42 protein-coding genes and 5 tRNA genes (1 of these 47 running past the window's edge) are annotated in these 57,671 nt (G+C 68.3%); 31 read left to right on the top strand and 16 right to left on the bottom strand.

Going from position 1 to position 57,671, the window contains the following annotated elements; all coding sequences use genetic code 11:
• A protein-coding gene (gene rsmI / locus F8M74_RS02075; RefSeq protein ID WP_011553581.1) for a 16S rRNA (cytidine(1402)-2'-O)-methyltransferase crosses the window boundary here: on the top strand, positions 1-434 show its 3' portion. Its footprint begins 397 nt before the window's first position; only the last 434 of its 831 coding nucleotides appear in the window; the start codon falls outside the window, past its left edge; it ends in the stop codon at positions 432-434.
• 41 nt (positions 435-475) lie between these two features.
• On the opposite strand, the gene F8M74_RS02070 is transcribed toward rsmI, so the two are convergent.
• The 5 genes from F8M74_RS02070 to encB form a co-directional block, all read right to left on the bottom strand.
• Entirely contained in the window at positions 476-1,771 is a 1,296-nt protein-coding gene (locus F8M74_RS02070) for a hypothetical protein (RefSeq protein WP_141254358.1), read from the bottom strand.
• A 96-nt stretch (positions 1,772-1,867) separates the two neighbouring features.
• Positions 1,868-3,034 (bottom strand): peptidoglycan DD-metalloendopeptidase family protein, encoded by a 1,167-nt coding sequence (locus tag F8M74_RS02065; RefSeq protein ID WP_141254359.1) that lies wholly within the window; start codon positions 3,032-3,034, stop codon positions 1,868-1,870.
• Positions 2,982-4,406 carry a sigma-54 dependent transcriptional regulator gene (locus F8M74_RS02060; RefSeq protein WP_141254360.1) on the bottom strand — a complete coding sequence of 475 codons (1,425 nt, stop codon included), beginning with the start codon at positions 4,404-4,406 and terminating at the stop codon, positions 2,982-2,984. The genes F8M74_RS02065 and F8M74_RS02060 overlap by 53 nt, the downstream gene beginning before the upstream one ends.
• Before the next feature lie 30 nt (positions 4,407-4,436).
• Positions 4,437-5,300, bottom strand: a complete 864-nt coding sequence (gene encA, locus F8M74_RS02055; protein WP_141254361.1) for an encapsulin nanocompartment shell protein EncA — start codon at positions 5,298-5,300, stop codon at positions 4,437-4,439.
• A 46-nt stretch (positions 5,301-5,346) separates the two neighbouring features.
• Positions 5,347-5,823, bottom strand: coding sequence for an encapsulin nanocompartment cargo protein EncB (gene encB, locus F8M74_RS02050; protein ID WP_163884311.1), 477 nt, complete (start codon positions 5,821-5,823; stop codon positions 5,347-5,349).
• 105 nt (positions 5,824-5,928) lie between these two features.
• On the opposite strand from encB, the gene murJ reads away from it, so the two are divergent.
• From murJ to mepA, 7 genes are all read left to right on the top strand, one after another.
• Positions 5,929-7,626 (top strand): murein biosynthesis integral membrane protein MurJ, encoded by a 1,698-nt coding sequence (gene murJ, locus F8M74_RS02045; RefSeq protein ID WP_141254363.1) that lies wholly within the window; start codon positions 5,929-5,931, stop codon positions 7,624-7,626.
• A gap of 272 nt (positions 7,627-7,898) precedes the next feature.
• Positions 7,899-9,839 carry a S1 RNA-binding domain-containing protein gene (locus F8M74_RS02040; RefSeq protein WP_141254364.1) on the top strand — a complete coding sequence of 647 codons (1,941 nt, stop codon included), beginning with the start codon at positions 7,899-7,901 and terminating at the stop codon, positions 9,837-9,839.
• A 101-nt stretch (positions 9,840-9,940) separates the two neighbouring features.
• A tRNA-Met gene (locus F8M74_RS02035) sits at positions 9,941-10,014 on the top strand.
• Positions 10,015-10,081: 67 nt separating this feature from the next.
• A tRNA-Met gene (locus F8M74_RS02030) sits at positions 10,082-10,155 on the top strand.
• Between the two features lie 65 nt (positions 10,156-10,220).
• Positions 10,221-10,294: transfer RNA gene (locus tag F8M74_RS02025), tRNA-Met, on the top strand.
• A gap of 219 nt (positions 10,295-10,513) precedes the next feature.
• A complete protein-coding gene (locus F8M74_RS02020) occupies positions 10,514-11,458 on the top strand; it encodes an aromatic alcohol reductase (RefSeq protein ID WP_141254365.1) in 945 nt (314 codons plus the stop codon).
• 601 nt (positions 11,459-12,059) lie between these two features.
• Positions 12,060-17,402, top strand: coding sequence for a myxosortase-dependent M36 family metallopeptidase MepA (mepA, locus tag F8M74_RS02015; protein WP_141254366.1), 5,343 nt, complete (start codon positions 12,060-12,062; stop codon positions 17,400-17,402).
• A gap of 171 nt (positions 17,403-17,573) precedes the next feature.
• Here the strand turns inward: mepA and F8M74_RS02010 are convergent, their stop codons facing one another.
• Positions 17,574-18,632 carry a patatin-like phospholipase family protein gene (locus F8M74_RS02010; protein WP_141254367.1) on the bottom strand — a complete coding sequence of 353 codons (1,059 nt, stop codon included), beginning with the start codon at positions 18,630-18,632 and terminating at the stop codon, positions 17,574-17,576.
• Positions 18,633-18,710: 78 nt separating this feature from the next.
• Between F8M74_RS02010 and F8M74_RS02005 the strand changes: the two genes are divergently transcribed.
• Complete coding sequence (locus F8M74_RS02005; protein ID WP_171410360.1) at positions 18,711-20,390, top strand: amidase; 1,680 nt, start codon at positions 18,711-18,713, stop codon at positions 20,388-20,390.
• A 1-nt stretch (position 20,391) separates the two neighbouring features.
• Here the strand turns inward: F8M74_RS02005 and F8M74_RS02000 are convergent, their stop codons facing one another.
• Together F8M74_RS02000 and F8M74_RS01995 are read right to left on the bottom strand one after the other, a co-directional pair.
• On the bottom strand, positions 20,392-20,769 hold the full coding sequence (locus F8M74_RS02000; RefSeq protein WP_141254368.1) for a DUF1330 domain-containing protein: 378 nt from the start codon (positions 20,767-20,769) through the stop codon (positions 20,392-20,394).
• 26 nt (positions 20,770-20,795) lie between these two features.
• A complete protein-coding gene (locus tag F8M74_RS01995) occupies positions 20,796-21,521 on the bottom strand; it encodes a 2OG-Fe(II) oxygenase (protein ID WP_141254369.1) in 726 nt (241 codons plus the stop codon).
• A 106-nt stretch (positions 21,522-21,627) separates the two neighbouring features.
• Here F8M74_RS01995 and F8M74_RS01990 point away from each other — a divergent pair, with 106 nt between their 5' ends.
• The 4 genes from F8M74_RS01990 (at position 21,628) to F8M74_RS01975 (ending at position 32,246) form a co-directional block, all read left to right on the top strand.
• Entirely contained in the window at positions 21,628-22,668 is a 1,041-nt protein-coding gene (locus F8M74_RS01990) for a methyltransferase (RefSeq protein ID WP_368669191.1), read from the top strand.
• 715 nt (positions 22,669-23,383) lie between these two features.
• Positions 23,384-24,259 (top strand): hypothetical protein, encoded by an 876-nt coding sequence (locus F8M74_RS01985; RefSeq protein WP_141254370.1) that lies wholly within the window; start codon positions 23,384-23,386, stop codon positions 24,257-24,259.
• Between the two features lie 114 nt (positions 24,260-24,373).
• Positions 24,374-26,536 (top strand): hypothetical protein, encoded by a 2,163-nt coding sequence (locus F8M74_RS01980; protein ID WP_171410361.1) that lies wholly within the window; start codon positions 24,374-24,376, stop codon positions 26,534-26,536.
• A gap of 142 nt (positions 26,537-26,678) precedes the next feature.
• Positions 26,679-32,246, top strand: a complete 5,568-nt coding sequence (locus F8M74_RS01975; protein ID WP_141254372.1) for a DNA repair ATPase — start codon at positions 26,679-26,681, stop codon at positions 32,244-32,246.
• Between the two features lie 16 nt (positions 32,247-32,262).
• Here the strand turns inward: F8M74_RS01975 and F8M74_RS01970 are convergent, their stop codons facing one another.
• Both F8M74_RS01970 and F8M74_RS01965 read right to left on the bottom strand, forming a co-directional pair.
• Positions 32,263-32,958 carry an expansin EXLX1 family cellulose-binding protein gene (locus F8M74_RS01970; RefSeq protein WP_141254373.1) on the bottom strand — a complete coding sequence of 232 codons (696 nt, stop codon included), beginning with the start codon at positions 32,956-32,958 and terminating at the stop codon, positions 32,263-32,265.
• A gap of 92 nt (positions 32,959-33,050) precedes the next feature.
• On the bottom strand, positions 33,051-34,835 hold the full coding sequence (locus F8M74_RS01965) for a von Willebrand factor type A domain-containing protein (protein WP_141254374.1): 1,785 nt from the start codon (positions 34,833-34,835) through the stop codon (positions 33,051-33,053).
• 143 nt (positions 34,836-34,978) lie between these two features.
• Here F8M74_RS01965 and F8M74_RS01960 point away from each other — a divergent pair, with 143 nt between their 5' ends.
• Positions 34,979-35,467: a VOC family protein gene (locus F8M74_RS01960; RefSeq protein ID WP_171410362.1), complete on the top strand. Its 489-nt coding sequence runs from the start codon at positions 34,979-34,981 to the stop codon at positions 35,465-35,467.
• Between the two features lies 1 nt (position 35,468).
• Here the strand turns inward: F8M74_RS01960 and F8M74_RS01955 are convergent, their stop codons facing one another.
• The 5 genes from F8M74_RS01955 to F8M74_RS01935 all read right to left on the bottom strand — a co-directional run bounded on the left by F8M74_RS01955 (position 35,469) and on the right by F8M74_RS01935 (position 40,475).
• Positions 35,469-36,590, bottom strand: a complete 1,122-nt coding sequence (locus F8M74_RS01955) for a heparan-alpha-glucosaminide N-acetyltransferase domain-containing protein (RefSeq protein ID WP_141254376.1) — start codon at positions 36,588-36,590, stop codon at positions 35,469-35,471.
• A 20-nt stretch (positions 36,591-36,610) separates the two neighbouring features.
• Positions 36,611-37,555 carry a metallophosphoesterase gene (locus F8M74_RS01950; RefSeq protein WP_228560520.1) on the bottom strand — a complete coding sequence of 315 codons (945 nt, stop codon included), beginning with the start codon at positions 37,553-37,555 and terminating at the stop codon, positions 36,611-36,613.
• A gap of 12 nt (positions 37,556-37,567) precedes the next feature.
• Complete coding sequence (locus F8M74_RS01945; RefSeq protein WP_171410363.1) at positions 37,568-38,482, bottom strand: SDR family oxidoreductase; 915 nt, start codon at positions 38,480-38,482, stop codon at positions 37,568-37,570.
• Between the two features lie 389 nt (positions 38,483-38,871).
• Complete coding sequence (locus tag F8M74_RS01940) at positions 38,872-39,429, bottom strand: DUF3105 domain-containing protein (RefSeq protein WP_141279591.1); 558 nt, start codon at positions 39,427-39,429, stop codon at positions 38,872-38,874.
• Positions 39,429-40,475 (bottom strand): hypothetical protein, encoded by a 1,047-nt coding sequence (locus F8M74_RS01935; RefSeq protein WP_228560783.1) that lies wholly within the window; start codon positions 40,473-40,475, stop codon positions 39,429-39,431. The genes F8M74_RS01940 and F8M74_RS01935 overlap by 1 nt, the downstream gene beginning before the upstream one ends.
• A 167-nt stretch (positions 40,476-40,642) precedes the next feature.
• Here F8M74_RS01935 and F8M74_RS01930 point away from each other — a divergent pair, with 167 nt between their 5' ends.
• From F8M74_RS01930 to F8M74_RS01920, 3 genes are all read left to right on the top strand, one after another.
• On the top strand, positions 40,643-42,517 hold the full coding sequence (locus tag F8M74_RS01930) for a M2 family metallopeptidase (RefSeq protein ID WP_141258205.1): 1,875 nt from the start codon (positions 40,643-40,645) through the stop codon (positions 42,515-42,517).
• Between the two features lie 115 nt (positions 42,518-42,632).
• Positions 42,633-42,836, top strand: coding sequence for a cold-shock protein (locus F8M74_RS01925; protein ID WP_011553608.1), 204 nt, complete (start codon positions 42,633-42,635; stop codon positions 42,834-42,836).
• Between the two features lie 33 nt (positions 42,837-42,869).
• The gene (locus F8M74_RS01920; protein WP_141258206.1) at positions 42,870-45,080 is read left to right on the top strand and encodes a hypothetical protein; all 2,211 of its coding nucleotides are present in this window, start codon (positions 42,870-42,872) and stop codon (positions 45,078-45,080) included.
• Position 45,081: 1 nt separating this feature from the next.
• On the opposite strand, the gene F8M74_RS01915 is transcribed toward F8M74_RS01920, so the two are convergent.
• On the bottom strand, positions 45,082-45,825 hold the full coding sequence (locus tag F8M74_RS01915; protein WP_228560785.1) for an FKBP-type peptidyl-prolyl cis-trans isomerase: 744 nt from the start codon (positions 45,823-45,825) through the stop codon (positions 45,082-45,084).
• A gap of 220 nt (positions 45,826-46,045) precedes the next feature.
• Between F8M74_RS01915 and F8M74_RS01910 the strand changes: the two genes are divergently transcribed.
• The 14 genes from F8M74_RS01910 to F8M74_RS01845 form a co-directional block, all read left to right on the top strand.
• Positions 46,046-46,381 carry a PilZ domain-containing protein gene (locus F8M74_RS01910; protein WP_171410519.1) on the top strand — a complete coding sequence of 112 codons (336 nt, stop codon included), beginning with the start codon at positions 46,046-46,048 and terminating at the stop codon, positions 46,379-46,381.
• Between the two features lie 120 nt (positions 46,382-46,501).
• On the top strand, positions 46,502-47,317 hold the full coding sequence (locus tag F8M74_RS01905; protein WP_228560787.1) for a hypothetical protein: 816 nt from the start codon (positions 46,502-46,504) through the stop codon (positions 47,315-47,317).
• 22 nt (positions 47,318-47,339) lie between these two features.
• Entirely contained in the window at positions 47,340-47,702 is a 363-nt protein-coding gene (locus F8M74_RS01900; RefSeq protein WP_011553613.1) for a PEGA domain-containing protein, read from the top strand.
• A 149-nt stretch (positions 47,703-47,851) separates the two neighbouring features.
• Complete coding sequence (locus F8M74_RS01895; RefSeq protein WP_228560789.1) at positions 47,852-49,087, top strand: AI-2E family transporter; 1,236 nt, start codon at positions 47,852-47,854, stop codon at positions 49,085-49,087.
• A complete protein-coding gene (locus tag F8M74_RS01890) occupies positions 49,084-49,791 on the top strand; it encodes a uracil-DNA glycosylase (RefSeq protein ID WP_141258209.1) in 708 nt (235 codons plus the stop codon). Before F8M74_RS01895 ends, F8M74_RS01890 begins: the two co-directional genes overlap by 4 nt.
• Before the next feature lie 73 nt (positions 49,792-49,864).
• A tRNA-Val gene (locus F8M74_RS01885) sits at positions 49,865-49,936 on the top strand.
• Positions 49,937-50,009: 73 nt separating this feature from the next.
• Positions 50,010-51,938 carry a threonine--tRNA ligase gene (thrS, locus tag F8M74_RS01880; protein WP_141258210.1) on the top strand — a complete coding sequence of 643 codons (1,929 nt, stop codon included), beginning with the start codon at positions 50,010-50,012 and terminating at the stop codon, positions 51,936-51,938.
• A gap of 167 nt (positions 51,939-52,105) precedes the next feature.
• Entirely contained in the window at positions 52,106-52,312 is a 207-nt protein-coding gene (rpmI, locus tag F8M74_RS01875; protein ID WP_140791628.1) for a 50S ribosomal protein L35, read from the top strand.
• A gap of 99 nt (positions 52,313-52,411) precedes the next feature.
• On the top strand, positions 52,412-52,759 hold the full coding sequence (gene rplT / locus F8M74_RS01870; RefSeq protein ID WP_011553618.1) for a 50S ribosomal protein L20: 348 nt from the start codon (positions 52,412-52,414) through the stop codon (positions 52,757-52,759).
• A 160-nt stretch (positions 52,760-52,919) separates the two neighbouring features.
• Positions 52,920-53,969, top strand: coding sequence for a phenylalanine--tRNA ligase subunit alpha (gene pheS / locus F8M74_RS01865; RefSeq protein WP_141258211.1), 1,050 nt, complete (start codon positions 52,920-52,922; stop codon positions 53,967-53,969).
• Positions 53,970-54,030: 61 nt separating this feature from the next.
• Positions 54,031-56,445 (top strand): phenylalanine--tRNA ligase subunit beta, encoded by a 2,415-nt coding sequence (gene pheT, locus F8M74_RS01860; protein ID WP_171410518.1) that lies wholly within the window; start codon positions 54,031-54,033, stop codon positions 56,443-56,445.
• A gap of 90 nt (positions 56,446-56,535) precedes the next feature.
• Positions 56,536-56,925, top strand: a complete 390-nt coding sequence (locus tag F8M74_RS01855) for an integration host factor subunit alpha (protein ID WP_002639669.1) — start codon at positions 56,536-56,538, stop codon at positions 56,923-56,925.
• An 88-nt stretch (positions 56,926-57,013) separates the two neighbouring features.
• Positions 57,014-57,090 (top strand) — tRNA-Pro (locus tag F8M74_RS01850).
• A gap of 351 nt (positions 57,091-57,441) precedes the next feature.
• On the top strand, positions 57,442-57,671 hold a 230-nt coding region (locus tag F8M74_RS01845), incomplete at its 3' end, for a helix-turn-helix domain-containing protein (protein ID WP_141257593.1).

Genomic DNA, 57,671 nt, shown 5'->3' with positions numbered 1-57,671 from the left:
TCCTGGGCTTCCTCCCGCGCAAGGGCGCCGAGCGCCGGGCGATGCTGGAGGAGGTGGCGCAGTTGTCCGCCACCCTGGTGCTGTATGAGTCCCCACGCCGCCTGTCGGAGACGTTGCCGGACCTGCTCGACGCCTGGGGCGACCGGCGCGCGTGTGTGGCGCGGGAGCTGACGAAGCTGCACGAGGAGTTCGCCCGGGGCACCTTGTCCGAACTGGCCGCGCGCTACGCGGCGGAAGAGCCCCGCGGCGAGGTGGTGGTGCTGGTGGAGGGTCGCACCGGCGAGACGCGCTGGTCCGAGGAGGAATTGCGCCGGGCCCTGGAGGAGGGGCTGTCGCGCGGCGAGAAGCTCAAGGCGCTGAGCACCGAGCTGGCCCGCCGCGCGGGCTGGGCCGGTCAGGACGTCTACCGGCTGGGGCTCTCGCTGAAGCGCTGAGTCCCCAGGTGGGCGCCGTCATCGGCGCCCACCGGGCCACGCTAGAAGCTGAACGTGGCGCTCAGGTCGAAGCGGAACGTGGTGCTCTCCACCGCGCGGAAGCGGCGAGACACCAGGTCATAGCGCCAGTCGAAGTTGGGGTTGAGCTCGGGCGAGCCGGGCTGCAGGTCCACGCCGCCGTCGTTGTTCACGTCACGCCCCGGCTCCTCGGCGGTGAGGGCGTGGTTGGTGTTGTAGAGGAACGTGCCGGAGGCGCGAATCTGGAAGGCCTTCGACGGGTTCGCGGTGACGCCCAGCATGCCACCCACCTGGAAGTAGTCCTCGGAGGTGAGCAGCTTGCGCAGGGCGGCGCTCAGCTCGTTGTAGTAGCGGCCGCTGCCCACGTAGTTGCCGATGCCTCGGACGTCCAGGGCGAAGCGCTGCGACTTTGCCGGCCGGTTGAAGGGCACCAGTTCCACGCCGAAGAGCATGCCCGCGGTGTGCGGGGCGTTGATGCCCGTCTCCTTGCGGTTCCACGGCCCCTGGAAGCAGTTGTCTGGGGCGCCCAGGTTGTCCGGGTTGGAGTCCTTCTGGGCGCAATTGGAGTAGGCGCCCGGACCGCGCACGGGGATGGTGTAGTGCGCCTTGAAGTACGGTTCGGCCGCGCCGATGCGGCGCGAGAAGGCCGTGTAGAGCTGGTACTTGTGGACGCGGTCGCCGATGTTGCCGCGGCTGTCCGAGTTGGTGGTGTCCGCGGCCGCGTCACGCAGCTTCGCGGTGGGGGCCTCGTACTCCAGGCCGACAATCCAGGTGGGCTTCGTCTCGTCCTTCTCCTGGTTGAAGAAGGCGTAGGCCAGGCCGAAGCGCATGTTGCCCAGGCCGCCGCGGAAGCTCTCCTGCGGTACGCCGAACAGGGCGCTGCCAGGTGCCGAGCCCTCCAGACAGCCCGGGATGACGGAGCCGTTGGCGTTCAGGCAGTTGTTGGTGATGGTGGACGTCTCGGACGACGAGTTGGACGTGAAGTCCCAACGCTCGTTCTGCGAGAAGACGACGGGCAGGGCGAAGGAGAACTCCAGGTCCCTGTAGAGCCCGACGGACAGCTCCAGGTTGAGCCGGGCGTCCACGCCCTTGTACCAGAGCTCCGACGCATCCACGCGGCCCCCCGGTTGCCCGGCGGGGGCCAGCTGCTCGCGGACGATCTTCGCGCGGTTCTGTGTGCGCTCGAAGCCGACGTCGATGAAGAGATCGAACGGGTCGTCCTCCTCGAGCGACGACGCAATCCGGGTGATGTCCGCCGCGGTGGCGGCGAACGGCGCGCCCAGCGTCAGCGCGGCAAGTACGACGCGAAGCCTGTGCATCCGACCTCCGACGGCAAATCTCCCCGGCCTTCCGGCAAGCCCGGGGGGCTTCCAGCTAGCCGTGCCGTCGAAGGAGTGTCAAGAAACGGGTGGCTTTTACTTGCCGGCCACCACGGACGCGCTCAGCAACCCGTCCATGCGGCGCATCTCCGCCTCGAAACCCGACCGGTGTTGCGCGGCCAGTGAGCGGCGGTAGGTCTTGTGCTGGTCGTAGGGGTCCAGCACCCGGTCATCCTGCGTCATGAGCTGGTAGTGGAGGTGGGGGGCGAAGCTGCGGCCCGTGTTGCCGCTCTTGGCGATGACTTGCCCCACGGAGAACCGGGTGCCCGGCTTGACGCTTTTGTCCACCTCGTCCAGGTGGAGGAAGAGCGCGCGGCGCCCCTTGCCGCCCGACTCCACCAGCTCGATGCAGTTGCCGTTGCTGCTGAAGTTCCAGTTCTTCCGCTTCACCACGCCGTTGAAGGGGGCCTTGATAGGCGTGCCGACCGGGGTGCGGAAGTCCACGCCCTTGTGCTTGCGGCCGTCGCGAAGCAGGGACGTCACCTGCTCGTAGTCGTCGATGGGGGAGCGCTCCAGTCTCAGCTCCAGCTCGTCGCCGCCAGACAGGTAGTACCGGGCATTGGGCTCGCCGTTGGCCTGGTAGCGGTACGCGCTCATCGTCTTGCCCAGCTTGGCGCTGGTGAAGCGCACCGCGTGCACCAGGGGCTCCTCGTTGGTGCGGCGCTGGTAGAGCACCTCCAGCGTGTCACCGCGGAGAATCTCCCCGGGCACGGAGACCCACCACACCAGGGTGCGCGTCACCACTTGCGCCAGCGCCGGACCCACGTCCGAGCCAGCGGCGTTGACGAGCGCGGTCTCCAGGGGGCCGTTGATGCTCACCGATACGCGCTCCAGGCCTGCGGCCTTCACCGGGTCCGTGGCCACGGGCGCCGGCGTGGGCGCCGCGGCGACGGCGCCCGCGTCGGGGACTGCGTTGGGCATCTGCGCCGCGGACTCTTCCGTCGCCTGAACCATCCGCTGCTTCCACCACCACACGCCGCCGGCGGCACCGCCGAGGATGAGTGACACGGCGACCACCGTGCCGAAGGGACTGCGCTTCGGAGGGGCACCGAGTGTGGGAAGGTTCGGCCGCATACAAGCTCCCTGAGTTGGAATGGGTGGGCGGGCCCGGAACCGACGCGCGCGAAGCGGAATTCCGCCTCTTCGCGGTCTATTCGTCCGGGCCGTCTTCCTGCCCGTCTGGTGTGGTGTCGCGCAAGCCAAACTCCTTCATCTTCGTCTGGAGTGACTTGCGGCTGATTTGAAGCAACCGAGCGGCCCGGGTGACGTTGCCACCCGTCTCCTCGAGCTTCTTCACGATGAGGTCCCGCTCGAGCTCGGCGGCCTTCATCCGGACGATGTCCTTCAGGCCGACTTCCCCCGTGGGAACGTCGATGGAGGCCACCGCGCTGGCAAGGTTGGCGCCCGCATGGACGCTCGTTCCCTGGCGGACCGGCTCCGGCAGGTCGCGGGCGGTGATGAGAGGCCCGTCCGCGAACAGGAGCACACGCTCGATGAGGTTCTCCAGCTCGCGGATGTTGCCCGGCCACGCGTAGCCCTGGAGCAGGGCCATGGCGTCGTCGGCGATGCCTTCAATCTTCTTGTTGAGGCGCCGGTTGTACTTCTCCACGAAGTGCCGGGCGAGCATGGGGATGTCGCTGCGGCGCTCGCGCAGGGCGGGCAGGGAGATGGGGACCACCGCCAGGCGGTAGTAGAGGTCCTTGCGGAAGCGGCCGGCTTCAATCTCCGCCTGGAGGTCGCGGTTGGTGGCGGCCACGAGCCGCACGTCCACGCGCGTCGTCTTGATGCCGCCCACGCGCTCGAACTCGCCCTCCTGGATCGCGCGCAGCAGCTTCACCTGCATCTCCACCGGAATCTCGCCGATCTCGTCCAGGAAGAGGGTGCCTTCGTCGGCCAGCTCGAAGCGGCCGGGCTTGGACGTGACGGCGCCGGTGAAGGCCCCTCGCTCGTAGCCGAAGAGCTCGCTCTCCAGCAGCGTGTGGGGAATGGCGGCGCAGTTGATCTTGATGAACGGCTTGTCGCGGCGGCTGGAGGCCCCGTGCAACGCAGTGGCGATGAGCTCTTTGCCGGTGCCGCTCTCCCCGGTGATGAGCACCGTGGACGGCGTGTCCGCCACCTTGTCGATGATCTTGTAGACCTCTTGGATCGTCGACGAGTCGCCGATGATGGCCGCGCGTGCCTTCACGTCCGGGCGCACGGAGCGGCGGGCGCTCTCGTTCGTCTTCGCGGCCTTGGCGACGACGGAGGACAGCTCCGCTTGATCAAAGGGCTTGGTGATGTAGTCGAACGCGCCCGCCTTGATGGCGTCCACGGCGGAGTCCACCGTGCCATGCGCGGTGATGATGATGACAGGGACGTCCGGGTTGGCGGCGCGGATGGTGCCGAGCACCTCCATGCCGCCCACCTTGGGCATCACCAGGTCCGTCACCACGATGTCCGCGCCGTTCTTGTGGAACTCGGCGAGCCCTTGCTCGCCGTTCTCCGCAACGGTGACGTCGAAGCCGTCCCGGCGCAGCATCGCGGCGAGCACCTTGCGGAGGTTCGCCTCGTCGTCGATGACCAGGACCTTGGCCATGGTGGAAGTCGTGACCGCGGGCGACCGGAACTAGCGACGTTCCGTGGCGCCGGCGCCCTCCAGGGTGCAGATGGCGTCCGGGTGCTTGATGCGCAGCAGCAGCGCCTCCAGAACGCGGAACGGGTGGTTCATCCGCGACGCGCCCAGGTACGCCGCCACCATGTCCATGGACACCGCGAGGTCCATGTTCTCCCGGCCGGTGGACACCACCACGCCGGAGTCCCCGCGCAGGCGGTTGGACTGGTAGACGCCGTCCGACGCGAGTTGGCGGATGGTCTCAATCTCCAGTACGCCCGTCTTCTCGTAGATGCGGTGCAGCTGCGAGTACAGCCGCGGCGACAGGACGACGGCGTAGGGGCCGAAGTGGCCCTGCTCGTTGAGCTTGCGCGAGGCCTCGACGATGGCCTGGAAACCGCCACCCGGCGACGTCCAGTCACCCAGCGGCACCGTGAGCCGGCCGTTGGCCGTCATCAGGCCTTCGTAGCCCAGGCGCGCGTCACCGTAGAAGATGAGTTCGTCTTCCTGCTGCGCGCACAGCGCGGCGGCGCCGGCGGCGGCCGACACGTCCAGCGGCATGTTGTGCGTGCGCGCGGCCTCGATGTCGCGCCAGTGCAGCAGGAAGTCCTTGTAGATGATGGGGATGGTCTTGAACTTGCGAGCATCGGTGAAGACCATCGCGGTCTCCTGCTCGCCGACGATGTCCACGGCGCCGGGTGAAACGCCCTGGAACTCGTCGTAGGGAACCGTCTGCACCCCGGCGCCCAGCGGCCCGTAGATGTCCAGGATGCGCCGGCCCACCAGCGAACGCCGGGCGACCTGGATGACAGTCTCGTTCAGACGCGCCCACTCCTCTTCGCGGAGCGGGTTCTCGGCATGTCCAAGGAAGTCAGGCATGAAATGTGGCTCCAGAGGCATCGACTAGAGAAGGGGGAAGAGAGCTTCAGCGACCGCTGCCGGAACCACCGCCACCCCGGCGCAACGAACCCACGGTGAGCGGGTGTGACTCCACGGCGGGCGGCGGCGCGGGCAGGCCGTACAGCAGCCGCTGGGGCGGCAGGGACGTTGGCGGCTCGGAGGGGAGCCGGCCGTTGCGGCCGTTGACGGAGAAAGCCGGGCCGTCCGGTGCGGGCACATGGACGGTGGCGGGGGCGGGGGCCTCAGCGGCCTGGAAATGACCGGGGACGAAGGGCTTGGCGAAGTGGTCGTTCTGACCACTGTCCAACATGCGAAGCATGTGGACGGCCTCGGAGACGTGCTCCTTCTCCTCGGCGGCCAGGTGCTGGAAGAACGCGCGGACCTCGGGGTTCGAGGAGGCACGAGCGTAGGCTTCGTACTCGTTGATCGTCTCCAGCTCACGTGCCAGCACGAGGCGGATGCGCGCCACGTCGTCCAAGTCACTGTCGGGAGGGCCGGCCATTGGAGTGGACCCTTGCAATCCAGGGGGTTCGGCGTCAAGCGAAACAGGGGGACGGGGTTTCGGGCTTCATGACACCGAACGGCCCGCGTAGAGTCCGCCGCTCTCGTGACCACGTCCTCGCCCGAGTCTCCGCCCCCGCCGATTGCGCCGGTTGCGCCTCCTCGTCCCGAGCGCTCAGGAGGTGGCGCCGCGCTGGTAGCGGCTGGCATCCTTGCTTCCCGGCTGATGGGCCTGGTGCGCGAGCGGGTCTTCGCCCACTACCTGGGTAATTCGGAGGTCGCGGCCGTCTTCAAGGCGGCGCTGCGCATTCCCAACTTCCTGCAGAACCTGTTCGGCGAGGGCGTCCTCTCCGGCTCGTTCATTCCCGTCTACGCGCAGCTCTTGGGGCGCAAGGACACGGAGACGGCGGACCGGGTCGCGGGCGCCGTCTTCGGCATCCTGTCCCTGGTCACTGCGGTGGTGGTGGCGCTGGGCATGGTGTTCACCCCGCTGCTGGTGGATGCCATCGCGCCCGGCTTCCAGGGACAGGAGCGGGAGCTGGCCGTCCACCTGGTGCGCATCCTCTTCCCCGGCACAGGCATGCTGGTGCTGAGCGCCTGGTGCCTGGGCATCCTCAACAGCCACCGGCGCTTCCTCCTTTCGTACCTGGCGCCCGTCGTCTGGAATGTGGTCATCATCGCCGCGTTGGTGGCCGCGGGAGGCCGCTACGAGGAAGAGGCGTTGGTTTCGGTGTTGGCCTACGCCGTGGTGCTGGGCAGCTTCCTCCAGTTCGCGGTGCAGGTGCCCTCCGTCCTCAAGTTGATGGGCCGCTTCCGCCCGACGCTGTCGCTGGCGGCCGAGCCCGTGCGGCAGGTGCTGAAGAACTTCGGGCCGGTCGTGCTGGGGCGCGGTGTGGTCCAGTTCAGCGCCTGGGTGGACACGGCCTTCGCGTCACTCATCTCCAATCGCGCGCTGTCCTCGCTGCTCTACGCGCAGACCATCTACCTCATCCCGGTGAGCCTCTTTGGGATGGCGGTGTCCGCGGCGGAGCTGCCGGAGATGTCGCGCGCCACGGGGGAGGGTGCGGACGTGGCCGCCAGGTTGCGCCAACGCATCGACGGAGGCGCACGCCGCATCTGCTTCTGGGTCGTCCCGTCGGCGGCGGCCTTCCTCTTCCTGGGGGACATGGTGGCGGCGGCGTTGCTGCAGACGGGGCGCTTCGATGCGGCGGACTCGCGCTACCTCTGGTACCTGCTCATGGGGGCGGCGCTGGGGTTGGTGGCCTCCACGGTGGGCCGCCTCTATGCCTCCGCCTTCTATGCTCTGAAGGATCCGAAGACGCCGCTGCGCTTCGCGGTGGTGCGCGTGCTGGTGGGCACCCTGGGCGCATGGGTGCTGGGCCTGCGGCTGCCGGGATGGCTGGGTGTGCCGCAGCACCTGGGCGCGTTGGGCCTCACCCTGGCCAGCGGCCTGGTGGCCTGGCTGGAGGCGGGACTGCTGCGCCGCAAGCTGGTGAAGCAGCTCGGGCCGGTCGGCGTCCCGTCTGGACTGCTGCCTCGCTTGTGGGGCGCCGCGGTGGTGGCTGGATTGGTGGCGGTGGGCATCAAGGTGGGCCTTACCTCGCTGCTCGGGCCGATGCCCGGCGTGACGGCGGAGTGGGGGGGGGGCGTCCTGATGCCGCCGCGCCTGCACCCTGTTCTGGGCTTCGCAGCGGTGGCGCTCCCGTTCGGTGCTGTTTATTTCGGGATGTCCGCGGCCCTGGGCATCCCGGAGGCGGGAGCGGTGTTGCGCAAGGTGGGGCGGAAGCTGCGTCTGGTGCGCTAACCACCCGGGATTGCTTGGCTCCCTGCTTGCCGAACGGCCGCTATTTGGCGTTGCAATCATCGGATCCGGGATGCTCGGACGGGGTGCCTCCGTTATGGACGGAGCGTTGGCGTCAAAGACATGTGCGTCATCTGGCTTCCTCCGGACATGGCGCGCGTGTAGAGTGCGCCGCCTTTTTCACCGGGGCCCAGCTTCTCGGGAAGCCAGGGTCGAATTCGCTTCAGGAAGGTCTCGCAGTGAGCGACGAGAAGAACGGTTCCAATTCTGGCGGGATGGGTCCCAAGAAGCCGAAGGCCACCTTCGGTGACGTGATGCTCGGCATCCCTTCCGGGGGAGCTCGCAGCGAGGGCGGTCGGGGCGAACAGCGTGGCGGTGGCCGAGGAGGCGAGCGCAGCGGCAGTGGCCGTGGTGAGCGCGAGGCCCAGCCGCGTCCGGCGGGTGGTTCGCCGCGCGACGAGCGGGGGCCCCGTGGCGGGGGCGAGCGCCGTGGCGGAGGCGACCGTCGTCCGTCGGGCCCCATGGTCGTCGTGAAGCGGGCGTCGGGTGCCATCGAGACGCGCGGCCCGGTGGGGGATGCTCCCGCCGCGGCGACCGCGACGGCCGAGGAGACGACCGCTGCCGCCGAATCCTCCGCGGCGACGCCGGCCCCCACGCCGCGTCCGGTCACGCCGACGCCGGCGCCGACCAGCGCGCTGTATGAGGAAGTCCCCGAGGCCCAGTCCTTCGCCGAGATGTTCGAGGCGCAGGCCAAGGAGGGTGGGACGCCGAGCCGCAAGGGCCTGCGCGTGGGCGAGAAGGTCCGTGGCACCATCTTCCAGCTCGGCGCGGACACCGCGTTCGTGTCCGTGGAAGGCGCGGCCAAGAGCGAGGCGATGATCGAGCTTCGCGAGCTGAAGGACGACGAGGGCATCCTGCGCTTCGGCGTGGGTGACACCATCGACGCGCACGTGGTGGAGGTGGGGGCCAAGGGCATCCTGCTCAGCCGCGCGCTGGCCAAGGGCAGCGCGAACCTGGCCCTGCTGGCCGAGGCCCGCGCTTCCGGCATGCCCGTCGAAGGCCTGGTGCTGAGCGTGAACAAGGGCGGTGTGGAGGTCGCCATCGGTGACATCCGCGCGTTCTGCCCCATCAGCCAGCTGGACCTGCGCTACGTGGAGAAGCCGGACCAGTTCATCGGCGAGAAGCTCCAGTTCCGCGTGAGCGAGGTCCGCGAGCGCAACGTGGTGCTGTCGCGCCGCGCGCTGCTGGAGGACGAGCAGCGGCAGCTGGCCGCGGAGACGCGCAAGAACCTGGCCCAGGGCAAGATCGTCAAGGGCAAGGTCACCGGCGTGCGCGACTTCGGCGTGTTCGTGGACCTGGGCGGCGTGGAGGGCATGATTCCCGTCTCCGAGCTTTCGTACACCCGCGTCGGTCACCCGAGCGACGTGGTGAAGGTCGGCGACGACGTCGAGGTCGAGATCCTCCGCATGGAGGCCGGCCAGCCCAACTCGCCGGACAAGTCCAAGCAGAAGGAGCGCATCACGCTGTCCATGCGCTCGCGCCAGGAGGATCCGTTCCAGAAGGCGCTGTCCGAAATCAAGGAAGGCGACCGCCTCCAGGGCAAGGTCGTCCGCCTGCAGCAGTTCGGCGCCTTCGTGGAGCTGCGTCCGGGCGTGGACGGTCTGGTCCACATCTCCGCGCTGAGCGACCGCCGCATCGCGCATCCGCGCGACGTGGTGAAGGAAGGGGAGACCGTCTGGGTGTCGGTGGAGAAGATCGACACGCAGGAGAAGCGCATCGGCCTGCGCCGCATCTCCGAGGAAGAGGCGCAGCGTCCTCCCGAGGAGCGTACGGCGCCCGCCGCGGAGGCGGCCGCTCCGGCGCAGCCCGCCGCGCCCCGTCCCAAGGTGGGCCAGGTCGTCGTGGGCAAGGTGGACCGCATCGAGCCGTACGGCGTCTTCCTCGCGTTCCCGGGCGGCAAGGGCTTGCTGCCCGCGAGCGAGACGGGCACCGAGCGTGGCACCGACCTGCGCAAGCACTACTCGCTGGGCCAGGAGGTGAAGGTGGCCATCCTGGACATCGACGCGTCCGGGAAGATCCGCCTGTCCGTCACCGCCGCCATCCGCGCGGAGGAGCGCGCCGAGGTGGAGGCCTGGCAGAAGACGCAGCAGCCGCAGGGCGCGGGCAAGAAGGGCTTCGGCACCTTCGCGGATCTGCTCAGCAAGGCGCGCAAGTAATTCCCTGTCTCCAGCGCTGATTTCGTTGATGTGGTCAGCGCTGGAGAAAGGTGTTGACGGTACAGGCGAGGGACGGTACTTACCGCCTCGCCTCTCTCTACCGCGGGGTGGAGCAGCCTGGTAGCTCGTCGGGCTCATAACCCGAAGGTCGCAGGTTCAAATCCTGCCCCCGCAATTTGCTGTTCTTCGAAGCTTGATTGGAATCGCAGTCAGGTTTTGAGTAGTTGAGTCTCAAGACATGTCGCGGGGTGGAGCAGCCTGGTAGCTCGTCGGGCTCATAACCCGAAGGTCGCAGGTTCAAATCCTGCCCCCGCAACTCGTTGCACCTCGAATTCTGATTGGAGTGACAGTCAGGTTTCGAGTAGCTGAACCCAAACATGTCGCGGGGTGGAGCAGCCTGGTAGCTCGTCGGGCTCATAACCCGAAGGTCGCAGGTTCAAATCCTGCCCCCGCAACTCAGGTCGGCCCGGTCATTCTCATGGAATGGCCGGGCCGATTTCTTTTGTGCGTCTCGACACGGCGACCGTCCTCCGGCACGGCTGTCCTGCGTCCAGCCGAGCGCGTTGTGTTCGCTGGTGAAGGCGTACCCGGCACCACGGTCCATCTTCCTCGTAGGGGATTGCCCCCACCGGTGATGCGCGGCTCACGCCGCCGACAACGACGAGGAGGAGTCCATGGACGCCGACATCACGCATGTCCTGCTGGTCGGAGGTACGGGGCGTTTTGGCGGCAGGTTGGCGTCGGCGCTGCTGGCGCGTCCCGGCATCCATCTGCACGTGTTGGTGCGTCCGGGCACGCGCAGCGACGCGCTGGTTCGCCTGGCGGAGCATGGGGTGACGTTGGTGAGCGGGACGCTGGATGACATGCGCTCGCTCGATTCGGCCTTGGAGGGCGTGGACGCGGTGGTCTCCGCCGTGAGCGGACCACCCGAGGTTCAAGTGGAGGGGCAACTCCGGTTGCTGGACTCCGCGCGGCGGCATGGCGTCATCCGCTTCATCCCTTCGGACTACTCGCTGGACTACACCGACGCGGACGCGGGTGGCGCCTTCATGGATGCGCACCGCCGTGTCGCGGACGCAGTGGTGAAGAGCGGCGTGCCGCACACCTTCGTCCTATGCGGCGCGTTCATGGAGACGGCGCTGTCGCCGCAGGCGCAGGTGTTCGACTTCGAGCACGGCGTTGTCTCGTACTGGGGCACGGGAGACGAGCCCTTCGACGTCACCGCGATGACGGATGCGGCGCGATGGGTGGCGGAGGTGGTGGTGGATCCTCACGCCGCGGGCCGACGGCTGGAGTTCGTGGGGGACGTGGCGACGGTGAATGACGTGGCCGCCCTGTACGAAGCGCTGACCGGTCAGCGCCTGCGCCGCCTGTGCAGGGGAAGTGTGGAGGACCTTCGCCGGCAGCTCGTGCGCGCGCGGCCCGAAGGCGTGTCCGTCCAGGTGTCTTCAGCGGAGCTGAGTCTGCTCTCGCAGCTTGCGGGGAAGGGGAGACTGCGCGATCCGGCAAATGCCGAGTACCCGCGGCTCCGGCCTATGACGCTGCGCGACTTCCTTGAAGCACGGTGGATGGTGTCGACATCCGCGCGGGCGACGTTGCCACTCGCTTCACAGCCGTAGCCCGCGAGCATCGCGGACACTCGGTGGAGTCAGCGCGTCTCGGTGGCGGTGCGCTGCGGGCTTGGGTCGCACGCCAGCAGGGCGCACTGCGTCGCGGGCGCGCACTGATCATCACAGCAGCGCAGATGTCCCCAGGGGCAGCCACGGGATGTGGCCGTGCTGTTTTTCTCCTCGGAGGCGGATTGCGTCGCGCTTCCTGAGTCTTTCGCGCCTCCGTTGCCGCGCGACATGGACTCAGGTGTCGCGTTACCCGGGTCCATGGTGGCTTCGGCACGCGGGAACGGGCGTTCCGCGGTGCCTAGACACCCAGTAGCGCCAAGCACAAGTGCCCAAAACACCACTCCCCAAACGCCTGCGCCTCCATAACCCGTGCTCATGGCTCCCCCATGTTCGACGCAACCTGCCGTAATTGCGGAATTCTGCGCTCCGTTGGAAAAAAAGCGTGTGTCGCCTTTTAACTTACATCCGATCGGGCACTAATCTCTCCGCCAGGTGACAATCTGTCACTTGGTCGCCTTCTGACCGTGACTGGGAGTTTCGGCGATGGGGCCGGAACCTTGGACCCAGGCTGTAAGGAAGGCGGCCACCCCCGCCGTCGTAAATGGAGTTTCCCCACGTGAGAAGGTTGGTTGCCACGCTGTCCGGGCTTGCCCTGGTACTGTCCGGTACCAGTTCCGTCGCCCGGACGCTGCCGAACTATGATGCACTCCAGGACGCGAAGCCCGCGGGTCGTGCCACCGCGGGATTCAAGCCGGTCAACAGCAGCCTGAAGGGGGCGCGGGTCGCCCACAAGGACTCGCTGACCGGTTCCCCGACGTTTATCTGGACGCACCCGACCTCGGAGCAGACGAAGCTCCGTGGCGAGTACGCGAAGATGTCTCCCGCCAAGGCGGCGCTGGCGCAGATTTCTGCCCACGCTCCTCTCTACGGTCTCGCTTCGTTTGAGGCCGCGGGCGCGACGGTCACCAACGTCAGCACCAACACGCAGGGCGTGAAGGTCGTGACGCTGGCCCAGGAGTCCTCGGGAATCGAGGTCTTCCGCCAGTCGCTGAAGGTGCTGCTGAACAAGCACAACCAGGTGGTTGCCATCTCCGGCAGCCTCTCCAAGCACGGTTCCGTGGAGATCCCCAAGGGCAAGGCGCGCTTCACCGTGCCCGCGACCGAGGCGATCGCCGTGGCCTACAAGGACCTCACGGGCGCCGCGCTGGACCGCAACCTGCTCACCCGCGTGAGCGACGCGAAGAAGGGCGACAAGTACTCGCACTTCACGCTGGCCAGCTACGCGCGTCCGCTCGAGGAGGGGTTTGTCATCCCCGCCCGCGCGAAGCAGGTCTACTTCCCGCTGCCTGGCAAGCTGGTCCCCGCGTACTACGTGGAGATCAACACGGGCCGCGCGAACAGCGTGGACTCGGACTACTTCGCGTACGTCATCTCCGCCACCGACGGTCAGTTGCTGATGCGCAACGACCTGAAGGCGCACGCGGAGTTCAGCTACCGCGTGTTCTCGGACACGACGCCGCCGTACACCCCGCACGACGGTCCGATCGGCAGCGGCGGTACGCCGCACCCGACCGGCACCCCGGACGGCTACGTCTCGCCGTACGTTCCGGCGAACCTGATTACCCTCGAGAGCCTCCCGTTCAGCCGGAACGATCCCTGGCTGCCGGACGGCGCGACGGAGACCACGGGTAACAACGTCGACGCGTACGCGGACCTCACCGCGCCGGACTACTTCAACCCCGGCGACCTCCGCGCTTCCGTCACGGCTCCGGGCGTGTTCGACCGGACCATCGACTTCGGCATCCAGCCGAACGCCAACAACGAGCAGATCGCCGCGGCGACGACGAGCCTGTTCTTCCTGAACAACTGGCTCCACGACTGGTACTACGACGCCGGCTTCGACGAGGCCTCCGGCAACGCCCAGCATGACAACTTCGGGCGTGGCGGCGTGGGTGGTGACCGTCTGCAGGCGCAGGCGCAGGACTACAGCGGCACCGACAACGCCAACATGCTCACGCCGGCGGACGGTGCGTCGCCGCGCATGCAGATGTACCTGTTCGCAGGGCCGCGCAACTCGCGCCTGACGGCGAACGCTCCGGCGGAGGTCGCGGGTGACTACCAGGGTGGCGTCTCCTCCTCCTTCGGTCCGCAGACCTTCAACGTCACCGGCGACGCGGTAGCGGCGCGGGACGCGGCCAACACCAATGGTCCGACCGACCGTGACGGTTGCACCGCGCTGACCAACGCGGCCGAGGTCGCTGGCAAGATCGCCATCATCGACCGCGGCAGCTGCGACTTCGTCATCAAGGTGACCAACGCGCAGAACGCGGGCGCCATCGGCGTCATCATCCACGACAACGTCGCGGGTCCCACGATCGACCTGGGCGGCGACTCCACCACCATCACCATCCCCACGCTTCGCGTGAACCTGGATGATGGCAACGTGCTGCGCAGCGGCCTGCCGGCGCTCAACGTCACCCTGTGGCGTGGCCCGACCACGTGGATCGACGGCACCATCGACAACGCCATCGTGGCGCACGAGTGGGGCCACTACATCAGCAACCGCCTCGTCGCGAACTCGTCCGGTCTGGTGAACAACCAGGGCCGCTCGATGGGCGAGGGCTGGGGTGACTTCACCGCCCTGCTGATGATGGTTCGCGCCGAGGACATCAACGTCCCGTCCAACGCGAACTGGAACGGCGCCTACGCCGCCGCGGGCTACGCCACGCGCGCGGACGCGAACTCCGAGTTCTTCGGTATCCGCCGTGGCACGTACTCGTCGGACCAGACCAAGAACGCGCTGTCGTTCCGTCACATCATGGACGGCGTGGCGCTGCCCACGGGCGTGCCGTTCAACGGCAACACGGGTCAGCCGAACTCGCAGGTCCACAACTCCGGCGAGATCTGGGCGACGATGCTGTGGGAGTGCTACACGTCGCTGCTCCGCGCGCATCCGTTCCAGGAGGCGCAGGACCGGATGAAGAGCTACCTGGTGAACGGGTACAAGCTCACGCCGGCGGCCCCCACGTACCTGGAGGCGCGTGACGCCGTCATCGCGGCGGCCTACGCCAACGACCCGGCGGACGCCGAGCGGTTCTGGACGGCCTTCGCCAAGCGCGGCGCGGGCGTCGGCGCCGTGGCTCCGGACCGCTACTCCACGAACCACGCCGGCGTCGTAGAGAGCTTCGTGGTCGGCTCGGCCATCCAGATCGTGTCGGCCGAGTTCTTCGACGACATCGAGGCTGGCGCGTGCGACTTCGACGGCATCCTGGACAACGGTGAGACGGGCCGCATCGAGGTCACCGTGCGCAACGCGGGCGCGCTGCCTGCGTCCGCCTCCAGCGTCAACCTGTCCTCCGCCTTCTCGGGTCTCGAGTTCGGCAACGGTGGTCAGGCGAGCTTCCCGGTCATCCCCGTGTTCGGTACGGCCACGGTCTCCATCCCGGTCTCGCTCACGGGCGCGACGGGCCAGCAGGACGTGACCATCGACATCGCGGCGCGTGATGCAGGCCAGGCGCTCCCCGGCGACATCACGGACAGCATCATTCTCACGACGCACTTCGACGAGCGTCCGAACTCCTCCAACATCGAGGACGTTCAGATCACCCCGTCCAAGCTGCCTTGGGAGACCGAGTACGACGAGGCCCTGACCCCGGCCGCGTTCAGCGTGGTCACGTTCGCGGACGGCAACCGCACGTTCTACGCGGAGAACACCGCTTCCTTCGCCGACGTTCGCCTCATCTCGCCTGAGCTGAATGTCAGCGCGACCGAGCCCTTCGTGATCAACTTCATGCACGCTTGGGACTTCGAGGATGACTACGACGGCGCCACGGTCGAAATCTCCGAGGACGGTGGCGACACCTGGGTGGACATCGGCGATCCGATCCACAACTCGGTTCTTGAGAACTACGCAGGCAACCTGAACCCGCTGGCTGGCAAGCCCGCGCTGTCCAGCTACAACCCTCAGTTCCCGGGCATGCTCCCCGCGACCATCGACCTGGGCACGGCCTACGCCGGCAAGACGGTGCAGGTCCGCTTCCGCGTCGGTACGGACATGAGCGGCGGCTACACGGGCTGGCTGCTGGACGACCTCGAGTTCAACGGCATCACGAACACTCCGTTCACCACCATCGCGGCTGAGGATGGCGTCTGTGTGAACTCCTGGCCCATCGCCAACGCCGGTCCGGACCGGTCCATCGCGCCCGGTGAACTGGTGAACCTCTACGGTTCGGCTGCCGATCCGGAAGGCCAGCCGGTGACCTTCACCTGGGCACAGACGTCTGGCCCCGCGGTCACCCTGGCGGGTGCCAACACCCTGAACCCGTCGTTCACGGCGCCGCAGGTCACCGAGGCCACCGCGCTGGTGTTCACGCTGACCGTCTCCGACGGCGTCAAGACGTCCACGGACTCGGTGACCGTGACGGTGGCGCTCCCCAACAATCCGCCCACCGTGAACGCGGGCCTCGACGGCATCGTCGAGGAGCGCGCTGAGTACACGCTGAGCGGCTCCGCCAGCGACGCGGACGGCCATGCCCTCACGTACCTGTGGACCCAGGTCTCCGGTACGCCGGTGGCAGTGAAGGACTACACCACGCCGACGGCGACGTTCATCGCGCCCGAGGTCACGCTGGATGAGCCGCTGGTCTTCCGTCTGACGGTCAGCGACGGCATCGCCACGGCGAACGACACGGTCACCGTGACGGTCACCAACGCGAACCGCGCGCCCATCGTCTCCGACACGTCCGTGGCCTTCGCCGCGGGTACTGTCACCGTGACGGCCTCCGCGGTCGACCCGGATGGTGATGCGCTCAGCTACAGCTGGGAGCAGACGGGTGGTTCGACGGTCGCCATCAATGGCGCCGACACGTCTGCCATCTCCTTCGCCACCCCGGTCCCGGGCTCGTACGAGTTCACCGTGACGGCGACGGACGGCTCGGCCTCTGCCTCCAAGGCGGTGCCGGTGACCATCATCGATGGTTCTCTGCCGGCGAACTCTGCGCCGACCGTGAACGCGGGTATCGATGCCACGGCGAACGCCGGCGACATCGTGGCGCTCAGCGGCTCCGCGAGCGACGCCGAGGGTGACACGCTGACGTACCACTGGGAGCAGATCGGTGGCACGCCGGTGACCCTGACGGGTGCCGACACCCTGACGCCGTCGTTCACCGCGCCGAGCACGGCCAACGGTGACACGCTGGGCTTCATCCTGACGGTCAGCGACGGCACCTCGACCACCAGCGACGTCGTGCGCGTCGTCGTGGCGGCGGACCCAGGTGCCAACCCGAGCAACACTGCTCCGGAAGCGGACGCGGGCGAGTCGGCCATTGTGGCGGAGGGCGCCACCGTGACGCTCAACGGCACGGCGACCGACGCTGACGGTGACACGCTCGTCATCGCCTGGACGCAGATCGGCGGCACGCCAGTGACGCTGTCTGACGCGTCCTCGCTGACGCCGACGTTCACCGCCCCGGCCTCCTCCGAGCCGCTGACCTTCCTCCTGATGGTCAGCGACGGTACGGCGACTGTCGTCGACGTGACGTCCATCAGCGTGACCGAGGAGAACGTCGCGCCGGTGGCGACCGCTCGCGCGGTGCTCTCTGGCAACCAGACGTCGGCCACGCTCGACGGCTCGGCTTCCAGCGACGCGAACGGCGATGCGCTGACGTACCGCTGGACGCAGGTCTCCGGTCCGAACGCGACCATCTCCGGCGCGGACCAGGCGGTTGCGGTCGTCAACCTGCCTGACCTCGACGACAAGACGGCGTCGTTCTCGTTCCGCCTGACGGTGAAGGACTCCGCGGGCGCCGAGAGCAGCACCACCGTGCAGTTCGCCGCCCGCAACGGCGGTGACAGCGGTGGCTGCTCCGCGACGGGCGCGGGCGCTCCGGTCGGCATGATCGGCCTGGCGCTGCTCGGCCTGCTGCGCCGCCGTCGTCTGAACTGAGACGCGCGGGTCCTCCTCCTGCCTCCGGGTGGGAGGAGGCCTCCGCGGGGCCCGGATGAAGTGAGTGTCCAGGCGTCGCGGAACGCCGACTGAAGATGAACTTCCTGGCGGCCGGCTCCCGGATTCAAGGGGGCCGGCCGTCGACTTTTCCGGGCCGAGGTGCCGAGGACCTCAGAGGGGCCGCACGTGCTCCGCGAGGCGTCCGGTGGCCATCAGCTCGTGCAACTCGTCGCCCATGCGCTCGCTCTCGGAGACCACCTGGTTCCAGGCGCGCATGCGCTCGGCGTCTTTCATCCGTTCGAAGTCGACCCGGTCCGGGATCCGGCCGCCAGGAAGGCGGGCCACCAACTCCGGAGACGGGGCGATGAGCAGCGCCCTGCGGAAGTTCTGGGGCCGTGCCCGCCGCCACCGCAGCGACTTGTCGAACCAGCCCGGCACCACGTACGGGTAGAAGTGCGGGTACAGCACCAGGCCCGTGCCCGGGCCGAAGTCCAGGTCCAAGTGGTAGTCGACCACGCCGCCGTCGCGAAACATGCCCGCGGGCGCGCCGGGAATACGCACGCCGCTGAAGAGCAGGGGGATGGAGCCTGACGCCAGCAGGGCCAGGCGCAGGTTCTCTCGCGTCAGTGGCAGGTGGGTGGAGGGCAGGTCCTTGAGCCCGGCGAAGGGGCTGGTGTCGCCGGCCGTGTGGAAGATGACGCGCTCCATGTGGAGCCCCAGCGTCCGTCGGCTGACCATGTTGCCCAGGGCGCAGAGCACGAGCCCGAGGAGCTGCGCCCGCGGGCCTTCCATTCCCACCGCCCCCCGGCACAGCGCGGTGACGACATGCAGCCGTGCCCAGGGGTGGCCCAGAATCTCCGCTTCACCGTCCTCGCCCAGCAGCGCATCCAGGATGCGCTCGCAGGTCTCGCTCACCAGGGTGGGCGTGGGCTTGGGCGGATAGCGTTGGTCGATGTACGCCGCCTCGAAGCGGCGCAAGGCCAGCACCGGGTCCTTCTGGGCCACGCAGGCGAGCCGCCAGCTTCCAATGGAACTGCCGATGAGGTGGAGGGGGCGCGACCGGTTCTGGAAGAGGCCGGCGAAGAGGGCCCGGTCCAGTCCTGCCAGGACCAGCCACTTCGGACCGCCGGAGGCGCCGGGGACGACGTCCACGTCGTCTCCGCGCAAGCCTCGTTCGCGAATGAGCCGGAGCGCGTCCGGCCCGGCCAGGAGCGTGAGGTGGGAGGCCATATTGGCCCGCCAAGCTAACGAAGCCCCACCGGGGTTGCGACTCTTCGCGTGCCGCCGGGGTGCTGTAGCCTCCCCACCATGAAGAAAACCGCAGCCTCTCCCGGCTCCCCGGTGGGCCTCAGCCGCCGCACCCTCCTGCGCGGAACGGCCGCTGCCACGGCGCTCGCCTCACTGGATGTCCCCGCCCATGCGGCCCCGACGCCGGCGCGGCCCTTCGAACTGGCCGAGGCCACCGTGGTGGACCTCCAGGCCGCGATGAAGGCAGGCGAGCTCACAGCGCAAGGCCTCGCGGAGCGCTACCTCGCGCGCATCGCTGACTGGGACTCGCGCGGGCGCCTGCCGCTGCGCTCGGTCATCGAGCTGAACCCGGACGCGCTCGCCACGGCCGCCGCGCTCGACCACGAGCGCCGCGAGAAGGGGCCCCGGGGCCCGCTGCACGGCATCCCGGTGCTCCTCAAGGACAACATCGCCACCGCGGACCAGATGCAGACGACGGCGGGTTCCCTGGCGTTGGTGGGCGCGCGGCCGCCTCGGGACGCGTTCATCGTGGAGCGCCTGCGAGCCGCGGGCGCGGTCATCCTGGGCAAGACGAACCTGAGCGAGTGGGCCAACTTCCGCTCCACGCGCTCGGCCAGTGGCTGGAGCGCGCGGGGTGGCCAGACGCGCAATCCGTATGCGCTCGACAGGACGCCTTCGGGTTCCAGTTCAGGGGCGGGCGCGGCCACGGCGGCCAACTTCTGCGCCGTGTCCGTGGGCACGGAGACGGATGGCTCCATCGTGTCGCCCTCGGCGGCCAGCGCGTTGGTGGGGCTCAAGCCCACGGTGGGACTGGTGAGCCGCTCCGGCATCATTCCCATCTCCCACAGCCAGGACACGGCCGGCCCCATGACGCGCACCGTGGCGGATGCCGCGGCGCTGTTGAGCGTGCTCGCGGGCGTGGACCCTTCGGACGCGGCGACGGCGGCGAGCCGGGGCAAGGCCCATGCGGACTACACCCGGTTCCTCGACGTGGATGGGCTGAAGGGCGCTCGCATCGGCGTGCCCCGGGAGCGCTTCTTCGGCTACCACCCGGCCACCGACGCGCTCGTGGAGGAGGCCTTGGCCTTGATGAAGTCCCGCGGCGCCATCCTCGTGGACCCGGCGCCGATTCCCGCGGCGGCGAAGGTGGACGCCCCCGAACTGGAGGTCCTCCTCTACGAATTCAAGGCGGGGCTGGAGGCCTACCTCGCGACGTTGGAGGAGGGGAAGGCCCCGCGCACGCTCGCAGAGCTCATCCGCTACAACGAAGCGCACGCGCCGTCGGAGCTGCCGTACTTCGGCCAGGAGCTCTTCCACATGGCTCAGGCCAAGGGGCCCCTGACGGACAAGGCCTATCTCAAGGCCCTCCAGGCTTGCCGCCGTCTGTCGCGCGCGCAGGGGCTGGACGCGGTGATGAAGACGCACAAGCTGGATGCGCTGGTCGCGCCGACGCAGGCGCCCGTGGGACTCATCGACCCCATCAACGGTGACCACTGGCTGGGCAGCAGCTCCACGCCCGCGGCTGTATCCGGCTACGCCTCCATCACCGTGCCCGCGGGGTTCGTGTACGGATTGCCCGTGGGGCTGTCCTTCATTGGCGGGGCCTGGAGCGAGCCCGTCCTCTTGAAGCTGGCTTACGCCTATGAACAGGCGTCGAAGCACCGCCGCCCGCCCACCTTCGCGGAGACGGCGGACCTGCGGGTGCACGCTGGCGCGGGAGGCCCGCCCGCGACGCCCTGACTCAGGGCTCCGGCGACGTGGCCCAGGGCGTGGTTGCCTGGAGCACGGCTTCTTGGAGTGCCTCCGTGCGCAGGTGCGCGATGTGCTGGTACTCCGGGTCCGCCACCATCTGTAGGAAGGCGGCGCGGCTGGGATAGCGGACCAGGAGCACCGCGTCCCACGTCTGTCCGGGATCGGCCACCAGCGCCGTGGAGCCGTCTCCGGCGTAGAGGGGCTGGGCGCCCACCTTCTGGATGAAGGGCATCACCGCGCTCGCATAGGCCTCATAGGACGCGCGGCCGCCTTTCTTGAAGCGCACCAGGTTCAGGATGACCACGGGGCCTCCCGGATCCTCCTGCATGAAGCGTTCAACGTCGGTGTGCTGAGGATCGACGGCCATGGTGCCTCCTCGGTTCGGGATGAAAGCTATTCCAACGTGCCAACGGAGCCGCCACCGGGCTGCTCGCGCTGGTGGTCGAGATACGCGGCGAAGCCTGCCTTGGATTGGATGCGGAAGGCGGGGATTCGGGCGAGCGCTTCGGGCGGGAAGACGTATTGCTCACACACGAGGCTGGCGCGGCTCGCGCCTTCCTGGCTGCCAGTGAAGGGCCGCACCTCATGTTGGAGGTCGCCGCGGAAGTGCACCAGCAGGCCCTCGCGTGGGCGAATTTCACCCACGGGGGTGTCATTCTGGAGAAGGCGCAGCTCACCACCCTGGGCGCGCTCGGGGACCTGGAGATACAGCACGCTCACGTGCCGGGGCGTCGCATCGGGGACGCCGCTGGGCTCCTGCAGTGTCGCGTCGATGTGTCGCCCCACGCCGCGCCCCGCATCGAGCAACAAGAGGTTGAGATAGAATGCATTGGGGACGGGCCGCTCCCGCCGCGAACCCCAGAGCCGCTCATGCCAAGGCAACAATCCTGTCGCATGGCTCGGGTCCAGCACGCGGGCCAGGTAGGGCACCAAAAAGGGGAAGCGGGCCTCCAACGTGGCGCGGCCCTCGTGCGTGAAGATGAAGGCAAACCCTCGGCTGGCTTGGAACGTCCCCATCAACGGACTGCGTGCCACGAAGCGCGAGCCGAGCAGGGCGGTCCGCAGTTCGTGAAGCGCGCTGCGGGGCAAGGCCTCTCGGCGGGTGATGTAAGCGCGCACGGGGGGACTCGGGCTTCAGGGTGAATAAGAGAACCGTAGCAGTTTTACAGCCTACCTTATAGGTTGCAGCCTTGCCGATGCTACTCAACTCCTTGGAGACGGACACATGAGCCAGCAACCTCGATCCTCTCACGCGCCTCCGCCCGCCGCTCTGCAGATGACGCAAATGGTCTATGGCTTCTGGGTTTCCCGAAGCCTTCAAATCATGGCGGAACTCGAGCTCGCGGATACCATCGGTGATACGCCCAAGACGGTGGAGGAGCTGGCCGAGGCCAGTGGGACTCATGCGCCCACGCTGCGCCGGCTGCTGCGACTGCTCAGCGGCCTGGGTGTGCTCGTGAAGGATGAGTCCACGCAGCGCTGGGCCCTCACGGAGCTGGGCGGAATGCTTCGCAAGGACAACCCCGGCTCCGTGTATGGCTCGCTCCGGGCGCATGGACACATCCTGTCGTGGCAGGCGTGGGGAGACCTGGCCACCGCCTTGAAGACGGGCAAGCCCACGGTCGAGAAGTTCATGGGCGACACGTTCTTCAACTACATGACGACGCATCCCGACGTCGCCGCCATCTTCAATGGCAGCATGGCCGCGTACCAGACGCTGAACGCGCCCGCCGTGGTGAACGGATATGACTTCTCCTCCGCGCGCAGCATCGTCGACGTGGGCGGCGGTACGGGCATGCTGCTGACGCACATTCTCAAGGCCAATCCCGGCGTCCGTGGCACCGTCTTCGAAATGCCACACGTAGCGGTGGAAGCCCGCGAGCGAATCGCCGAGCAGGGGCTGTCGCCGCGATGTGACGTCGTCGCTGGTGACTTCTTCGAGCGCATCGTTCCCGAAGGCAAGGACGTCTACATCCTGTCGCAGATCCTCCATGACTGGGATGACGAGCAGAGCCTGCGCATCCTCAAGTGCATCCGCGCGGCGATGCGTCCCGACTCGCGGTTGCTCATCGTGGAGACGGTGCTGCCCGGCGACAACGTGCCGCACTTCGGCAACCTCTACGACCTGGCCATGCTCGTGCTCGTGGGCGGCCGGGAGCGCACGGGGCCGGAGTACACGGCGCTCTTGGAGAAGGCGGGGCTGAGACTGTCCAACGTCTTCCCGACGACGATGCCGCCCAGCGTCGTCGAAGCCGTGGTGGCCTGAACCACCAGCGGTCGCCGTGAGGCGGGGGCTCAGTGGTCCGCCCGCCTCCGGCGTTGCCGCCACCGCGGGGGTGTTGCCCAGGTGCTCGGCGGCCATCATGGTTTTCTTGAGCACCGTTTTCTTCACCGGGCCGCCGGTGTCTCCGGAGGGCTGGGGCCGTACTCTCGCGTGGGCCAGCGCGCAGGCGCAGATGCGGGTGCCGGCCCAGGTGCGGACGTTCTTGGCGCTGAACGGCTCGCCCAGGCACCTTCAGCAGCCGGCGCACCCGCGTGGCCACGCGCCGGTCCCGAAGCTGCCTCCGTTGCTGTTTGCCACTCGTGCCCGGGAAGTCGAAGTACACCGTGTCCCCGGCCACGCGCACGTGGCGGCGGCGCAGGGGCGATGCCGAAGCTGCCATTCTCATCAGAGCGGAACCCCCTGCTTCGGGGGCCGCGCCGACGGATACCCGCGCGCTGGAGCCGCTCGAGTTGCGTCTCGGGCCGGGCTGCTGGCCGGGGACTGGACTGGACTGCAGGGCTGGTTCCGCGTGAGCGGCCATGCGCCTTGCATAAGGGGAATCCCGCCCACCCCATGTGAGCCGTCCTCCTGTCGTGCCCAGGGTGGGGCCGCGCGGCAACGCAGGTGACGCCCGGCCGCCCGCTCAGGGACGGGTCAGAAAAGCGCAAGGTGCGTTTTCGATGGGAATGACATTCGATTAGAGTGGGGCGCAAGCCGTATGAGCGCCTTCCTCGACACCATTCTGGCCTTCCCGACCGCCATCTTCACCATCGTCCTCGGCGTGGTGATGACGTACTGGCTGTTCGTCATCGCGGGCGCGGTCGGCATCGACCTGTTCGATGGGGACGTCACGCTGGAGTCGGGCGGCAAGGCGCTGAGCGGGGCCATCGAGGGTGGCGGCAAGGCGCTGAGCGGGGCCATCGAGGGTGGCGGCAAGGCGCTGAGCGGGGCCATCGAGGGCGGTGGCAAGGCATTGGGCGGGGCCATCGAGGGTGGTGGCAAGGCATTGGGCGGCGCGAAGGCGCTGGGTGCCCATGACTCGGATTTCGACGTCGACGGTGGCGGAGTCCTGGCGGCCATGGGCTTCGCGGGCATCCCCATCACCGTGTCCGTGAGCTTCGTGACGTTCATCGCCTGGCTCCTGTCGGTGGTGAGCGCGCAGCCGCTGCACGAGGCGCTGGGCGGGATGATGCCGTCGTGGCTGCTGAGCAGCGGGCTGGGGCTGGCGTGCTTCGCGGCGGGGACGGTGACAGCGGGCTTCGCGGTCCGGCCCCTGCGTCCGGTGTTCGTGACCAGGCGCGCCCCGGGGCGCGACGCGCTGATGGGCCGCGTGTGCACCATCTCCAGCGGCAGCGTGACGGCCAAGACGGGCCACGCGACCTTCGAGGACGGCGGAGCGGGCGTCATCCTCAACGTCGTCTGCGCGAAGCCCAATGAACTCAAGCGAGGCCAGCCGGCGCTGATCCTCGCCTACGACGCCGAACGGCGCGTCTACGAAGTGGAGCCGGTCGACTGGCTGCTGCCGGAGGAGATGGAGCAGCTCCAGGATCCGGCCCGCGCAGCGGCATTGGCTCGCGTGAAGGCACGAGGCTGAGTTTTACCGGTCGCGCCGAGGGGGCGACCGTCACATTCGACGCCGGAGGGCTTTTGCGGGGGATCTCCGGCGCCTGATACAAGGCCCGCTGTCATCATCAATCAGGAAATGGCCATGGACCCCATTACCGCGGTCGCTGCCGGCATCGGTGGCATCATCCTTCTCGGAGGCATCCTCCTCACCATCGTCCGGCTCTACCGGCAGGTGGACCAGGGCAAGGTGCTCATCGTCAACACGCTGAAGAACGAGCCGGTCGTCACTTTCACTGGCGCGGTGGTGTTCCCCATCATCAACCGGGCCGAGGTGATGGACATCTCCTTGAAGACGGTGGAAATCGACCGCCGTGGCAAGGAAGGCCTCATCTGCAGGGACAACATCCGGGGTGACATCAAGGTCACCTTCTTCGTCCGCGTGAACAAGACGCGCGAGGACGTGCTGAAGGTGGCGCAGACCATTGGCTGCGCGCGTGCCTCCGACCAGGAGACGCTGGAGAACCTCTTCGAGGCCAAGTTCTCCGAGGCCCTCAAGACGGTGGGCAAGAGCTTCGACTTCGAGGAGCTCTACACCAAGCGCGAGGAGATCAAGGACCAGGTCGTCAACGTCATCGGCCGTGACCTCAGCGGGTACATGCTGGAGGACTGCGCCATCGACTTCCTGGAGCAGACCCCGGTCGAGATGCTGGACAAGGACAACATCCTTGACGCGCAGGGTATCCGGAAGATCACCGAGCTGACGACGAAGCAGAACGTCTTCACCAACGAGCTGCGCCAGGACGAGCGCATGGCCGTCACCAAGCGCAATGTGGAGGCGGATGAGGCCATCTTCGCCCTCGAGCGTCAGCGTGAAGAGGCCGCCGCGAAGCAGAAGCGCGAGATCGACAGCATCCAGGCCCGCGAGACGGCCGAGGCCGAGCGCGTGAAGCAGGAGGAGTACGCCAAGGCCCAGTTGGCGCGCATCAAGGCCGAGGAAGAAATCAACATCAACGAGCAGAACAAGTCCCGGCAGATCGAGGTCGCGCAGAAGAACCGCGAGCGCGTGGTGGGCGTGGAGACCGAGCGCGTGGAGAAGGACCGCGCCCTGGAAGCCATCAACCGCGAGCGTGAGACGGAGCTGCAGCGCATCGCCAAGGAGAAGGCGCTCGAAGGTGAGAAGAAGCTCATCGCCGACGTGGTGCGGGCCCGCATCGCCGTGGAGAAGACGGTGGCGGAGGAGGAGGAGCGCATCAAGGACCTGCGCGTGAAGGCCGAGGCCACCCGCCGCAAGGACGCGCTGCTCATCACCGCCGAGGCGGAGGCGCAGGAGAAGCTGGTCAAGGACATCAAGGCGGCCGAGGCCTCCAACGAGGTGGCCAAGTTCACCGCCAAGGAGAAGCTGACGCTGGCCGAGGCCGAGCTGGAGGCCGCGGACAAGACGGCGAAGGCGAAGGTCCGTCTGGCCGAGGGCATCCAGGCCGAGGCCGCCGCCGAGGGTCTGGCCGAGGTCCGCGTGAAGGAGGCCGACGCGCAGGCGCAGGAGAAGCTCGGCATGGTCAACGTCCGCGTGAAGGAAGCCGAGGCGGGCGCCATCGAGAAGCAGGGCCAGGCGCAGGCGAACATCGTCCGCGAGAAGCTGCTGGCCGAGGCCGCGGGTGAGCAGGAGAAGGGTCTGGCCCACGCGCGCGTGCTGGAGGCTGAAGCCAGCGCCATCCAGAAGCGCGGCGAGGCGGAGGCCATTGCCACGCGTGAGAAGCAGCTGGCCGAGGCCGCTGCCATCCAGGAGAAGCTGCTGGCCGAGGCCCGCGGTCTGGCGGAGAAGGCCGCGTCCATGAAGCTGATGGACGGCGTCGGCCGCGAGCACGAGGAGTTCCGCCTCAAGCTCAACAAGGAGCGCGACGTGGAGCTGGAGGCCATCCGCGCGAAGAAGGATATCGCGCATGCGCAGGCCGAGGTGCTGGCCAAGGCGTTCGCCAACGCGAAGTTCAACATCGTCGGTGGCGACGGCCAGTTCTTCGAGCGCTTCGTCAAGGCGGTGTCGTTCGGCACCGCGGTGGACGGCGCGCTGGACCACGGCGAGGCGCTGAAGACGGCGCTGGGCGGCTACCTCAACGGCGAGAAGGACCTGCCGGCCGACCTGAAGGAGATTCTCTCCAAGCCGGGCCTGAGCAACGACGCGCAGAACCTGGCCGTGGCCGCGCTGCTGCACAAGATGGCGGCCAGCCCCGTTGCCGCGACCTCCGCCGGCCTCAAGGCGCTGGTGGAAGACGTGGCGCGGTCGGGCACGGTCGACAAGCAGGGCTGACAGTCCCAATGGGCCACCGCCGTGAACAGGCGGCGGTGGCGCGGCCGTAAGACGACCCTCACTCCGGCCTCCCCTCCGGGGTGGCGCCCCTCCGCTCGGGAGGGTGCGGGGGTGGGGGTCTTCGCATTTCCGGTGAACACTCATGGCAACTGACGGTGGCAAGGGCGCGGCGCCCGCGGGCGAGGCGGCGCTGGAAGGCGGCAGCTACGAGGTCATCCGCTCGCGGCTCCTGTCGCAGGCGGATGTGCTGGGCGCGAAGGCGACGGACCTCAACGGGCGGCGCAAGGCGCTCTTCGGTGGGACCGAGCTGACCGTCATCGGCAACGAGCGGGTGCGCACCGAGCACAACTGTGTCCCGTGCGACATCGCCAGCGTCGGCAAGTACCTGCTCTTCGGCTACAACGTCTTCATCGGCCTGAAGCGGGAGACGTCGGTGTCCGACGTGTTCTCCCTGCACAAGTTCGAGAAGACGGCCGACGGGTACGACTTCTCCTCGGTGCCCAGCTCCGAGGCCGGCGGGTTCCTGGCGGACCCGCGCTTCGTGAAGGACTTCGGCGAGCTCTACAAGTACTACAAGGACGCGAAGCTCCTTCAGATTCGCAAGCTGGACTCGCGCCTGCTGGCCGTCTTCCAGACGGGCCAGTCGCTGCGCGACATCAAGGTCTTCCGCTTCAGCCTGGACCTGGAGGGCCGCGCCACCTACCTGGACAACCAGGGCGAGCGCGACCACGTCTTCCCGCCGTCGCACGACTTCGAGTGGACGGTGGCCACGCGGGACAACTACGTCACCGGCCAGCACCCGCACGTCAACGTGCTGGACCAGGTGTTCGTGGAGACGGTGAAGGGCGACCTCACCATCAAGGTGGAGGACAACACCTCCACCGGCATGGGTATCTACAGCGAGCCCGTGGACGACCCGGACCAGTCGCTGGACGACGCCGAGTTCGCCTGGGCCCAGGTGGGCACGCTCATCCTGCTGCGGGTGCTGCCGTTCCGGGAGAAGGCGCACCGCTACCTCGTCTTCAACTCGCGCACGCAGCACGTGGTGCGCATCGACGCTATAGGTCAGGCGTGCGTGCGGCTGCCGGAGGACCAGGGCATCGTCTTCCCGGGCGGCTATTACCTCCAGACAGGGGACTTCAAGGTCTTCGACGGCGCCGCGGCGTCGGAAGGCATGGAGTTCAAGCGCGCCATCCGCTCGCCCAACGGCGAGGACGTGCTCTACATCTTCCACCGGCGGACGGACGGCTGCTACGTCCTCTTCCCGTACAACCTGGTGCGCAAGGAGGTGCAGAACCCCCTGGTCGCGCACGGCATGAGCCTGTTCTCCGACGGGCAGCTCGTCATCTTCCGCTCCGGGTCGGATGAGCCCACGCGCGTCCACCCGATGCAGGTGTGGCAGACCCCGTTCGTATCCGCGGAGCACGCCGCGGGGGCGCCGCCGGCCCCGGGCTACCTGGGCAAGGTGGGCAACGCGGAGCTGGTGCGCGGCATCTCCGACGCGCTGACGATTCAGCGGGTCGCGAAGTCGGAGAAGCCCACCCGGCGCACGTATGAGGACCTGGTGTCCTCGGCCACCCGCGCGCTGGACGCGTACTACTGGCTGGGCCATGAGGAGACGGGCCTCCAGGAACCGGTGGAGACCCTGCGGCGCACCGCCGAGCTCATCATCGATGAGTTCGAGAAGGTGGTCGCGATGCAGAAGCGCGCCACCGAGTCGCTGGCGGCCGCGGAGGTGGAGCAGGAGACGCTGCTGCTGCGTGTCCAGCCGGAGAACCTCACGCACGCGGAAGCCTTCATGCAGGCGCTGGCGGACCTGCGCAAGCAGCGCGGGCACCTGATTACGTTGAAGGACATCCGCTACATGGACCTGGGACGCGTGGACGTCCTGGAGACCGCGGTGGTGGAGGCGTCCGACCGGGTCAGCACGGCCTGCGTGGAGTTCCTCCAGACGGGCGAGGCGCTGGCGCCGCTGGCCTCGCGCCTGGACGAACTGCTGGCGCAGCTGGAGCCGGTGCAGACGTCCGTGGAGCTGGCGCCCCTGGGCGAGGACGTGGATCGGACGGCCCACGGCCTGGAGGTCCTGGGCGAGGTCGTTGGCGGTCTCCAGGTCGGTGACCCGCTGGCCCGCGCTCGCATCCTGGAGGGCATCTCCGAGCTGTTCAGCCGCCTCAACCGCGTGCGCGCCAGCCTCGCGGCCAAGCGCAAGGAGCTGTCCGGCCGGGAGAAGCGCGCGGAGTTCGGTGCGCAGTTCAAGCTGCTGGGGCAGAGCATCGAAAGCTCGCTGTCGCAGGCGGACAGCCCGGAGCGCTGCGACGAGGCGATGTCCCGCCTCACCGTGCAGTTGGAGGAGCTGGAGGGCCGCTTCGGCGAGTTCGACGAGTTCCTGGAGCAGATCACCCAGAAGCGCGAGGAGCTGCTGGAGGCCTTTGGCGCGCGCAAGCAGTCACTGTTGGACGAGCGGCAGCGCCGCGCGCAGAGCCTCTTCGGGGCCGCGGAGCGCATCCTCCAGGGCGTGCAGCGCCGGGCCAAGTCCTTCAAGACGGACGACGAGCTCAACGGCTACTACGCCTCCGACGCGATGATCCTCAAGCTGCGCCAGCTGGCCGACCAGCTGATGGAGCTTCAGGACAGCGTCCGCGCGGACGAGGTGATGTCGCGCGTGAAGTCCGCCAAGCAGGACGCGCTGCGCGCCCTACGGGACCGGCAGGACCTGTTCGCGGATGGCGACAACGTCATCAAGCTGGGGACGTACCGCTTCAACGTCAACACGCAGCCGCTGGACCTGACGCTGCTTCCGCGCGACGGTGAGCTGTACCTCCAGCTCACCGGCACGGACTACGCGCAGAAGGTGGATGACGCGGAGTTGCTGAAGTACCGCGACCTCTGGGATCAGCACCTGGTCTCCGAGTCGCCGGCCGTCTACCGCTCCGAGTACCTCGCGGGCTGCCTCTTGGCGGACGCGGAGGATGGAAAGCGTGGCCAGTCGCTGGATGCGCTGCACGAGGCGCTCATCAGCGGCACGCTGCTGGAGAAGGTGCGCGCGTACGCGGCCGACCGCTTCGACGAGGGCTACGAGCGCGGCGTCCATGATGCGGACGCGGTCTCCATCCTGGAGAAGTTGCTGGGCCTGCACCAGGGCGCCGGCCTGTTGCGCTTCGCGCCGGTGCCGCGCGCCTGGGCGGCGCTGTACTGGGCCTTCGACGCGGACGAGGCGGCCCGCACCGTGTTCCAGCGGCGCGCGCGCAGCCTGGCGCGGCTGCGCACCACCTTCGCGTCCGGCGGCAGCATGGCCGAGGTGGGCGAGGCACTGGGCGAGCGCATCGCCACGTTCCTCACCGCGAACGGCCTGGCGCACTCACCGGCCGAGCCCCGGCAGGCGGGCCGTTACCTCGTCGAGGAGCTGGGCGCGGAGCGTCCGCGCTTCACCACCAGCGGCGAGGCGGTGGCGCTGCGGGACGCGTTCCTGCATGAGCTCGACCGGCACGGGACGCGGTCCGCGTTCGAGGACGACCTGCGCGGCCTGGAGAAGGACCTGGGCGCCCGGCTGGATCTCGCCCGGGTGTGGCTGGACGGCTACCTCGCGCAGCGCGAGGGGGGGCCGGGGGATTCCGTCCATGTGGCGCTGGAGACGGCGGTGCTGCTGCTCACCGGCTCCAAGCTGGACCGCGAGACGGCGGGCGCGCTGACGGCCACCGAGGTCTCCGCGCTGCTGGGCAATCATTCGCGCATCCAGGACCGGAAGCTGCCGCTGCGCCTGGACGAGTTCCTGGCGCGCCTGGGCGAGTTCCGGCAGGTGCGGGTGCCCCAGTACCAGGCGTACCGTGCGCTGCTGAGGGACTTGCTGGAGCGCGAGCGCCGCAAGCTGCGCCTGGAGGAGCTGACGCCGAAGGTGTTGTCGTCCTTCGTGCGCAACCGGCTCATCGACGAGGTGTACCTGCCGCTCATCGGCGCCAACCTGGCGAAGCAGCTGGGCGCGGCGGGAGAGGGCAAGCGCACGGACCGCATGGGCATGCTGCTGCTCATGTCGCCCCCGGGCTACGGCAAGACGACGCTGATGGAGTACGTCGCCAGCCGCCTGGGGCTCACCTTCGTGAAGGTGAACGGCCCGGCGCTGGGTCACTCCGTGAAGTCGCTGGACCCGGCCGAGGCGCCCAACGCCACGTCCCGGCAGGAGGTGGAGCGCATCAACCTGTCCTTCGAGATGGGCAACAACGTGATGCTCTACCTCGACGACATCCAGCACACGGACCCGGAGCTGCTCCAGAAGTTCATCTCCCTGTGCGACGGCCAGCGCCGCGTGGAAGGCGTGTGGAACGGCCGGACGCGCACCTATGACTTGCGCGGCAAGAAGTTCTGCGTGGTCATGGCCGGCAACCCGTACACGGAGACGGGTGAGCGCTTCCGCATCCCGGACATGCTCGCCAACCGCGCGGACACCTACAACCTGGGTGACATCCTCGACGGCAAGGAGCACCTGTTCGCGCTCAGCTACATCGAGAACGCGCTCACCTCGAACACGGTGACGGCGCCGCTGGCCACGCGCGACCCGGCGGACACGCACCGCCTCATTCGCATGGCGCAGGGCGAGGAGGTCCAGACGGGCGAGCTGAAGCACGGCTACGCGGCGGCGGAGCTCCAGGAAATCGTCGCGGTGTTCCAGCGCATGTTCCGGGCCCAGTCGGTGCTGCTGAAGGTGAACCTGCAGTACATCGCCTCGGCGGCGCAGGACGAGCGCTTCCGCTCCGAGCCCGCGTTCAAGTTGCAGGGCAGCTACCGCAACATGAACAAGCTGACGGAGAAGATTGTCTCCGCGATGACCGACGACGAGCTCGAGCGGCTCATCGACGACCACTACCAGGGCGAGTCCCAGACGCTGACGACGGCGGCGGAGCAGAACCTGCTCAAGCTGGCGGAGATGCGCGGGCGCCTGACGCCGGAGAAGGCGAAGCGCTGGGAGGACATCAAGCAGGGCTTCGCGCGCGTGAAGCGCATGGGCGGCAAGGACGACGACCCCGTGGCCCGCGTCACCGGTCAGCTCAGCGGCATCGAGGAGCAGCTGGGCGCGGTGCGTGACGCGGTGGTGCAGGCGGCCAACCACGTCTCCGCCAGCCAGGCGCGTGACGAGCAGCCGGGGCCCGTGGTGGAGGTGCTGCCGCGTCTGGAGTCCCTGCGCGAGGCCGTGCTGGAAGTGGCGAAGGTGGGCCGCGAGTCCGTGAAGGCCGCGAAGGCCATCCCGGCGCCCGTGGTCGCCGCGCCCGTGGCCGCGGGGCCGGACCTGACGCCGTACCTCAAGCACATGGCGCACCTGCTCAAGGCGCTGACGGAGCGGGTGGCGGCGCAGGCGGAGCGTCCACCGGAGCCTCCGGCGGAGTCCGCGCCCACCGTGCGGATGGCGGCACTGGCGCCTTCGCCTGACTTCGGCGCGTACATGGAGCAGCTCTCCCGCGCCATCACCGCGCTGGCGGAGCGTCCTGTGAATGTGTCCGCCAACGTGCCCGCGGAGGCCTTGCAGCGCACCGCGCTCACGGGGCCGTCACCCGCCGAGCTGAGCCGTCAAATCGAGTTGGTGGAAGGCGTGCTGCTCCCGCTGGAGCGCGCCTCGCGCCGCGCCATCCAGGGCGAGGGCGAGGGCGTCATGAAGTCGCTCCAGGTCTGGCAGAACGTCACCGAGGCCCTGGAGCTGTTGCGCTCCATGCTGCGGCGCTGAACGCGCGCGCCGCGCGCTAGCGGAACTGGCCAGAGCCCTCGGCACTGCGGTTGTCGAGGACTCTGTCCAGCGTGTCTTCCAGTTGCTGGCCGTCCACGGCGGTGACGCGCACGGAGAAGGGGCCGTCACCCATGCCGCTCAAGTTGACGAAGTAGTTGTAGCTCTCTCTCGGGACGTCCTGCCATCCGCCGGTGCCGCGCCGCCACTCCAGCTTCTGGATGGGCAGGCGGTGGTTGCGGACCTGGATGGCGGTCCACCAGGGATTGCTGCCTTTCTTGAAGTGGTACTCGATGTTCCCCGCCACGTCGCAGGACACCGGCGTCCAGGTGATGTTGACCCGGCCCTGCTGCATCTCCGCGATGTGGGCGAAGGCCTGCCGACTCAGGTCCAGGTGGCCGGATTCACACTCCGGGCAGCGGTCCACGATGCGCACGCGGACCGAGCCCTTGGGCCCGGTGATGTCCACGCACTGCCCACAGGCCGCGCTGTTGGCGTACTGGGGCGTGTTCATGGCGGCCACCATCAAGTCCTCTGTCGGCTCGTAGCTGCAATTGCCGGAGCCGTCGGCGTCGTAGAAGGTGGCGATGCCCTGTTGCTCCTCGCCCAGCGGCGCGCCGCCGCCAGACGGGTCGTCACTGCAACCGCCACAGGCGACGAACGCCGCGGCGACAGGGAGGAGGAAGCGTCGGGACTTCGAGCGAAGGGGGTGCATGGCCGCTCAGCATACCCCGCCCAAACGGCATCGGGGTGGAAGGGCCCCAGGCACCCTCCACCCCGACGTGTGTGCGGGCTTGCGCCCCGGTGTCAGCGGCCCCGGACGGAGGCGCCCTTGAGGGCGCGGGCCTGCGTCACCAGTCGCACGAACTCCTTGCGGTCGGCGTCACCCTCGGTGGCGCCCTCGGCCAGCTTCTCGGCCGTGGCCAGGCTCCAGCCCTCCGCGGAGGGGCTGTCGCGGAGGACGTCCGCGGTGGCGGCCACGGCGACGGCGAAGCGGAAGTCCGGCGACGCCTGCGCCAGCGTGTCACGCAGCTTCGTGCGCTCGAAGGGGAATTCGCGCTCGGAGGCCTCGGTGCCGTTGGGCGCCTTGGCGCGGACGCGGACGGTGGCCAGCGGCTCGGTGGACTCACCCGTCAGCTCCACCTCGTACACGGCGGTGACGTTGTGGCCGGCGCCAATCTCGCCCGCGTCCACCTTGTCGTTGCGGAAGTCGTGGTCGGCGACGTCGCGGTTCTCATAGCCCACCAGCCGGTAGCGGCGGACGGCGGCGGGGTTGAACTCCACCTGGAACTTCACGTCCTTGGCGATGACCTCCAGCGTGCCGGTGAGCTGCGTCTCGAACACCTTCTTCGCCTCGCGCAGGCTGTCCACGTAGAAGCAGTTGCCGTTGCCCTTGTCCGCGAGCTTCTCCATCAGGTCGTCGCGGTAGTTGCCCATGCCGAAGCCCACGGTGGTGAGGGTGACGCCCTCGGCCGTGTACTTGTGGATGCTGTCCAGCATGGCGTTGGCGCTCACGTTCCGGCCGATGTTGGCGTCACCGTCGGTGAGGACGACGACGCGGGACACCACGCTGCCGGAGGCCTTCTTCACGGCGTGGCGGTAGGCCAGCTCCATGCCGGAGCCCATCGCCGTGCCGCCACCGGCCGTGAGCGAGTCGAGCGCGGCGTGGATGCTCTTCACGTCGGTGGCGGGCGTCGGCGGCAGCACGTCCCGGGTGTTGCCCGCGTAGGTGACGATGGCGACGGTGTCGTTCTCGTTGAGGTTCTTGACGGCGACCTTGATGGCCTCCCTCGCGAGCGGCAGCTTGTCCTCCGAGTGCATGGAGCCGCTGGTGTCCACGAGGAACACGAGGTGCGCGGGCTTGCGCTGCGAGCGCGAGACCACCTTGCCCTGCACGCCCACGCGCAGGAAGTGGCGCTTGGCGTCGAAGGGCGAGGGCGCGCCCTCCAGGTGCACCGCGAAGGCGCCCGTCTCCGGGGGCGCGTAGCGGAACTTGAAGTAGTTGACGAACTCCTCCACGCGGACGGCAGAGGCGGGCGGGAGCTGGCCGTTGACGAGGTAGCGGCGCGACACCGTGTACGACGCGGTGTCCACATCTGCGGCGAACGTGGAGAGCGGGTCCTTGGCCGTCTCGACGAAGGCGTTGGCCTTCCAGGCCTCGAAGGTGTTTCCGCCCGCGGGAGCGGCGTCCCGTGGTTTGGACTCGAGGGGGGCGCCCGCCAAGGCGTCAGCGGACGGCTTCATGGGCCCCGGTTCGCGGCGATGCAGCTCGGCTTTGCTCCTGGAGACCTTCTTGGCGGCTTCAGGCGCCGGCGAGGGCTGCATGGGCATGGCGAGAGCGGGCGCGTGCGGCGGGGCGCCGGCGAGCGTGGCCGCGCCCACGGACGGCTCGGCGCTGTCCCGGTCACTGGTGAACTCCTCACGTTCCGGGGCGCGTGCGGCGCTCTCCGTCTGGGCCGCGGGACGGGGCTCCTCGAGCCTGGCGCGCTCGTCGTTGGCGGGGCTCCGGTTGTGGCATGCGGGCAGGGTGCTGGCGACGAGAAGGGCACTTCCCCAGACGGTCAGTTGGCGCTTCAGCGAGAAGGGGGACATCGGGGCTCCAAGGTCGGTGAGTAGGTCGCCTCCCGAAAACGCATGGCCCGCGAAAAAGGGTCTAAAGCCGAATGAATTTTCCGGCGAACACCCGGGCCGGGCGTCCTTGTCTGGAGCACCTCCGTCTGACAGGGTGCCGCGCCATGCAGACCGCCAGGCCATTTCGAATTCTGGGTGTCCAGCAGATCGCCATTGGAGGCGCGGACAAGGCGCCGCTCCGCAAGCTCTGGGTCGACCTGCTGGGCTTGACGCCCCACGGCACCTACCGCAGCGAGCGCGAGAACGTGGACGAGGACATCGTCACCGCGGGCGCGGGCCCCTTCAAGGTGGAGGTGGACTTGATGCAGCCCGTGGATCCGGAGAAGAAGCCCCGCGTCCACGAGACGCCGCTCAACCACGTGGGCCTCTGGGTGGACGACCTGCCCGTGGCCGTGCAGTGGCTGGAGTCCCAGGGGCTTCGCTTCGCCCCTGGCGGCATCCGCAAGGGCGCCGCGGGGTTCGACATCTGCTTCATCCACCCCAAGGGCAGCGAGCAGTTCCCCTTCGGCGGAGAGGGCGTGCTCATCGAGCTGGTGCAGGCGCCGAAGGAGGTCATCGCCGCCTTCGAGTCGCTATCCGCCGCGGGTCACTGAGTCAGCGCCCGGCGGGGGCGTGCTGGCCCTGCCGGAACAGCCGTTCCGAGAGGTTCCGGAGCGCGGGCCGCAGCACGCGCTCCAGCCGGTCCAGGGCGACGCACAGCACGAAGGTGAGGCCGATGATGACGGCCGTCAGCACCCAGTACTGGAGCCAGCCGCTGCGGTCTCCCCAGAAGCGCTGGAAGGAGAAGACGCCGCCCAGCCGGTAGAAGAGCAGCATCTCGTGGAAGAAGTACGCGGACAGAGAGGACGTGCCGAACACCTCCACGAAGCGCCGCAGCCGGGACGGCGCCGCGTCCGCGGGCACCCGGGCCTCCAGCCACGTCAACACGAGCAGCACCGTGCTCACCCAGCCGAAGCGCGCCGCCGCGTTGGAGGGATTGGCGACGAAGAAGCGGTGAGGCGGATAGAGGCCGTAGAGAAAGTCACCGAGCACCGCGCCCGTGAAGCCCAGCCCCATCAGCACCAGCAGCGCTTTGATGAGCCCGGCGCGGCCCCAGGCGCCCGCCACCGTTCCCGCGAAGACGCCCAGCCACGCGTAGCCCAGCCAGGGCAGCAGCGGGAAGGGCGCGAAGGAGGACTTCTCCGTCAGCGTGGCCCAGGGGCCATCCACCTGTTCACCCAGGGGCGACACGGCGAACGTGGCCATGGCCAACACGAAGGCGCCGACGCTCAGCACCTTGGGGCGAGCGGAGAGCAGCGCGGCCACCGGCAGGACGATGAGCAGGCACAGGCCCACGCACTGGAGGATGTCCATGCGGAAGATCCACTGGGGCTCGCGCAGCAGGGGGAACCACGCCCAGTTGACCAGGGTGGCCACCGCGAGCACCTCGCCAGCGCGGCGGAGGTTGCGGTGGACGCGCTCGCGGAGCATGCCGCTGGCGGCGCTGCGGACCATCATCAGGGCGGTGGCGAAGCCGGCGGAGAAGATGAACGCGGGGGCCACCAGCCCGTCGACGCGCAGCAGCCGCGCCACCCATTCGCTCTGCCGCAGCTCGGGCGTGAGCAAGGCCAGGGTGTGCGTCTGGACCATGAAGAGGACCGCGATGCCCCGGAGCCAGTCGATGGCTCGGATGCGATCACGGGAGACGAGGGCAGGGGAGGCGGGCGTGGACGTCACGGCCCGCCTACCCTAGAGCATCAGCGGACCCAGCTCACGTTACTGATGGTGAATTTAGAGCCGTCCTGCTTCTCCGCGTTCGTCATCGGCGAGTACACCCGCGTGGAGAAGGTGTTGGCCGCCGTGTCCACCTCCACCAACCGCGTCAGGTTCGATGTGTTCTCGTGATACGCCGTCAGGATTTGGTGGATGGTGTTGCCGTGGACCCCCGTGCTGGCCCGGTACGCGGCATTGCCCGTGTGCCCGGAGAAGACGAACCGCACGTTGGCGTACTGCTTGATGAGTTGGTCGAACACGTACTGCGGGCTGTTGTTGCCATAGCCGCCGTTGCTCTGCTCGATGGCTCCGCTGCCATTCAGGTGGGAGTGGGTGTTGATGATGACGTTGTGACGCGGATGTTGCGCCAGCACCGTCTTCGCCCAGTCCACGGCGCCCGTGCGGGCCCACAGCTCCAGGTTGACCACCAGCCAGTCCAGGCCGCCGGCGGAGAACGTGTGGTAGGAGTTGTCGATCTTCCCCGGCTCGTAGACGCCACCCAGCGCGGTGAAGCGCGTGAGCGGGAAGTGCGCGTTGAAGGTGGTGGTGTCGCGCAGGTTGGCGTTGACGTTGCCCGGGCAGGCGCTGCCGCCGGGGCACACGGCCGCGGTGTCATGGTTGCCAATGGCGTAGACGTAGGGCAGGCCGGCGGCGTCCAGAATCTTGGTGGCCTCGCTGGCGCGCACGTACTGGATGTGGTCCGGCGTGTCCCAGTTCACGACGTCGCCCGTGTGCAGCACGAAGCGCAGTTCGAGCGAGCTCCGGTTGTCCACCAGCCACTGGAGCCGGTGCGTGAGTCGCGCGGGGGGCGTGGTGAGGACCTCGTTCTGTGTGTCGGGGATGACGGCGAAGGTGAACTTCGTGTCGACCGGCGGCGCGGACTCCGGGGCGGCGTAGAACTTGACGAGTCGTGGTCCTGGAAGACCCACCCTGGGCAGTGTCTACCGGTAACCAGTGGCGTCGGCGGGCTTGCCCGCGTCCTGGACCTCGACGACGTAGCGCCAGGCATCGGGCTGGCTGCCATCCAGGTCCGTGAATCCGTAGACGCGTGCGAGCTGGCCGCTGGACAGGGACTGTCCGTTCCACCGCGCCTTGTCCGCGTCCGATGCCAGCGCGGCCACGGCTCGGCCGACATAGGCCGGCGTCTCCGAGATGACGAAGTGGGGCTCCTTCACCGTCGCGTCGCGCCAGTTCGCCTCGGTGACGCCGAAGTGCTCCAGCATGCCTTCGGAGCGCATCCAGCCCGGCGTCAGCGCGACGGCGGTGGCGCCATGGGGCCTGAGCTCTCGAGCCTGGCTCCAGGCCAGCCGGAGCACGGAGGCCTTCGCGAGGTCGTAGAACGTGGAGATGCGGTAGTTCGTCGCGTTGTAGTCGGCGGTGCCGTCGGTGACCTCGACCACGAGTCCGCCCGGGCGGCGGATGAGCAGCGGCAGGGCGAAGTGGCTGGTGATGAGGTGTGTGTCCACGCCCAGCCGGAGCAGCCGCAGCCCCTTGTCGAGCGAGTGCTCCCACACGCTCTTGCTCCACTCGAAGATGGACTCGCCGCCCCAGATGTCGTTGACGAGCACGTCGAGCCGGCCCTGTTCCCCATCGATGCGCTCCACCAGGGCCTGGACCTGTTCGTGCACCAGGTGGTCCGTCTGCACGGCGATGCCGATCCCACCCGCCGCCGTCACCTGCTCGGCGGTCTCTTCAATGGTCTCCGGCCGGTTCTGCTCCGAGCGCTGGGCCCGTGTCGTCCGGCCCGTGACGTAGACGGTGGCGCCCGCCGCGCCGAGCTGCACCGCGATGCCCCGGCCTGCTCCTCGCGTGCCGCCCGCGACCAGTGCCACGCGTCCCTTCAGTGAATCCTTCATGTCCCGCATGCCTGCCTCCTGGGGGATGTCCGTACGAGGGGCGAGCCTACGGAGGATTGTTGACACCTCCTGTCATGATTGGGCGAGTTGGCGGGGTTCACGGAGGAACGCGCCGCGGCCTTTCACCTCCTCACCTATTCGACATCGCGCGAGGAGGTTGGGTGATTCGACGACGCATATGCGGGCACCGCGCTCTGGCTACCGGGGAGTGCTCGCCAAGCAGCCAGCGGGAGGAATGGTCTGTGCCACCGCTCCCGCGGCGCCCGCCTGCACCGGACAACAGTCGGCTTGCGCGTTCTGTCATTCGGCTCGTCCGCAGCGGAACGTCACGTCCTGCGGTGGCCTGTCCGATGCGAGCGGCTTCCTGCCCACGTACTGGCGTGTGCGGCTCAGGGCGCGGGGCAGGTGAGCCTCGGCTCCGGCGCATCGACGTCCTGGAGCCGCAGCAGGCAGCGAAGGGCCTCGGGGTCCGCGGAGTCAGCCAGGTACGTCCGGCGCCACAGCATCGCCGCAACGCGCCGGGGAAGCGTGGGATCCGGCGCGACGAGGGCCCGGCGGACGGCATTGCCTCCCCGAGGCGCTGTCGCCGCCGCGGCTTCGAGCTTGGCGACTTCGTCCGGACAGCCATCCGGGCAGTTGTAGAGGAACACCGCGTGGCCGTGCTCCAGGTTGTGGACATAGAGGCAGGGGGCAACGGGCTCGGAGGCGCTCCCGCACGGGGCCACGCTGCCGCAGTGGAGGCCGGAGTTGGGCGGGTTCTCTCCGTTGCCACACCCTTCGCTCGGGCAGGTGTCGAGGTGGTGGGAGGGGCTCGGCGCCGACAGCGGAAAGCTGAATCGCTCGCAGGGGTCGGCATCGTCGGGAGCCGTGTCGCCGCAGCCGGCGAGGGCGAGGACCGTCAGGAGGGGGAGGAGCGGGCGGGGCATCACGGCCGCGTCATACCGCATCAGCCGGGAAACGCGCCCCGCCGCTCCACGTCGATGTCGCGCAGGCCCTTGAAGCCCAGTCCGGCGGCGAAGCGAAGGAAGTCCTCCCGGGAGAGGCTGCCTCCGGTTGCGTTGAGCGGGAGCCCTCCGAGCTCCATCGGCATCCGGCTGCGAACGGCGAAGTCCACGCGGCCCGGCAGGTAGCCCGCGTTGGCGGCGATGATGATGTGCTCGGGGAGCCGCTGGGCCCAGCGCACCGCGACCTGCGGATGGACCTGGGCCTCCGAGCTGAACAGCAACAGCGCCACGGGACTGGCGATGCGCGGTGGCGTCTTCGAGCACCTCAGCACCTCGCGCTGCACCTCCAGCCGACAGTCGTGCAATGTGTCGACGCCAGGGACGTTGCCCCGGGTGATGTCGGTGGCGCTGCCCGCTCGAAGGAGGACCCCCAACGCCAGCGGTGCCGCGTACCGGGAGGACTTCCGGGCCGCGTTCAGCAATGCCACGGATTCCGTCACGGCGGTGCGTCCCGCCCGGCGGAGGGCGTCCTTGAGGAAGGGAATGGGCGCATCCACGCCCTGGTCCGCCACGGTCCCCAGGACGGCCAGCCATTCCAACGGGCCCGGCACCACGCAGGGCGACACGAGCGCGTAGGTGAGCAGGCTGCAACTGACCGCGGGCTCCAATTCCCGTGCAGAGAGCACGGTCGTTCCCACCTTGCCAGCCGGGGCCGCGTGGGGCGCCACGATGAGCGTGGGGAGGCCCGGCGGAGCGACGGAGTCGTCCATCGCATCCGACGACATCTCGAGCACCACCAATGCGTCGGGCTGTGCCGCACGGAGGCGCTGCTGAAAGGATGGCGAGAGCGCATGCTCGCCCTTGGCCGGTACCTGAGCCTTTACCCGCGCTCCCACGGCCTGGAGCGCGCGGAGCACCAGCGCCCCTGCGGCGAGCCCGTCCACGCTGGGGTGGGGCGCCACCACCACGTGGCGATCCTTCAGCGCCATCAGGAAGTCACGAGCGTCCGCCAGCGCCTCTTCGGATGCGGGCCAGCGGGGGGCCTTCATGTGTCCGAGCAACATGGGGTGAAGGTTTAACGCCGTGGGGCGACACGGGAGGCCGGGCATGGAGCGCTCGCACGGTACCCGGCCGGGCAGATCCAGCGCCGAACAGGGAGGGTGACCACCCAGTTTCGGAGTGTCATCAGTCGCGGGTTCTTCTACGGTCCGCGGCCATGAACCGGAAACGTCCCCTGAATTCCCTCCTGCGTGCGGCCGCGGCCATGGCGCTGCCCGCCTTCCTGGGGTGTGCCCAGGATTCGCAAGTGACGCGCGAGGCGCCCACGCCCGCCGAGTCTTCCGCCGCCGCGTCGCAGCCCACGCCGGCAGAGGCGAAGGCCTTCGCGGAGAAGGTGAACGCGGACCTCAAGCGCCTGTGGACGAAGCAAGCCACCGCGGAATGGATCAAGTCCACGTACATCACCGATGACACCGAGCAGAACGCCGCCTTCGTCAACGAAGAGGTGCTGGCCTACGTCAACGGCGCCATCAAGGAGGCACGGCGCTTCGAGGGCCTGACGTTGGACGCGGACACCGCGCGCATGCTGCACCTGCTCAAGGTGTCCCAGGCGCTGCCGGCGCCGTCGGACGCGGAGCGGCGGTCCGAGCTGGCCGCCACGGCGGCGAAGCTGGAGGGCCTCTACGGCAAGGGCAAGTACTGTGGGCCGGACGGGAAGGGGAAGTGCCGCGACTTGGGGGGGCTGTCCGACGTCATCGCGGAGAGCCGCAACTACGACGAGCTGCTGGACGCGTGGCAGGGCTGGCACTCCGTGGCCCGTCCCATGCGGCCGATGTACGAGCGCCTGGTGTCCCTCTCCAACGAGGGCGCGCAGGACATCGGCTTCAACGACCTGGGCACGCTGTGGCGCTCCGCGTACGATATGTCTCCGGCCGAGTTCGAGGTCGAGGCCCAGCGCCTGTGGGGCCAGGTGAAGCCGCTCTATGACGACCTGCACTGCTATGTGCGCGGCCGTCTGACGAAGCAGTACGGCGCCGACAAGGTTCCCGATGGCAAGCCGATTCCCGCGCACCTGCTGGGCAACATGTGGGCGCAGGAGTGGAACAACATCTACCCGCTGGTGGAGCCCTTCCCCGGTCAGGCCAGCCTGGACGTGGGCTCGGCGCTGAAGCAGCAGAAGTATGACGCGATGCGCATGGTGAAGCTGGGTGAGAAGTTCTTCACCTCGCTGGGCCTCAAGGAGCTGCCGCAGAGCTTCTTCGAGCGCTCGCAGTTCACCAAGCCCGAGGGGCGCGATGTCGTCTGCCACGCCAGCGCCTGGGACGTGAACTTCAGCAACGACCTGCGCGTCAAGATGTGCATCAAGCCCACGGAGGAGGACCTCGTCACCATCCACCACGAGCTGGGCCACAACTACTACTACACGTACTACTACCAGCTCCCGGTGCTCTATCAGGCCGGCGCGAACGACGGCTTCCACGAGGCCATTGGTGATGCGCTCACGCTGTCCATCACCCCGGGCTATCTGCAGCAGGCGGGGTTGCTGAAGGCCGTTCCGAAGAACGAGAAGAACCTCATCAACCTGCAGATGAAGGACGCGCTGGAGAAGATTGCCTTCCTGCCGTTTGGTCTGCTCGTGGACCAGTGGCGCTGGGAGGTGTTCTCCGGCCGCGTGCAGCCGGCGGACTACAACAAGTCCTGGTGGACGCTGCGGGAGAAGTACCAGGGCGTCGCCGCGCCGGTGGCCCGTTCGGAGCAGGACTTCGACCCCGGGGCCAAGTACCACGTGCCCGCAAACGTTCCGTATACACGGTATTTCCTGGCGCGCATCCTCCAGTTCCAGTTCCACAAGGCGCTCTGCGAGGCGTCCGGCTACAAGGGCGCCCTCCACGAGTGCTCCATCTATGGGAACAAGGAGGCCGGCAAGCGGCTCCAGGCCATGTTGGAGCTGGGTGCGAGCAAGCCGTGGCCCGACGCGCTCCAGGCCATGACGGGAACCCGGCAGATGGATGCCACGCCGCTGCTCGACTACTTCAGCCCGCTCCGCACCTGGCTCCAGGCGCAGAACAAGGGCCAGAAGTGCGGTTGGTGACGGTCTGGAGTAGACGCGCCGGGCGGCCACGCTTAAATTGCAGCCGTCTAGGCGGGTTCGCTCGTAGGACCGGACGGCGGATATTCGCGTCCGTGACGAAAGAAGAAGAGAGCAAATGGCTACTGGTACCGTGAAGTGGTTCAACGATGCGAAGGGTTTCGGCTTCCTCACCCAGGACGGTGGTGGTGAGGACGTGTTCTGCCACCACACCGCCATCAACATGGATGGCTTCCGCACCCTCCAGGAGGGCCAGAAGGTGGAGTTCGAAGTGACCCGCGGCCCCAAGGGCCTGCAGGCCCAGAACGTCCGCGCGGCCTGAGCCGAGCGTCGTTCGAACTGCTTCTGATGCATCATGAGGGTCCGGCCCCACGGGGTCGGGCCCTTCGTGCTTTCTGGAGAGCGCTCCGTGTCTTTGTCGACGAAGTTCCGCCGCTCACGCGTCTGTCTGTTGCCCGTTCTCGCCGCGCTGGGTTGCTCCACCACGCCAGCCGTGCCGTCGAGCACGGGCCCGGCCCCCCTCCCTGCCGCGTCGTCCAAGGCACCACCCCCTGCCGACGTCCCGGAGAAGGATCTCACCGCCATGACGTCCACGTTCGACGCCGCGGCCCTGAAGGCGGAGCTCGTGACGCGGCACGGCGAGGCGCAGCGGGCCCGCATCGAGCGGGGCGTCGATCAGGTGGCGGCGATGTGGCGGCCGGAGGACGGAGACCTCGCGGCGTTCGCACGTGAACAGTTCCTGTCCGAACCGAACGCGCTCGACGCGACCTTCCAGCGGCTGGAGCGGCTGTTCGAGCAGCTCGACGGGCACCTGTACGAAATCGGGCGCGAGCTCCAGTGGTACACCGACCTGGACCTGGGGCCGTTGCTGCCGGTGGAGCCCCTGGTGGCTGCGTATGATCCGGCCGCCCACGTCACCACGGACCTGTTCCGCGCACGCGTGGGGTTCGTGGTGTTGCTCAACTTCCCGCTCACCACGTTGGCGGAGCGCGTGGAGCAGGGGCCGTCATGGACGCGGCGGCAGTGGGCCGAGACGCGGCTGGCCGGGCGCTTCAACCAGCGCGTCCCCGCGGAGATTGAACAGGCGTCCTCGCGCGCCATCGCCGCGGCCAACCTGTACATCGCCGAATACAACATCTGGATGCATCACCTGGTGGATGCGCAGGGACGGCGCCCCTTCCCAAAGGGGCTGCGGCTCATCAGCCACTGGAACCTGCGTGACGAGCTGAAGGGTGATTATTCCGACGCGGCGACGGGCGCGCTGAAGCAGCGGATGATCGTCCAGGTGATGGAGCGCATCATCACGCAGACGATTCCCGCGGCCGTCATCGACAACCCGCGGTTGGATTGGGACCCCTTCACCAACACCGTCACGGTGGCTCCGTCGCAGACAGTGGAGGCGGATGCTCCCGCGCGCACGACGAAGCCGGATGCGTCGCCGGAGCCGGACACGCGCTACAAGCACCTGCTGGCCACCTTCCATGCGGCGCGTCAGGCGGACCCCTACGTGCCGGTGGCACCCACGCGAATCGCCCGGAGCTTCGAGCTGGGCCGCGAGCTGCCTGAGGCGCGCGTCCGGGCCCTGCTGACACAGGTGCTGGAGTCACCGCTGGTGCCGCGCGTGGCGAAGGAGATTGAAGCGCGCCTGGGCCGGAAGCTGGAGCCGCAGGACCTCTGGTACTCGGGCTTCAATCCGGGCGGCAAGCGGAAGGAGTCCGAACTGGATGCGCTGACGCGCAAGCGCTACCCCACGGCGGAGGCGTTCGCGAAGGACCTGCCGCGCATCCTCCAGGGCATGGGCTTCACGAAGGCGAAGGCCGTGTGGCTGGCGGAGCGAATTCGCGTGGACGCGTCGCGCGGAGCGGGGCACGCACAGCCGGCGCTTCGGCGAGGCGACTTCCCCCGGCTGCGCACGCGCGTGGAGAAGGGGGGCATGGACTACAAGGGCTACAACATCGCGGTGCATGAGCTGGGGCACAACGTGGAGCAGGTGTTCAGCCTCTACGGCGTGGACCACACGCTGCTCGCGGGGGTGCCCAACAACGCCTTCACGGAGGCGCTGGCCTTCGTGTTCCAGTCGCGCGACCTGGAGTTGCTCGGACTGGGCAAGCCGGACGCGGCGAGCGAGCGGGAGCGGGTGCTTGGCGAGCTGTGGCAGACGTGGGAGCGCGCGGGCATCGCGCTGGTGGATATGTCGGTGTGGCACTGGATGTACGCGCACCCGGATGCCACGCCAGTGCAGCTTCGCGAGGCGGTGGTGGGCATTGCCCGCGAGGTGTGGAACCAGTACTTCGCGCCGGTGCTGGGCGGGGAGGGGAGCACGCTGCTGGCCGTCTACAGCCACATGATCAGCTATCCGCTCTACCTGCCCGACTATCCGCTGGGCCACCTCATCGCGTTCCAGATCGAAGAGCAGCTGAAGCGCAAGGGACCGCTGGGCGCCGAGTTCGAACGCATGGCCACCTACGGTTCGGTGACGCCGGACCAGTGGATGATTCATGCGACCGGAGCCCCGGTGAGCGCGGAGCCGTTGCTCCGCGCCGCCGAGGCCGCCCTGAGTCGCTGACCTACGGCTGCCGGGACGTGTCGCCGGGGATGTCGATGAGCTCGACGTCGAAGGTGAGGACGGCGTTGGGCGGGATGCGCGAGCCGGAGGGCGGCCGCTCGCCATAGGCGGTATTTCCGGGGCAGGTGAGCTTCGCCTTGCCGCCCACCTTCATCTTCGCCACGCCCTGCGTCCAGCAGGGGATGACGCCGTTGAGCGGGAACTCGACGGGGATTCCGCGGCGGGCGGAGGTGTCGAAGATGGTGCCGTCCACCAGCCGGCCCTCGTAGTGGACCTTGACGGTGTCGACGGCGCGCGGGCTTCGGCCGGTTCCCGCCTGGACCTGCTTGTAGACGACGCCGGAGGGAAGCACCTCCGCGCCGGGCTCCTTGGCGGCGCGCTCCAGCGCGGCCTTGCCCGCAAGGGCCTGCCGGCTCTTGGCGAAGGCCTGAATCCGCTGCGCCTGCTCCTTCGGGTCGATGTCGGACGTCTTTCCACCGAGTCCGTCGGACAGGCCCTGTTGCAGCACCTTCAGATCCTCGGGCGACAGCGCGAAGAGGGACAGGTCGCGGCCAATGGAGAGACCGAGCGTGTAGAGGGTCTGCTGGTCCTCCTCGGACAGCGCAGCGGGCGCCGCTGGCGCGGCGGCCGGAGTCGCCGGTGCGGCCTTGGCCGCGGGCTTCTTCGCCGACTTCGAGTCCTGCTGCGCCTGGGCGCCCGTCGCGCCGAGCGCGAACACCAGGGCCGCCGTCCACATCGATCGCATGCATCCACCTTTCATGAGAACCGGCGCACTATAGAGGGTGGCCGCGCGCTCGGTAGACACAAGCCCGCGCGAAGAATTCACCGAGGAAGCACAGCGAGCGCACGAGGCCTCCGCGTGCCGTCCGTTTTCTTGCGAGTTCAGCGCGCGCCTCTACCCTGCATCCAGGTTGCTTCACCCCCGGAGCAACCTGTTGCACCACCTGACCGGAGGCGAAGAAGCCATGAGCGACAAGCGGAAGAACAAGCGGGCGCCCCTCGACATCTACCTGAACAAGTACATGGGTGGCGTGCCGTACATGTCGCGGGCCGCGGACATCAGCCAGGAAGGGCTGAGCCTCGCCCGGCTGCTCGAGCCTCAGCATGAGGCCAAGCGCATCGGCCTCCAGTTCCAGCTCCCGGGCTCGGAGGAGATCATCTACGCCGAGGGGGAAGTGGTGCGTGAGTGGGCGGAGCTGGGGGCCAAGCGCGAGCGCTCGGGTGTGCGCTTCACGTTGCTCACCGACCGTCACCGCAAGATGATCGACGCCTACGTCGACCGTCACGGCAACGAGAACTGACGCATACCCGCCGTGCCGCAGGGGCCTGCCTTGACTTCCCCGGAAGCAGGCCCGTTGAATGGGAAGCCATTCTGCCCTGACACGACCCGCGACGTCGGACGAGGGGCTGGAGGATTTCCCGTGAGGCACTCGCTGTGGGGGATATTGCTGGCCGTGCCACTGACCGCGTTCGGCCAGGGCAAGGAAGCGAAGGCCCCGAAGCCCACCGTCGCCGCCGTGAAAACGGCACCGGGGGCACCGGGCGTCAATTGGGAAGGGCAGGTTCTGCGGGCCACGGGAGTGGGTGCTCCCGACTTGAAGGCCTCCAACCCCGGACAGGCCCGGCTGGGCGCCGAGCGGACCGCTAAGCGGTCCGCCGTCCAGAATCTCATGGACCAGGCCGGGCGCCTCCACATCAGCGCGGGGCGCACCGTGGCGGACGAGCTGGCCCGCGAGGACGTGCGCAAGCGGGTGGAGGCCGCGATGGGCGGCTACAAGGTCGTCGCCCGGCGGTTCTTCTCCGACAGTGGCGTGGAGATTGACGTGGAGGTGCCGCTGTCGGCCCTCACCGCGTCGCTGTTCGCGCCGCCCGCCGCGGACACCGTCATCGCCATCAACGGCGCGGGCGCGAAGAAGTACACAGGCCTGGTGGTGGATGCGCGAGGGCTCGGTGTGCAGCCCGTGCTGGCGCCCCGCCTGTTGGATGACAGCGGCAAAGCGCTGTACGGCGCGGCGGCGCTGGCCAACGAGCGCCGTGCCGCGACAGCCGTGGCCGCGTGGTTCCAGAGCCTGGATGCGGCGAAGAAGGCCTCGCTGGTGGGGGACAAGCCCCTGGTGGTGAAGGCCAAGGGTTCCAAGGGTTCCGACCTGGTGCTTGCCTCGGAGGATGCGAAGGCGCTCGTCGAGGCCAACACGCGCTTCCTGGCCGAGGGCCGGGTCGTGATCGTCACGCAGTGACTTCGAGGTCCTCGGCGAGCTGATGCGGAAGGTTCTGCTGTTGGTGATGGTGTCCACGTTCGCTGGGTGTGCGAAGCGTCAGGAGCCCGAGTCCCTGCTCAAGGCCCGCGAGCTGATGGCGGAAGCCCAGAATCCCAGCGGCAACCTGGCCCTGCTTTGCGAACCCGTGGACGCGGAGGTGTATCTGGATGGCGTCTGGCAGGGGCTCTGCAGCGACTTCTCGGGTTCCCCCAAGGCGCTGCGAGTGGGCAGCGGCCTGCACGAGATTGAAGTGAAGAAGCAGGGGTACTGGCCCTATACGACGTACTTCGAGCCCAGCCGGGCCCGCGCGCGGCTGACCATCCAGCTCCGCGCCTCTGGGCCGAAGGCCGGTGGTTCGGAGTGACGCCGGGCCGGGTGTAAAGCGGGCGGGCTTCCACGAAAGCCCGTTTCCTGTGCTTTCGTGAAGTGCAATCAGGACATGACGCCGCCGTAGCTGGGACTGAAGAGGAGAGCGCCATCGGACGCCGCAGGAAAGGTCATTCCCCCGCCGCCGTGAAACCCGCCGCCGCTTCCGTGCCGTCGTCGGCACGGCCTGCCCCCGTGCTTCACGAGGTGCCGCCGCCGCGTGGCCAGGACAAGGCCGCGGCCGAGACGGCCCGTGTGCGGGTCGCCGAGCCCGTGGCGGTGGCCGAGAGCGACTTGTCCGAGACGGACGCCCGGCGCATCGACCTGTGGTGGTCGGCGGTGATGGTGGGCTCGCTGGGGCTGGTGTTCGCGCTGCTCTCCGTCTTTGGCGGTGTGGCGGTGCCGGTGCTGCTCGCGCTTTCGGGCGCGTACATCTTCAACCCCATCGTCACCGAGCTGGAGAAGCGGCGGCTGGACCGCACTTGGGGGACGACGCTCGTCTTCGCGGTGGGGACGCTGATGCTGGTAGGCGCGGTGCTGTACCTCATCCCGGTGTTCCGGGAGGAGGCGTCGAAGCTGCCGGACTTCTTCCACCGTGCGAGCACCCAGGTGGTGCCGAAGGTGGAAGGGTTGGTGGGGCATTCGTTGCCGGACCTGGTGCGCCAGCGCACCGCCGAGCTGGGAAAGCAGGCGTCAGAGTTGGTCCAGAGCGCGGGGCCGGCGGCGGCGCGCATCCTGGCGAGCTTCGCGGGCAACACGGCGCGACTGGTGGTGACGTTGCTGGGCCTGTCGGTGGTGCCGGTGCTGGCCTTCTTCTTCCTGCAGGACTACCCCCGGCTGATGGGCCTGGTGAAGGACCTGCTGCCCCGGCGCGCGGTGGGGCTGGTGAGCCGGCGCTTCGCGGAGGTGGATGAGGTGCTCTCCGCCTTCGTGCGCGGCCAACTCATCGTCGGCGGCGTGCTGTCGGTCATCTACGCGGCGGGCCTGTCCGCGGCGCGCATCGACATGGCCATCGTCATTGGTGTGATTGCCGGCTTCGGCAACATGGTGCCGTACCTGGGCACGGGCGTGGGCATCGTGCTGTCGCTGGTGGGGCTCATGCTGTCGTGGCAGGGGCCGTGGCAACTGGCGGCGGTGGCGGCCACCTTCGTCATCGGGCAGATGCTGGAGGGCTTCGTCATCACCCCGCGAATCGTGGGGGAGAAGGTCGGGCTGGCGCCGGTGGCGATCATCCTGGCCATCCTCGCCTTCGGTGAGCTGTTCGGCTTCGTGGGCATCCTGCTGGCGGTGCCGGTGGCGGCCATCCTCAAGGTGGTCCTGAGCGTGGTGGTGGAGCGCTACCGCCGGACGCGGCTCTACACAGGGGAGCCCAAGTCGCCGTGACGAAGCTGGAGTCGCTACACAAGGAGATCACCGGCTGCAGGGCCTGCCCCCGGCTGGTGGAGTGGCGGGAGGAGGTGGCGCGAGTGAAGCGCCGCGCCTACCGCGACTGGAATTACTGGGGCCTGCCCGTTCCCGGCTTTGGAGACCCCAGGGCTCGGCTCGTCATCGTGGGGCTGGCGCCGGCGGCCCATGGGGCGAACCGGACGGGGCGGATGTTCACCGGAGACCGCTCGGGCGACTTCCTCTATGCCGGGCTGCACCGCGCGGGCTTCGCGAATCAGGCCCTCTGCGAGCACCGGGATGACGGGCTCCGGCTGAAGGACGCCTTCATCGTGTCGGCGGCGCGCTGTGCTCCGCCCGACAACAAGCCCCTCCCAGAGGAACTGGCCCGCTGTGCGCCGTTCCTGGATCGTGAGCTGGCGCTGCTGCCGGGCCGGGTGATGCTCGCGCTGGGGGCCATCGGCTGGAACGCCGCGCTCGTGGCCCTGGCGCGGCAGGGGATGGAGGTTCCGTCGCCTCGGCCCGCGTTCGGGCATGGGGCGGAGCTGCGCCTGCCGGGCGGCCGGACGCTGCTGGGCTGCTACCACGTCAGCCAGCAGAACACGCAGACGGGGCGGCTGACCCCGGCGATGTTCGACGCCGTCATGTCCCGGGTCCACACGCTGCTGGAAACGACGGATCCGAAGGCGCGCGGGAAGAGTTGAAGAAGCCTTCTGTGTTTGCTTGACAGTTGGGGGAGCCCGCTGTTATTCCCCGCGCCACCGAAGCGGCTGCAACGGGTCGTTAGCTCAGCGGTAGAGCACTACCTTGACACGGTAGGGGTCAGTGGTTCGATCCCACTACGACCCATCATCAAAGAGTGACTTCAGCGGGCGGCACGGCTTTAAAAGAGCCTGCCGCCCGTTTTTTTTCCGAGGTTCGTATGTCCGACATCATCACGGTGACGCTCCCCGACGGCTCGCAGAAGCAGACGGCCCGGGGGACCACGATCGCGGACTTCGTGCGGGAGAGCATCGGCCCCGGCCTGGCGAAGGCCGCCCTCTTCGCGCGCGTGAATGGTCAGGACATGGACCTGGCCCGCAAGCTGGACGAGGACGTGAAGCTGCAGATCTTCACGCCCAAGAGCCCCGAATCCCTGGAGCTGATCCGCCACGACGCCGCCCACGTGGTGGCCAGCGCGGTGCAGAAGCTCTTCCCGGGCACGCAGGTGACCATCGGTCCCGCGACGGAGGAGGGCTTCTATTACGACTTCTTCCGCGAGAAGCCCTTCACGCCCGAGGACCTGGAGAAGATCGAGGCCGAGGCGAACGCCGAGCTGAAGCGGGACATGGCCTTCGTCCGCACCGAAATCTCCATGGACGAGGCCGTGCGCCTGTTCGAGGAGAAGGGCGAGAAGTTCAAGGTCGAGATCGTCAAGGACATCGCGGCCAAGGGCGCCAAGACGCTGACGCTCTACACGCACGGTGACTGGGTGGACTTCTGCCTGGGGCCCCACGCGCCCAGCACGGGGAAGATCGGCATCATCAAGATCCTCTCCTCCAGCGGAGCGTACTGGCGGGGTGACCACCGCAACCCGATGCTCCAGCGCGTCTACGGCACTGCCTTCTTCGACAAGAAGCAGTTGGCGGAGTACCTGACGCGCATCGAGGAGTCGAAGAAGCGCGACCACCGCAAGCTGGGCAAGGAGCTGGACCTCTTCCACTTCCACCCGTACTCGCCGGGCTCCGCCTTCTGGACCCCGAAGGGCACCACGCTCTACACCACGCTGTCGAACTGGATGCGTCAGCTGACGCAGAACGACGGCTACGTGGAGATCAAGACGCCCCTGATGTTCAACAAGGGGCTGTGGGAGACCAGCGGGCACTGGGGCAAGTACAAGGAGAACATGTTCCTCGTGCTCGACAGCGAGTCGGGGGAGCACGACTTCTCGCTCAAGCCGATGAACTGCCCGTCGCACCACCTGTTCTACGGCTTCAAGAAGCACAGCTACCGCGACCTGCCGCTGCGCTACCACACGCAGGACGTGCTGCACCGCAACGAGGCGGCGGGCTCCCTGGGCGGCCTCACGCGCGTGCGCCAGTTCGCGCAGGACGACGCGCACATCTACTGCACGGAGGCGCAGATCACCGACGAGGTGCGGCGCTTCGTGAAGCTCCTGGACCACGTCTACAAGGCGGTGGGCCTCACCTACGCGGTGAAGTTGTCCACGCGGCCCGAGCAGCGCCTGGGTGATGACTCCCTGTGGGATCGCGCCGAGGGCGGCCTCAAGGCCGCGCTGGAGTCGCTGGGCCTCGAGTACGAACTGGCCCCGGGTGACGGCGCGTTCTACGGCCCGAAGATCGACTTCGCGGTGTCGGACAGCATCGGCCGCCGGTGGCAGCTGGGCACCATGCAGTTGGATTACCTGGCGCCCGAGCGCTTCGACCTGACCTACGTGGGCGAGGACAACGCCGAGCACCGCCCCGTGGTGCTCCACCGCGCCATCTTCGGCTCGTTCGAGCGCTTCACGGCCATCCTCATCGAGCACTTCGCCGGCGCCTTCCCGGCCTGGCTGGCCCCCATTCAGGCGGTGCTGGTGACGGTGGCGGACCGGCAGAACGACTATGCTCGGAAGGTTCGGGACTCCCTGAGGGCGAAGGGCTACCGGGTGGAGTTCGACGAGCGCGGCATGTCGATGAACGCGAAGATCCGCGAGGCCCAGCTTCAGAAGGTGCCGTTCACCCTGGTGGTGGGCGACAACGAGGTGTCGGGCGAGGGCGTGTCGCCGCGGCGGTACGGCGGTGAGGACCTCAAGACGATGAAGGTGACGGACTTCGAGGCCCTGCTGGCGAAGGAAGCGGCCCTGCCGTGATCGGGAGGTCAGGACGCCTGGCGGCTTGCTGACGGGCCTTGACTCCCTGTTGCACCTAAGTATCTTTGCGCACTTTCGAGGGGAGCCTGCCCAAGTTCCCCAATTTTCGAGAGTTCTCGCACCTGCCGCTCAAGTCCAACGGCACGGGGCATGGAAGGATCAGGACGATGCCGAAGTTGAAGACCCGCAGCAGCGCGAAGAAGCGCTTTGAAGTGAAGAAGAGCGGCAAGGTCAAGCACGGCAAGGCCTTCGCGAAGCACCTCTTCACGTTCTCGAAGACGCCGAAGTCCAAGCGCAGCGGCCGCGGCACCGGCCATCTTCGCGACATGGACGCGAAGAAGGTCATCAAGGAGATGTTCCCCTACGGGGGCTGATTTCGCGGTTCTGAAGTCAGGGACAACGTGGCCTCGTCGGAGCGGCTTTGAGCCTGCGCCGGGGGGCTTCCAAACTACGCAGTCCGAAGTGAGGCAGTCATGCGCGTGAAGAAGGGTGTCAAGGCTCGTCGTCGTCGTAATAGGATTTTGAAGCTGGCCAAGGGCTACCGCGGCCGTCGGAAGAACTGCTACAAGCGCGCCAACGAAGCGGTTGAGCGGGCGCTGGACTACGCCAGCCGCGACCGCATGCAGCGCAAGCGGGACTTCCGTCGCCTGTGGATTGTCCGCATCAACGCGGCCGCCCGCACGGTGGGTCTCTCCTATTCGAAGCTGATCGCGGGCCTCGCGAAGGCGAAGATCGGCCTGGACCGCAAGGTTCTGTCCGATATGGCCATCGCGGATCCGTCGGGTTTTGCGGCCGTCGCCAACATCGCGAAGGCGGCCTGAGACACATCCAGCCCGCAAGGCTGGAGACAGAACGGGTGGGGTGGTGGGCTGACGCTGGCCACCCTGTCCGGATGTTTGAACGGGCTGCCTCTCTGGGGCGGCCCTTTTTTTTGCCTCGGCGCCAAGGGCGCGCGGGGAACTGGAACGGAGGCGGAAGTCCATGCGGGATCGGTTGCTGGCGCTCGCGGAGTCCGCGAGGCGGGAGATTGGCGGCGCGTCGGAGCTGTCCGCGGTGGAAGCACTGCGGGTTCGCTACCTGGGCAAGAAGGGTGAACTGTCCGGCGTGCTGGGCGGCATGGGCAAGCTGCCCCCGGACGAGCGGCGCTCGCTGGGCGAGGTGGCCAACAGCGTGAAGGCGGAGCTGGAGAAGCTGCTCGCCGAGGCCGTGGAGCGCGCCGAGGCGGCCGCGCTGGAGGCCCAGCTTCAGGGCCCGGGCCTGGACGTGACGCTGCCAGGACGCGGCGTGGCGCTGGGCAGCCGGCACCCCGTGTCGCGGACGATGGAGGAGATTGTCCGGACCTTATCGCGGCTCGGCTTCGACGTGGCCAGCGGCCCGGAAATCGAGCTGGACTACTTCAACTTCGAGGCGCTGAACCTGCCGAAGGACCATCCTGCGCGGGACATGCAGGCCACCTTCTACGTGGATGAGGCCACCCTGGGCCACGCGAAGAAGGCGGACAGCTCCGTGCTGCTGCGCACGCACACGTCCCCGGTGCAGGTGCGGTACATGCTCAACCGCAAGCCGCCCATCCGCGCGGTGATGCCGGGCCGGGTGTACCGGCGCGACTCGGACATCACGCACACGCCGATGTTCCACCAGGTGGAAGGCCTGCTGGTGGACAAGGGCGTGACGTTCGCCGAGCTGAAGGGCTCGTTGGCGGCGTTCGTGACGGCGTTCTTCGGTTCGGACACGCGCACGCGCTTCCGCCCGTCCTTCTTCCCCTTCACGGAGCCCTCCGCGGAGGTGGACATCACCTGCACGAACTGCGCGGGCAAGGGCTGCCGCATCTGCAAGCAGACGGGGTGGTTGGAGGTGCTGGGCAGCGGCATGGTGCACCCCAACGTCTTCACCTCCGCCGGGTATGACCCGAACGAGGTGACGGGCTACGCGTTCGGCATGGGCGTGGAGCGCATCGCCATGCTGCGCTACCGCATCGACGACCTGCGGATGATGTTCGAGAACGACGCGCGGTTCCTCGAGCAGTTCTGAGATTCCAGGGGGCCTCTCGTGGGCCCCCGTGTTCCAGCCGATTGAAGAAGAGGGTGGACCTGTGAAGATTTCGGTGAAGTGGCTGGGCGATTACGTGGCGCTGCCGCCGTCCGTGGACGAGCTGGCGCGCAAGCTGACCGCCGCGGGCCTGGAGATTGAGGGAATGGAGCGCCCCGCGGAAGCCCTTCGTGGCGTGGTGGTGGCGCAAATCAAGGAGTCCGTGCAGCACCCCAACGCGGACAAGCTGTCCGTCACGCAGGTGGATATCGGCGGGACGGCGCTGCTCCAGGTGGTGTGCGGCGCGAAGAACTTCAAGGTGGGCGACAAGGTGCCGCTGGCCACCGTGGGCGCGACGCTGCCCAACGGCATGGACATCAAGCAGGCGGCACTGCGCGGCGTGGACAGCTTCGGCATGCTCTGCTCGTCCAAGGAGCTGGGCCTGAGCGAGGAGTCCAGCGGCCTGCTCATCCTGCCTGCGAACACGCGCGTGGGCACGCCCATCGCGGAGGCCGTGGGCCTGGATGACGTGGTGCTGGAGGTGAACGTCACGCCGAACCGCCCGGATGCGCTCAGCCACCTGGGCGTGGCGCGCGAGGTGAGCGTGGTGACGGGCTCCGCGTTGAAGGTGCCCCAGCCGAAGCCCGCGGAGTCAGGCACGCCCGCCGCCGAGCAGGTGAAGGTGCGCGTGGAGGCCCCGGACCGCTGCCCGCGCTACGTAGCGCGCGTGGTGGAGAACGTGAAGATTGGCCCGTCTCCGCAGTGGATGCAGGACCGGCTGAAGGCGGCCGGGGTGCGCGCCATCAACAACGTGGTGGATGTCACCAACTACGTGAACCTGGAGTACGGGCAGCCGCTGCACGCCTTCGACCTGGAGAAGCTGGCCGGTCAGGAGATTGTCGTCCGCACGGCGACGCGCGGTGAGAAGCTCAAGACGCTGGACGGCAAGGACCGCGTCCTGGACGTGGATGACCTGGTCATCGCGGACAAGGACCGGGCGCAGGCCATCGCCGGCGTCATGGGCGGCGGCGACAGCGAGGTGACCGAGGGCACCAGGCGGTTGGTGCTGGAGTCGGCGAACTTCCAGGGTTCCACGGTGCGGCGTTCGTCGAAGCGGCACGGGTTGCACACGGAGGCATCGCACCGCTTCGAGCGCGGGGCGGACATGGACGCCGTGGTGCCGGCCATTGACCGGGCGGCGCAGCTCATCGCGGAGCTGGCGGGGGGCACGGTGGCTCCTGGCCGCGTGGACGTGTACCCGGCGCCGAAGCCGCCTCGGAAGGTGACGCTGCGCTTCGCCCGGGTGGAGCAGGTGCTGGGTGTGGCCGTGGCGGAGCAGGAGGTCCGCCGCATCCTGGAGGCCCTGGGCTTCAAGGCGGTGGAGGAGGGGACGGGGCAGGCGACGTACGAGGTGCCCCGGGCCCGTGTCGACGTGGAGCGCGAGGAGGACCTGTTGGAGGAGGTCGCGCGCATCTTCGGCTACGACAACATCCCGGCGACGCTGCCGCGAGGACTGGCCACGCTGGCCCCGGAGCCCGCGCATGCCGAGGCCGAGCGCCGCATGCGTCAGGCGCTGGCCGGGGCGGGCTTCGACGAGGTGGTGAACTACTCGTTCGTCGCGCCGCGCAGCCTGGAGGTGCTGGGTGGGGCGGAGAAGTCGGTGGCGCTGCTCAACCCGCTGAGCACGGAGCAGTCGGTGATGCGCACCAGCCTGCTTCCGGGCCTGCTGGAGAACCTGCCCCGCAGCGTGCGGCACCAGGTGGAGGCGGTGGCCATCTACGAGACGGGCCGAGCCTACTTCCAGGACGTGGAAGGCGGGCAGGGGCAGCGTCCTGCGGCGCGCGAGGTGCCTCGCGTGGCGGGCCTGGTGTGGGGCCTGCGCGGTGGCGGCCGGAGCTGGACGCACAAGGATGCCCGCGCGGACTTCTACGACGCGAAGGCGGCGGTGGAGGGGCTGCTGGGCGCACTCCGCGTGGAGGGCGTGACGTACGTGCCCGCGGGGCCGGCGGCGTACCACCCGAAGGCCGTGGCGCAGGTGAAGGCGGCGGACGGCACGGTGCTGGGCCACGTGGGCGAGGTGCACCCACGGGTGGTGAAGGCGCTGGGACTGCCGGACGGGGTGTTCGTCTTCGAGTTGGATACGGAGCCGCTGTACGCGGCCTCGAAGCTGGTGCCGGCGTACCGGTCGCTGCCGCGTTTCCCGGCGGTGCTGCGGGACCTGGCGGTGGTGGTGCCGCTGGAGTTGCCCAACGACGAGGTGCGCCGGGTGATCCTGGAGGTGGGCAAGCCGCTGGTGGAGGACGCTCAGGTGTTCGACGTGTACACCGGTGAGCAGATTCCCCAGGGTCGGAAGAACCTGGCGTACGCGCTGCGCTACCGCTCGGCCGAGCGGACGCTGACCGATGTCGAGGTCAACGAGGCGCATCAGCGCATCGTGGACGAGGTGAAGCAGCGACTGGGGGCTGCCTTGCGCGCCTGAATTCCTGAATGAAGTCAGAGGGTTGACACGTCTTTGGGAAGGCTGCAACAGTGCCCGGCGTTCAGCCCCGAGGGCTTCCCGAGGATTCGCATGACGAAGGCGGACATCATCGAGGGTGTCTACGAGAAGGTCGGCTTCTCGAAGAAGGAGTCAGCCGAAATCGTGGAGCTCGTGTTCGACACGCTCAAGGAGACCCTGGAGCGCGGGGACAAGATCAAGATCTCCGGGTTCGGCAACTTCCAGGTGCGCCAGAAGAAGGCGCGCGTGGGCCGCAACCCGCAGACGGGCAAGGAGATCGAGATCTCGGCGCGCCGGGTGCTGACCTTCCGGCCGAGCCAGGTGCTGAAGAGCGCCCTGAACGGTGAGGCGCCGCCGGAGGATCACGCGGAGATCGACGCCCGGGAGGAGGCCGCCGCCGACGCGGCCGAGGCCCGTGGCGAGGACTTCGACGAAGAGGGAATGGAGGACATGGAAGGGTGAGTTTTTTGGACGGTGCCCTGCTGCTCTTGCTTGACCTGAACGTCATGTGGGGGCATAAGGGCGCACCCTTTCACGGCAGCAGCAGTGCCGGGGCGTAGCGCAGCCTGGTAGCGCACTTGCTTGGGGTGCAAGTGGTCGCAGGTTCAAATCCTGTCGCCCCGACCATCGAAGGCCCTGGAGTTCTTGGCGAAAGCTGAGGATTCCAGGGCCTCTTTTTTGTGCTTCCGGGAGGATGGCGAACTGCCGTACGCGCGGCTGGCTCAGTGTTGGCTTCAAGCAGGAGTTCAGCGGTGCCCAGACTTGCGGCCCCGAGTGCAGGCAAGTTACGGCCCTCGCGCAGTTTCTCTGCGTCGAGTCGCTCATAGAGCCACGGGGTGATACCTCGATCCGGATGCGCAACATCGAGGCCACCAGGACCACTGGCTGGTCGATACGCCAGAGGACGTCTGCGGTGCTCGGCGTCCATCCTTCTAAACCGCCTCGACGAATCCCCTAAACCTCGGAACGGTTGTTCCAATGAAGGGGGTGGTGGTGATGGGGCAGCAGCCATTCAGGCTGACGCCCGAGCAGATGGAGGAGCGGCGATTGTTCGCCGCTTCACTGCTGAAATCGGGTTGGCGCCCAGTAGACGTAGCGGACGAGTGCGGCGTCACCCGAGGAGCCGTGTCGCAGTGGTGCAAAGCCCTCGCACAGGGCGGCGTCAGGAAGCTGCGGCACAAGCCGCATCAGGGACGTCCCTCGCGGCT

The organism is Myxococcus sp. CA023, assembly GCF_010998615.1.
GTDB lineage: Bacteria > Myxococcota > Myxococcia > Myxococcales > Myxococcaceae > Myxococcus.
The sequence above is the reverse complement of the archived record's forward strand: the minus strand, read 5'-3'. Positions and strand labels throughout refer to the sequence as shown.

What these genes read in the sequence shown, in the direction of transcription:
- rplT (WP_011553618.1), top strand. Translation starts at nt 52,412, where the DNA reads ATGCGCGTGAAGAAGGGTGTCAAGGCTCGTCGTCGTCGTAATAGGATT.
- F8M74_RS02005 (WP_171410360.1), top strand. Translation starts at nt 18,711, where the DNA reads ATGAAGAAAACCGCAGCCTCTCCCGGCTCCCCGGTGGGCCTCAGCCGC.
- F8M74_RS02070 (WP_141254358.1), bottom strand. Translation starts at nt 1,771, where the DNA reads ATGCACAGGCTTCGCGTCGTACTTGCCGCGCTGACGCTGGGCGCGCCG.
- F8M74_RS01935 (WP_228560783.1), bottom strand. Translation starts at nt 40,475, where the DNA reads ATGAAGGCCCCCCGCTGGCCCGCATCCGAAGAGGCGCTGGCGGACGCT.
- F8M74_RS01960 (WP_171410362.1), top strand. Translation starts at nt 34,979, where the DNA reads ATGCAGACCGCCAGGCCATTTCGAATTCTGGGTGTCCAGCAGATCGCC.
- encA (WP_141254361.1), bottom strand. Translation starts at nt 5,300, where the DNA reads ATGCCTGACTTCCTTGGACATGCCGAGAACCCGCTCCGCGAAGAGGAG.
- F8M74_RS01900 (WP_011553613.1), top strand. Translation starts at nt 47,340, where the DNA reads ATGCGGAAGGTTCTGCTGTTGGTGATGGTGTCCACGTTCGCTGGGTGT.
- pheS (WP_141258211.1), top strand. Translation starts at nt 52,920, where the DNA reads ATGCGGGATCGGTTGCTGGCGCTCGCGGAGTCCGCGAGGCGGGAGATT.
- rpmI (WP_140791628.1), top strand. Translation starts at nt 52,106, where the DNA reads ATGCCGAAGTTGAAGACCCGCAGCAGCGCGAAGAAGCGCTTTGAAGTG.
- F8M74_RS01980 (WP_171410361.1), top strand. Translation starts at nt 24,374, where the DNA reads ATGGACCCCATTACCGCGGTCGCTGCCGGCATCGGTGGCATCATCCTT.
- F8M74_RS02020 (WP_141254365.1), top strand. Translation starts at nt 10,514, where the DNA reads ATGGACGCCGACATCACGCATGTCCTGCTGGTCGGAGGTACGGGGCGT.
- F8M74_RS01985 (WP_141254370.1), top strand. Translation starts at nt 23,384, where the DNA reads ATGAGCGCCTTCCTCGACACCATTCTGGCCTTCCCGACCGCCATCTTC.
- F8M74_RS01965 (WP_141254374.1), bottom strand. Translation starts at nt 34,835, where the DNA reads ATGTCCCCCTTCTCGCTGAAGCGCCAACTGACCGTCTGGGGAAGTGCC.
- thrS (WP_141258210.1), top strand. Translation starts at nt 50,010, where the DNA reads ATGTCCGACATCATCACGGTGACGCTCCCCGACGGCTCGCAGAAGCAG.
- F8M74_RS01975 (WP_141254372.1), top strand. Translation starts at nt 26,679, where the DNA reads ATGGCAACTGACGGTGGCAAGGGCGCGGCGCCCGCGGGCGAGGCGGCG.
- F8M74_RS01855 (WP_002639669.1), top strand. Translation starts at nt 56,536, where the DNA reads ATGACGAAGGCGGACATCATCGAGGGTGTCTACGAGAAGGTCGGCTTC.
- F8M74_RS02000 (WP_141254368.1), bottom strand. Translation starts at nt 20,769, where the DNA reads ATGGCCGTCGATCCTCAGCACACCGACGTTGAACGCTTCATGCAGGAG.
- F8M74_RS01925 (WP_011553608.1), top strand. Translation starts at nt 42,633, where the DNA reads ATGGCTACTGGTACCGTGAAGTGGTTCAACGATGCGAAGGGTTTCGGC.
- F8M74_RS01990 (WP_368669191.1), top strand. Translation starts at nt 21,628, where the DNA reads ATGAGCCAGCAACCTCGATCCTCTCACGCGCCTCCGCCCGCCGCTCTG.
- F8M74_RS01910 (WP_171410519.1), top strand. Translation starts at nt 46,046, where the DNA reads ATGAGCGACAAGCGGAAGAACAAGCGGGCGCCCCTCGACATCTACCTG.
- F8M74_RS01970 (WP_141254373.1), bottom strand. Translation starts at nt 32,958, where the DNA reads ATGCACCCCCTTCGCTCGAAGTCCCGACGCTTCCTCCTCCCTGTCGCC.
- F8M74_RS02040 (WP_141254364.1), top strand. Translation starts at nt 7,899, where the DNA reads ATGGGTCCCAAGAAGCCGAAGGCCACCTTCGGTGACGTGATGCTCGGC.
- encB (WP_163884311.1), bottom strand. Translation starts at nt 5,823, where the DNA reads ATGGCCGGCCCTCCCGACAGTGACTTGGACGACGTGGCGCGCATCCGC.
- F8M74_RS01940 (WP_141279591.1), bottom strand. Translation starts at nt 39,429, where the DNA reads ATGCGGTATGACGCGGCCGTGATGCCCCGCCCGCTCCTCCCCCTCCTG.
- F8M74_RS01915 (WP_228560785.1), bottom strand. Translation starts at nt 45,825, where the DNA reads ATGCGATCGATGTGGACGGCGGCCCTGGTGTTCGCGCTCGGCGCGACG.
- F8M74_RS02060 (WP_141254360.1), bottom strand. Translation starts at nt 4,406, where the DNA reads ATGGCCAAGGTCCTGGTCATCGACGACGAGGCGAACCTCCGCAAGGTG.
- F8M74_RS01930 (WP_141258205.1), top strand. Translation starts at nt 40,643, where the DNA reads ATGAACCGGAAACGTCCCCTGAATTCCCTCCTGCGTGCGGCCGCGGCC.
- F8M74_RS02010 (WP_141254367.1), bottom strand. Translation starts at nt 18,632, where the DNA reads ATGGCCTCCCACCTCACGCTCCTGGCCGGGCCGGACGCGCTCCGGCTC.
- mepA (WP_141254366.1), top strand. Translation starts at nt 12,060, where the DNA reads ATGGAGTTTCCCCACGTGAGAAGGTTGGTTGCCACGCTGTCCGGGCTT.
- F8M74_RS01945 (WP_171410363.1), bottom strand. Translation starts at nt 38,482, where the DNA reads ATGAAGGATTCACTGAAGGGACGCGTGGCACTGGTCGCGGGCGGCACG.
- F8M74_RS01920 (WP_141258206.1), top strand. Translation starts at nt 42,870, where the DNA reads ATGAGGGTCCGGCCCCACGGGGTCGGGCCCTTCGTGCTTTCTGGAGAG.